This window comes from Marinicrinis sediminis, from assembly GCF_042685085.1.
GTDB lineage: Bacteria > Bacillota > Bacilli > Paenibacillales > KCTC-33676 > Marinicrinis > Marinicrinis sediminis.
The window spans coordinates 1-55,903 of record NZ_JBHUMM010000017.1 but is presented as its reverse complement, the minus strand read 5'-3'; the positions used below and the strand labels follow the sequence as shown (position 1 = coordinate 55,903).

General features: G+C 48.0%; 48 protein-coding genes, 1 rRNA gene, 1 pseudogene and 1 riboswitch. Of the genes and pseudogenes, 35 read left to right on the top strand and 15 right to left on the bottom strand.

What is annotated here, in order from left to right; genetic code table 11:
• Positions 1-4: 4 nt before the first annotated feature.
• Positions 5-121, top strand: a 5S ribosomal RNA gene (rrf, locus tag ACFSUC_RS09825).
• A 172-nt stretch (positions 122-293) separates the two neighbouring features.
• On the opposite strand, the gene hmpA is transcribed toward rrf, so the two are convergent.
• Positions 294-1,529: an NO-inducible flavohemoprotein gene (gene hmpA / locus ACFSUC_RS09820; RefSeq protein WP_379929381.1), complete on the bottom strand. Its 1,236-nt coding sequence runs from the start codon at positions 1,527-1,529 to the stop codon at positions 294-296.
• A 253-nt stretch (positions 1,530-1,782) separates the two neighbouring features.
• Here hmpA and ACFSUC_RS09815 point away from each other — a divergent pair, with 253 nt between their 5' ends.
• The 4 genes from ACFSUC_RS09815 to ACFSUC_RS09800 all read left to right on the top strand — a co-directional run bounded on the left by ACFSUC_RS09815 (position 1,783) and on the right by ACFSUC_RS09800 (position 3,896).
• Positions 1,783-2,214 carry an Rrf2 family transcriptional regulator gene (locus ACFSUC_RS09815; protein WP_379929380.1) on the top strand — a complete coding sequence of 144 codons (432 nt, stop codon included), beginning with the start codon at positions 1,783-1,785 and terminating at the stop codon, positions 2,212-2,214.
• Between the two features lie 38 nt (positions 2,215-2,252).
• On the top strand, positions 2,253-2,702 hold the full coding sequence (locus ACFSUC_RS09810) for a hypothetical protein (RefSeq protein WP_379929379.1): 450 nt from the start codon (positions 2,253-2,255) through the stop codon (positions 2,700-2,702).
• A gap of 147 nt (positions 2,703-2,849) precedes the next feature.
• Positions 2,850-3,299 carry a hypothetical protein gene (locus ACFSUC_RS09805; protein ID WP_379929378.1) on the top strand — a complete coding sequence of 150 codons (450 nt, stop codon included), beginning with the start codon at positions 2,850-2,852 and terminating at the stop codon, positions 3,297-3,299.
• Between the two features lie 147 nt (positions 3,300-3,446).
• Positions 3,447-3,896, top strand: coding sequence for a hypothetical protein (locus ACFSUC_RS09800; RefSeq protein ID WP_379929377.1), 450 nt, complete (start codon positions 3,447-3,449; stop codon positions 3,894-3,896).
• Between the two features lie 142 nt (positions 3,897-4,038).
• Here ACFSUC_RS09800 and ACFSUC_RS09795 read toward each other — a convergent pair whose 3' ends face one another.
• Entirely contained in the window at positions 4,039-4,722 is a 684-nt protein-coding gene (locus ACFSUC_RS09795) for a hypothetical protein (RefSeq protein WP_379929376.1), read from the bottom strand.
• Positions 4,723-5,234: 512 nt separating this feature from the next.
• Positions 5,235-5,336, top strand: a riboswitch (purine riboswitch).
• Between the two features lie 195 nt (positions 5,337-5,531).
• On the opposite strand from ACFSUC_RS09795, the gene purE reads away from it, so the two are divergent.
• From purE to ACFSUC_RS09725, 14 genes are all read left to right on the top strand, one after another.
• Positions 5,532-6,026 (top strand): 5-(carboxyamino)imidazole ribonucleotide mutase, encoded by a 495-nt coding sequence (purE, locus tag ACFSUC_RS09790; protein ID WP_379929375.1) that lies wholly within the window; start codon positions 5,532-5,534, stop codon positions 6,024-6,026.
• Positions 6,023-7,207, top strand: a complete 1,185-nt coding sequence (gene purK / locus ACFSUC_RS09785; RefSeq protein WP_379929374.1) for a 5-(carboxyamino)imidazole ribonucleotide synthase — start codon at positions 6,023-6,025, stop codon at positions 7,205-7,207. The genes purE and purK overlap by 4 nt, the downstream gene beginning before the upstream one ends.
• A 124-nt stretch (positions 7,208-7,331) precedes the next feature.
• Positions 7,332-8,627 (top strand): adenylosuccinate lyase, encoded by a 1,296-nt coding sequence (gene purB / locus ACFSUC_RS09780; protein ID WP_379929373.1) that lies wholly within the window; start codon positions 7,332-7,334, stop codon positions 8,625-8,627.
• A gap of 161 nt (positions 8,628-8,788) precedes the next feature.
• Entirely contained in the window at positions 8,789-9,667 is an 879-nt protein-coding gene (locus ACFSUC_RS09775; RefSeq protein WP_379929372.1) for a phosphoribosylaminoimidazolesuccinocarboxamide synthase, read from the top strand.
• A 46-nt stretch (positions 9,668-9,713) separates the two neighbouring features.
• Entirely contained in the window at positions 9,714-9,962 is a 249-nt protein-coding gene (purS, locus tag ACFSUC_RS09770; protein WP_379929371.1) for a phosphoribosylformylglycinamidine synthase subunit PurS, read from the top strand.
• Complete coding sequence (gene purQ, locus ACFSUC_RS09765) at positions 9,962-10,651, top strand: phosphoribosylformylglycinamidine synthase subunit PurQ (RefSeq protein WP_379929370.1); 690 nt, start codon at positions 9,962-9,964, stop codon at positions 10,649-10,651. Before purS ends, purQ begins: the two co-directional genes overlap by 1 nt.
• A complete protein-coding gene (purL, locus tag ACFSUC_RS09760) occupies positions 10,629-12,875 on the top strand; it encodes a phosphoribosylformylglycinamidine synthase subunit PurL (protein ID WP_379929369.1) in 2,247 nt (748 codons plus the stop codon). The genes purQ and purL overlap by 23 nt, the downstream gene beginning before the upstream one ends.
• Positions 12,857-14,380 carry an amidophosphoribosyltransferase gene (gene purF / locus ACFSUC_RS09755; RefSeq protein ID WP_379929368.1) on the top strand — a complete coding sequence of 508 codons (1,524 nt, stop codon included), beginning with the start codon at positions 12,857-12,859 and terminating at the stop codon, positions 14,378-14,380. Before purL ends, purF begins: the two co-directional genes overlap by 19 nt.
• A 77-nt stretch (positions 14,381-14,457) precedes the next feature.
• Positions 14,458-15,501, top strand: a complete 1,044-nt coding sequence (gene purM, locus ACFSUC_RS09750; RefSeq protein WP_379929367.1) for a phosphoribosylformylglycinamidine cyclo-ligase — start codon at positions 14,458-14,460, stop codon at positions 15,499-15,501.
• On the top strand, positions 15,501-16,115 hold the full coding sequence (purN, locus tag ACFSUC_RS09745) for a phosphoribosylglycinamide formyltransferase (protein WP_379929366.1): 615 nt from the start codon (positions 15,501-15,503) through the stop codon (positions 16,113-16,115). Before purM ends, purN begins: the two co-directional genes overlap by 1 nt.
• Positions 16,116-16,126: 11 nt before the next feature.
• Positions 16,127-17,668: a bifunctional phosphoribosylaminoimidazolecarboxamide formyltransferase/IMP cyclohydrolase gene (gene purH, locus ACFSUC_RS09740; RefSeq protein ID WP_379929365.1), complete on the top strand. Its 1,542-nt coding sequence runs from the start codon at positions 16,127-16,129 to the stop codon at positions 17,666-17,668.
• 140 nt (positions 17,669-17,808) lie between these two features.
• Positions 17,809-19,089 carry a phosphoribosylamine--glycine ligase gene (gene purD / locus ACFSUC_RS09735; protein WP_379929364.1) on the top strand — a complete coding sequence of 427 codons (1,281 nt, stop codon included), beginning with the start codon at positions 17,809-17,811 and terminating at the stop codon, positions 19,087-19,089.
• A gap of 293 nt (positions 19,090-19,382) precedes the next feature.
• On the top strand, positions 19,383-20,054 hold the full coding sequence (locus ACFSUC_RS09730) for a Bax inhibitor-1/YccA family protein (protein WP_379929363.1): 672 nt from the start codon (positions 19,383-19,385) through the stop codon (positions 20,052-20,054).
• Between the two features lie 249 nt (positions 20,055-20,303).
• Positions 20,304-21,833 carry a DEAD/DEAH box helicase gene (locus ACFSUC_RS09725; protein WP_379929362.1) on the top strand — a complete coding sequence of 510 codons (1,530 nt, stop codon included), beginning with the start codon at positions 20,304-20,306 and terminating at the stop codon, positions 21,831-21,833.
• Positions 21,834-21,939: 106 nt separating this feature from the next.
• On the opposite strand, the gene ACFSUC_RS09720 is transcribed toward ACFSUC_RS09725, so the two are convergent.
• Both ACFSUC_RS09720 and ACFSUC_RS09715 read right to left on the bottom strand, forming a co-directional pair.
• Complete coding sequence (locus tag ACFSUC_RS09720; protein ID WP_379929361.1) at positions 21,940-22,497, bottom strand: hypothetical protein; 558 nt, start codon at positions 22,495-22,497, stop codon at positions 21,940-21,942.
• A 23-nt stretch (positions 22,498-22,520) separates the two neighbouring features.
• Positions 22,521-22,889, bottom strand: coding sequence for a hypothetical protein (locus ACFSUC_RS09715; protein ID WP_379929360.1), 369 nt, complete (start codon positions 22,887-22,889; stop codon positions 22,521-22,523).
• Between the two features lie 276 nt (positions 22,890-23,165).
• Here ACFSUC_RS09715 and ACFSUC_RS09710 point away from each other — a divergent pair, with 276 nt between their 5' ends.
• The 3 genes from ACFSUC_RS09710 (at position 23,166) to ACFSUC_RS09700 (ending at position 27,072) form a co-directional block, all read left to right on the top strand.
• Positions 23,166-24,122 (top strand): TAXI family TRAP transporter solute-binding subunit, encoded by a 957-nt coding sequence (locus ACFSUC_RS09710; RefSeq protein WP_379929359.1) that lies wholly within the window; start codon positions 23,166-23,168, stop codon positions 24,120-24,122.
• Positions 24,119-24,679, top strand: a complete 561-nt coding sequence (locus ACFSUC_RS09705; protein ID WP_379929358.1) for a DUF1850 domain-containing protein — start codon at positions 24,119-24,121, stop codon at positions 24,677-24,679. Before ACFSUC_RS09710 ends, ACFSUC_RS09705 begins: the two co-directional genes overlap by 4 nt.
• A gap of 206 nt (positions 24,680-24,885) precedes the next feature.
• On the top strand, positions 24,886-27,072 hold the full coding sequence (locus tag ACFSUC_RS09700) for a TRAP transporter permease (protein WP_379929357.1): 2,187 nt from the start codon (positions 24,886-24,888) through the stop codon (positions 27,070-27,072).
• A gap of 19 nt (positions 27,073-27,091) precedes the next feature.
• On the opposite strand, the gene ACFSUC_RS09695 is transcribed toward ACFSUC_RS09700, so the two are convergent.
• Positions 27,092-28,501, bottom strand: coding sequence for an aldehyde dehydrogenase (locus ACFSUC_RS09695; RefSeq protein WP_379929356.1), 1,410 nt, complete (start codon positions 28,499-28,501; stop codon positions 27,092-27,094).
• 615 nt (positions 28,502-29,116) lie between these two features.
• Here ACFSUC_RS09695 and ACFSUC_RS09690 point away from each other — a divergent pair.
• Positions 29,117-30,883 (top strand): ABC transporter ATP-binding protein, encoded by a 1,767-nt coding sequence (locus tag ACFSUC_RS09690; protein WP_379929355.1) that lies wholly within the window; start codon positions 29,117-29,119, stop codon positions 30,881-30,883.
• Positions 30,884-30,885: 2 nt separating this feature from the next.
• Complete coding sequence (locus ACFSUC_RS09685; protein WP_379929354.1) at positions 30,886-32,973, top strand: ABC transporter ATP-binding protein; 2,088 nt, start codon at positions 30,886-30,888, stop codon at positions 32,971-32,973.
• 307 nt (positions 32,974-33,280) lie between these two features.
• Here the strand turns inward: ACFSUC_RS09685 and ACFSUC_RS09680 are convergent, their stop codons facing one another.
• The 3 genes from ACFSUC_RS09680 to ACFSUC_RS09670 form a co-directional block, all read right to left on the bottom strand.
• Complete coding sequence (locus ACFSUC_RS09680) at positions 33,281-35,824, bottom strand: beta-mannosidase (RefSeq protein ID WP_379929353.1); 2,544 nt, start codon at positions 35,822-35,824, stop codon at positions 33,281-33,283.
• Positions 35,825-36,127: 303 nt separating this feature from the next.
• Positions 36,128-37,195, bottom strand: a complete 1,068-nt coding sequence (locus ACFSUC_RS09675) for a LacI family DNA-binding transcriptional regulator (protein ID WP_379929352.1) — start codon at positions 37,193-37,195, stop codon at positions 36,128-36,130.
• Positions 37,196-37,427: 232 nt separating this feature from the next.
• On the bottom strand, positions 37,428-37,910 hold the full coding sequence (locus ACFSUC_RS09670; RefSeq protein WP_379929351.1) for a DoxX family protein: 483 nt from the start codon (positions 37,908-37,910) through the stop codon (positions 37,428-37,430).
• A 285-nt stretch (positions 37,911-38,195) separates the two neighbouring features.
• Here ACFSUC_RS09670 and ACFSUC_RS09665 point away from each other — a divergent pair, with 285 nt between their 5' ends.
• Positions 38,196-39,263: a DUF3048 domain-containing protein gene (locus ACFSUC_RS09665; protein ID WP_379929350.1), complete on the top strand. Its 1,068-nt coding sequence runs from the start codon at positions 38,196-38,198 to the stop codon at positions 39,261-39,263.
• Positions 39,264-39,350: 87 nt separating this feature from the next.
• Here ACFSUC_RS09665 and ACFSUC_RS09660 read toward each other — a convergent pair whose 3' ends face one another.
• Positions 39,351-40,001, bottom strand: a complete 651-nt coding sequence (locus ACFSUC_RS09660; RefSeq protein WP_379929349.1) for a hypothetical protein — start codon at positions 39,999-40,001, stop codon at positions 39,351-39,353.
• A 243-nt stretch (positions 40,002-40,244) separates the two neighbouring features.
• Between ACFSUC_RS09660 and ACFSUC_RS09655 the strand changes: the two genes are divergently transcribed.
• The 6 genes from ACFSUC_RS09655 (at position 40,245) to ACFSUC_RS09630 (ending at position 45,960) form a co-directional block, all read left to right on the top strand.
• Positions 40,245-40,535 carry a YerC/YecD family TrpR-related protein gene (locus tag ACFSUC_RS09655; RefSeq protein ID WP_379929348.1) on the top strand — a complete coding sequence of 97 codons (291 nt, stop codon included), beginning with the start codon at positions 40,245-40,247 and terminating at the stop codon, positions 40,533-40,535.
• Between the two features lie 68 nt (positions 40,536-40,603).
• Complete coding sequence (locus ACFSUC_RS09650; protein ID WP_379929347.1) at positions 40,604-41,398, top strand: sirohydrochlorin chelatase; 795 nt, start codon at positions 40,604-40,606, stop codon at positions 41,396-41,398.
• 156 nt (positions 41,399-41,554) lie between these two features.
• Positions 41,555-42,571 (top strand): diacylglycerol kinase, encoded by a 1,017-nt coding sequence (locus ACFSUC_RS09645; protein ID WP_379929346.1) that lies wholly within the window; start codon positions 41,555-41,557, stop codon positions 42,569-42,571.
• A gap of 59 nt (positions 42,572-42,630) precedes the next feature.
• Positions 42,631-44,043, top strand: coding sequence for a 23S rRNA (uracil(1939)-C(5))-methyltransferase RlmD (gene rlmD / locus ACFSUC_RS09640; RefSeq protein WP_379929345.1), 1,413 nt, complete (start codon positions 42,631-42,633; stop codon positions 44,041-44,043).
• A 98-nt stretch (positions 44,044-44,141) separates the two neighbouring features.
• A complete protein-coding gene (locus ACFSUC_RS09635; protein ID WP_379929344.1) occupies positions 44,142-45,311 on the top strand; it encodes a hypothetical protein in 1,170 nt (389 codons plus the stop codon).
• 19 nt (positions 45,312-45,330) lie between these two features.
• Positions 45,331-45,960 (top strand): hypothetical protein, encoded by a 630-nt coding sequence (locus ACFSUC_RS09630; RefSeq protein WP_379929343.1) that lies wholly within the window; start codon positions 45,331-45,333, stop codon positions 45,958-45,960.
• Positions 45,961-46,104: 144 nt separating this feature from the next.
• On the opposite strand, the pseudogene ACFSUC_RS09625 reads toward ACFSUC_RS09630, so the two are convergent.
• The 6 genes and pseudogenes from ACFSUC_RS09625 to ACFSUC_RS09600 form a co-directional block, all read right to left on the bottom strand.
• Positions 46,105-46,701: pseudogene (locus ACFSUC_RS09625) on the bottom strand (IS256 family transposase); the annotation flags it as partial.
• A 129-nt stretch (positions 46,702-46,830) separates the two neighbouring features.
• The gene (locus ACFSUC_RS09620) at positions 46,831-47,016 is read right to left on the bottom strand and encodes a hypothetical protein (RefSeq protein ID WP_379929342.1); all 186 of its coding nucleotides are present in this window, start codon (positions 47,014-47,016) and stop codon (positions 46,831-46,833) included.
• Positions 47,017-47,124: 108 nt separating this feature from the next.
• Positions 47,125-49,563 carry an HD domain-containing protein gene (locus ACFSUC_RS09615; RefSeq protein WP_379929341.1) on the bottom strand — a complete coding sequence of 813 codons (2,439 nt, stop codon included), beginning with the start codon at positions 49,561-49,563 and terminating at the stop codon, positions 47,125-47,127.
• A 362-nt stretch (positions 49,564-49,925) separates the two neighbouring features.
• Positions 49,926-50,252 (bottom strand): hypothetical protein, encoded by a 327-nt coding sequence (locus tag ACFSUC_RS09610; RefSeq protein WP_379929340.1) that lies wholly within the window; start codon positions 50,250-50,252, stop codon positions 49,926-49,928.
• A gap of 132 nt (positions 50,253-50,384) precedes the next feature.
• Entirely contained in the window at positions 50,385-50,786 is a 402-nt protein-coding gene (locus ACFSUC_RS09605) for a GNAT family N-acetyltransferase (protein WP_379929339.1), read from the bottom strand.
• Positions 50,787-50,845: 59 nt separating this feature from the next.
• Entirely contained in the window at positions 50,846-51,445 is a 600-nt protein-coding gene (locus ACFSUC_RS09600; protein ID WP_379929338.1) for a class I SAM-dependent methyltransferase, read from the bottom strand.
• A 167-nt stretch (positions 51,446-51,612) separates the two neighbouring features.
• On the opposite strand from ACFSUC_RS09600, the gene ACFSUC_RS09595 reads away from it, so the two are divergent.
• From ACFSUC_RS09595 to deoC, 4 genes are all read left to right on the top strand, one after another.
• Positions 51,613-52,341, top strand: a complete 729-nt coding sequence (locus ACFSUC_RS09595; protein ID WP_379929337.1) for an NAD(P)-binding oxidoreductase — start codon at positions 51,613-51,615, stop codon at positions 52,339-52,341.
• A 305-nt stretch (positions 52,342-52,646) separates the two neighbouring features.
• Entirely contained in the window at positions 52,647-53,393 is a 747-nt protein-coding gene (locus tag ACFSUC_RS09590; RefSeq protein ID WP_379929336.1) for a GntR family transcriptional regulator, read from the top strand.
• Positions 53,394-53,488: 95 nt separating this feature from the next.
• Positions 53,489-55,006 carry a xylulokinase gene (gene xylB / locus ACFSUC_RS09585; RefSeq protein WP_379929335.1) on the top strand — a complete coding sequence of 506 codons (1,518 nt, stop codon included), beginning with the start codon at positions 53,489-53,491 and terminating at the stop codon, positions 55,004-55,006.
• 14 nt (positions 55,007-55,020) lie between these two features.
• A complete protein-coding gene (gene deoC / locus ACFSUC_RS09580; protein ID WP_379929334.1) occupies positions 55,021-55,701 on the top strand; it encodes a deoxyribose-phosphate aldolase in 681 nt (226 codons plus the stop codon).
• Positions 55,702-55,903 lie beyond the last annotated feature (202 nt).

Genomic DNA, 55,903 nt, shown 5'->3' with positions numbered 1-55,903 from the left:
TAGGTTTGGTGACAATGGCGGAGGGGTACCACGCGTACCCATACCGAACACGACCGTTAAGCCCTCCAGCGCCGATGGTACTTGGACCGAAGGGTCCTGGGAGAGTAGGACGTTGCCAAGCCGAAGCAGAAAGAGACCGTTCATCATGAACGGTCTCTTTTTATACACATCAACCTTTCTCTCCAGCGGAGGTCCTGCCCCCCTCAATCTTCCCCCATCCAGCGGAGACCCTATCCCAAAGCCCGACATTTGTACGAAGTACAAGAAGAGGGTGTGGGGTAGGGTCGGAGTACCTACCCTTCTATGGCAGCTGCAGGGCCAAAAAATTCATAGTGTATCTGCGAAGCAGGGATTTCCCATTGCTTTAAAATGGCATAGATATGCCGCATGAACGGAACGGGTCCGCAAAAATAAAACTCAGCATCGGTATCGTCAATGACCTTTCTTAGCCAAGCTGCATCTATTAAGCCAGCAGCATCATAATTTTGCTGCTCTTGATCGGCCAATGTAGGTTGATCATAAATCGTGTAGGTACGAAGCTGCCCATGTTGGTTGCTTAATTGTTTCACCTGTTCTTTCATCGCATGAAGCTCACTATTTTGAGCAGCTTGGATAAAAGTAACCTGGCGAGTTGGCTGTGCTTCAACAACTGTATTGAGCATACTAACTAGTGGGGTTAATCCTACACCGCCTGCTACAAATACGATAGGCTTTTCAGATTGCAAATTAAGTACGAAATCTCCAGCTGGAGCCGTTAATTCAATGAGATCTCCCTCTTGCAAGTATGCATGGATCGCATTGGATACGATGCCTTGCGGTGTTTCATTGTTGGAAGTTTCTTTTTTGACAGATATGCGATAGTAGGGTTTGGAAGGCGAATCGGACAGACTGTATTGACGTAAATGAGTATGGCTCTCTCCAGGTATCGGGAATTTGACGGTTACATACTGACCAGGCTGGAAGCTTGCGAGCTCTTTTTTGTCTTCTGGTACTAAATAGTAAGAGGAAATAACGGCGCTTTCCTGGACGATCCGATCCACTATAAACCGACGGAATTCCTTCCAACCTCCAGGACTCTGTTCAGCTTCTGCATACATCTCTTGTTCGACCTGAATAAACACCTGGGCAATTTCCTGATAGGCTTCAGCCCATGCATTCAAAATCTCTTCTGTAGCTGCATCACCAAGGACATCTTTGATAGCAAGGAGCAGATACTTTCCGACAATGGGATAGTGTTCAGCTTTTACACCCAGACTGCGATGTTTATGAGCAATCTGCTTGACCACTGGCAGTATCTTTTCCAGTTGATCGATATGTTGGGCTGCCGCATAGATAGAGCCAGCTAACGCTTTTTGTTGTCTGCCCTGTTTTTGATTGGCATGATTAAAGATATTCAATAACTCAGGATGATCTTCAAACATCATTTCATAAAAACGGGTAGTAATGTTCTCACCGTGTTGCTCCAGTACTGGAACTGTAGATTTAATGATTTCGATGGTTTCGGTACGCAAATCAAACACTCCTTTCATTTAAAGATGTATTTAAAATACATCTTATATACAAAACATTGTAGCGCACATCCATGATTAAAGGTATATTTAAAATACATCTTTTATGACCATTCTATGACAATAGGTGAAGAGCTTCATGGTTGTCGTGATGGATTATCTTGGCTGATCCATGAATTTCGAAGTCTTCATGCTATAATGGACTTTAATTACTCATAATCAGGAGTCATCTGTCTACAATGACTTTGACTGGCATAAGAAGGGAAACAGCGCGATGAGATTAACGCAATATACCGATTACGCTTTAAGGCTTCTTATCTATTTGGGAAGTGTTTCTACAGGCAGACTGGCCAGTATTGGTGAAATCGCACAAGTCTACAACCTTTCCTCCAACCACTTGAGCAAAATTGTTCATCAATTGGCCCAAGAAGGATTTATTGAAACGATTCGAGGACGAAACGGGGGAATTCGATTAGCTGGATTACCTGAGAATATAAATATTGGGCAAGTTGTTCGTTTTACAGAGGATGGGTTGCAGATCGTGGATTGCTTTCGGAATGGAGACTGTGTGATTAATCCGGTTTGTACATTAAAGTCGGTGCTTTATGAAGCAGGACAGGCCTTTTATCAAGTGCTGGACCAATATACCCTGCAGGATTTGGTGAGCAATCAGGGAGCATTGCGGAGCTATCTCCAGTTGGAATAGGGATGATACGGGTTAGCTTGAAAACGGAGGGGAATAAAATGATTAGACGTCAAATTATGCAATCAAGAGGACTGTATAAAGGGTTGGTTTGTAGGATGCTTGAGAGAATAGATGGTAAAAAGTTAATATCAAAAAATGAAGAATCATTAATACTTGGGTTTGAAAAAACTAAATATGGTTATGAAAAGAAAATAAATGGTATAGAGATTACATACGCCTGGGTTTATGAAGAGTGGGCTTATTATAAAGGACGAAAATGTCAGTTTGCTATACGTGGCGATATGTGCAGTTTACGAGGCTTTGATAGTAGTGAACGTGAATTCTTCAAACAAGAAGGGTTTAGGGAAGTGGATCGGAGCGTTTATCAAAATGAAGTAAAATTAAGTGAAGTGGATAGATTCGTATGGGAGATAAGGCACAAAATAGGATTTGAAATGCCCCCAGGTCCTCGAGAAGGCATATTAGATATTTATGAAGAAGAACTATAAGACTGATTTCCGGGAGGACGAGTTTGGACACAACAACAGCTTTGCACTGCAGGTATTGGGGTGTAGATGGTTCTGGCTTTAAGTTAATTGCTATCTTTAACAACAGGCTCAACAAATTCGTACGTGTTGATAATGGGGAGGGATAATATGATTAGACGTCAATATATGCAATCAAGAGGACTGTATAAAGGATTGGTTTGTAGGATGCTCATAAGTAAAGATAGTATAGAGTTAATATCGAAAAATGAAGAATCATTAGTACTTGGGTTTGAAAAAACCCACTATGGTTATGCAAAGACCATTCCCCCTAAGGACGTTACATATGTTTGGGATTATGAAGAGTGGGCTTATTATAAAGGACGAAAATGTCAGTTTGCTATACGTGGCGATATGTGCAGTTTACGAGGTTTCGATAGTAGTGAACGTGAATTCTTCAAACAAGAAGGGTTTAGGGAAGTGGATCGGAGCGTTTATCAAAATGAAGTAAAATTAAGTGAAGTGGATAGATTCGTATGGGAGATTTCATCATATCCTGGTTTTGAAATGCCCCCAGGTCCTCGAGAAGGCTTATTAGATATTTATGAAGAAGAACGATAAGACCGATCTTCGGGAGGAAGAGTTTGGACACAACAACAGCTCTGTACTGCAGGTATTGGGGTGTAGATGGTTGTGGATTTAAGTTAATTGCTATCTTTAACGACGACCTCAAAAAATTCGTGCGCATTGATAATGGGGAGGGATAATATGATTAGACACCGAAATATGGAATCAAGAGGATTATATAAAGGATTGGTTTCTAGGATGGTTGAGGAAGTAGGTGGTATAAAGTTAATATCGAAAAATGAAGAATCATTAGTACTTGGGTTTGAAAAAACCCACTATGGTTATGCAAAGACCGTTCACCCTAAGGAAATTACATACGCTTGGGTTTATGAAGAATTTGCTTATTACAAAGGAAAGCAATGTATCTTTTATATAGAGAAAAATCGATGCATTCTAACTAGTTTCGATATTAGTGAACGTGAACTCCTTATTAAAGAAGGGTTTAAGGAAATGGATCGGAGCGTTTTTGAAATTGAAGTAAAATTAAGTGAAGTGGATAGATTCGCATGGGAGATAAGGCACAAAATAGGATTTGAAATGCCCCCAGGTCCTCGAGAAGGCATATTAGACATTTATGAAGAAGAACTATAAGATCTATCCTCCGGGAGGACGAGTCTGGATACAACAACAGCTTTGCACTGAAATCTGTAACGACGAGCTCAAAAAATTCGTACGCACTATTAATCGGGAAGGGATATCGCTGCATCAGCATACATACACGTTCACGTCCTCTTTACCGCACTGTCACATAGTTGGCTCCACTGTGAGCGTCCCAATACACACGGGTATCGTCTTCATATCGGATCGCATAATCCAGGCGGGATACCGTTTCCGGCAACGAAAGGTTCACATGAAACACTTTAAAAGCTGGTGGAGAGCAAGACGAATCTGTGGAAACATGGTGTGTGGCTTCCGTTTCCGCATAACTGTCCCAACCATCTGTCGTATATCGCATGAACACGCTACCTTTCTCGCTGGCTGACCCTGCATCGACCAGTATACTTGCCCGAAAGCCATCTGCATCCAGTATCGGCTGCGGGACAACCCCGGGAACATGATACAGCCATTCATTAACCTTCACAGGAGGGCTACCGAGGATGACCGATGTGGACGGGTGTCCAGCATGTACATCATAATGACGACCCTGCCGATTGTCTGTATAGATTTCTCCGTCGACCTCATACACGACATCGAACTGAACGTCCTCCGCGGTATCCACGGAAAACGACCATACCTCACGACCCTGACGGGTCGCACGCACATAATGTGCATCTGCCGCATATTGTCCAAATTTTGTATACCAAACCACCTGAACTCGCTTCTCATACGCGATCGCGTCTACCTCAATCTCTCCCTGAAGCCTGTGGTACCGGCCTGTAGTCAAGTACGCATAAACGAGTTGCACCTTCTCTGTCATGCTTCTCATCCTTCCATATGATTCAATTTAATTCCTAATCTTTCATTATAGCCAGAACCGGCGTCATTCTATGCCACTATGTGTTCGCGCTCTAATAGCAGCTGAATCCCCGTTGATGGTAGAACCCTGACCCGTGACTATACAACCGTATTCCGTTGACTGTACAACCCTATAATGTATGCGCCTTAACCTGGTTTATGAAGCTGGTATAGGATCGCAGACACTTTTCTTGATCCCTTTCTATTACCCTTTCTATTACCTGCTCTATTTCCACTTCTATTTCCCGTTCTATATCGTTTCGACAGAATATAGGGAGGCTTCGACAGGTAATTGGACAGGTAAAATGAAGAAATTAGAGAAGTAGAGGATCAGAAATGCGAGGAATGCTCATGACCTTCCACATAAAAGCGAACTTTTAGTGATCACATAGAATTCAATGTTCGTATTCTCGCTTGACATCGTGATGTGAGCCCTGATAAACTAGAGTGGCATGACACAAACGTGAATATATTCAGTCAAATATGATCGAATCTCGTATATATTCGGGAATAAGGCCCGAACGTTTCTACCCAAAGACCGTGAATTTTTGGACTACGAGAAAATGAAGATGGAAGCCATCGTGACAGAGTGACGCGGTCAGCGATGATTTTCGCTTTGTTTTCTACTGCTGCTGATGCGGCAAGGCAAGTGGCCAGAACGAATACGGACTTGGTGAAGGGTAGGTTGGTAACAACCTGCTTTTTTTGTTTAAGAAAGGGTAGACACCAGGTTTAAGAACATACACCACATCAACTATGGAGGGATCAGATATGTCCACGGAAATCAAGGTAGGGGTCATCATGGGAAGCACCTCGGACTGGGAAACGATGAAGCATGCCTGTGACATGCTGGAAGAGCTGAAGATTCCATATGAGAAAAAGGTCGTGTCTGCTCACCGCACCCCTGATTTGATGTTCGAATATGCAGGGACAGCGGTTGAACGCGGTCTGAAAGTTATTATCGCCGGAGCAGGCGGAGCGGCGCACTTGCCAGGAATGGTGGCAGCTAAAACCGTGCTTCCTGTCATCGGCGTGCCTGTCAAATCATCCAATCTGAACGGTCTGGACTCCTTGCTCTCCATCGTACAAATGCCGGGAGGCGTACCTGTTGCCACCGTCGCGATCGGGACCGCAGGTGCGAAGAACGCCGGATTGCTGGCGGCTCAAATTGTAGGCACGTCAGAGCCGGAAGTGCTCGAGCGATTGCTGGAACGAAGAGAAGCGACAAGACAACAAGTTCTGGAAAGCAGTGATCAGTTGATATGAACAAACAGGATCGTGTGATGCCCGGTTCAACCATTGGCATTTTAGGTGGAGGTCAGCTGGGTCGGATGATGGCACTGGCGGGTCGGAATATGGGTTATCGGTTTGCCGTGATGGACCCCGTGTCGGATTGTCCGTGTGGACAAGTCGCGGACATTGAGATTCATGCCGCATATGATGATGTATCGGCAGCGGCCCGCCTGGCCGAGCAGTCCGATGTCATTACTTATGAATTTGAAAATGTGGATGCCGGTGTGGCAGAGGTGCTGGAACAGACCTCTGCCGTCCCTCAGGGAAGCCGTTTGCTATATACGACGCAGCATCGACTTAGAGAGAAGCAGGCGATTGAAGGGGCCGGTGTGCAAGTGGCGCCGTATGCCGAGATTTTCAGCTATCCGCAATTAAAGGAAAAGGTGCTTGCGTTCGGTTTGCCTTGCGTCCTGAAAACCGCCACCGGGGGCTACGACGGCAAGGGACAGTGGGTTATTCGCTCCATGGAGGAAGTGGAGCAGGCATATGACACCTTGCAGGCAACGGGAGCCCAACTGGTACTGGAGAAATTCATTCGTTTTGAAAAAGAACTGTCGGTCATTGCTGCTCGCAATCCTGCAGGAGAAATTGCGGTGTATCCCGTCGCGGAAAATGTGCATGTACATAACATCCTGCACCTTTCCATCGTTCCTGCGCGCGTGGACGCTTCGGTCGCCAAGCGGGCAGAAGAGATGGCAAAGAAAATCGTGGGGAGCCTGGATGTGGTGGGACTGATTGCCGTAGAACTGTTCTATACGTCAGAGGGAGAGTTGTATGTCAATGAGCTGGCGCCAAGGCCGCATAATTCGGGACATTACACGATGGAAGCCTGTGCTACCTCCCAATTTGAGCAGCACATACGGGCCGTCTGCAATCTTCGTTTGGGACGAACCACCCTGCTTACACCGGTCGTCATGGTGAACATACTGGGCGAGCATGTGACAGGCATCGAGAAATGGGTGGAGAATGGCGAACCACTTCCGGAAGGCATGGAAGCCAAGCTTCATCTATATGGCAAAAAAGAACGTGCAGCCAAGCGGAAAATGGGTCACTTGAATGTATTGTGTTCACAGATCGATGATGCCCTGGCCTGGATCGAGTCTCATGAGATCTGGTCCGAACAAACCGGTATCGCAGGCTCAAGCCGGGCCTGATGGCTGGATAAACGAGGCATCCATCCTGTCTGTGACGTGCAAGTGAGCAGATTCTGTATTACGATAGAACAAGAAGCAACGGGGAAGCTGCCCCGAATCAGATTCGTCGGAGGGAAATGAAATCATGATTGAACGCTATAGCAGACCAGAAATGACTGCGATTTGGACAGAGGAAAATAAATTCAAAGCCTGGCTGGAGGTCGAAATCTGTTCCTGTGAAGCCTGGGCAGAGCTCGGTGTCATTCCGAAAGAAGATGTTGTGAAAATCCGGGAGCATGCTGACTTTGATATCGATCGCATCTTGGAAATCGAGCAGCAGACTCGCCATGATGTCATTGCTTTTACCCGTACCGTTTCCGAAAGCCTGCAGGAAGAGAAGAAATGGGTGCACTATGGCCTGACCTCTACCGATGTGGTGGATACGGCACTCGGCTACCTGCTCAAGCAGGCCAATGAAATCATTGAACAGGATCTGATCCGGTTTATCGCGATCCTGAAAGACAAGGCGATCGAACACAAGGATACCGTCATGATGGGCCGTACGCACGGGGTGCATGCCGAGCCGACGACCTTCGGACTGAAAATGGCCTTGTGGTATGAGGAAATGAAACGCAATCTGGAGCGATTCCGCGCAGCCGCCCAAGGCGTACAATTCGGCAAGATTTCCGGCGCGGTCGGAACCTATGCCAACATCGACCCGTTTGTGGAAGAATTCGTTTGCCGCAAGCTGGGCATTGAACCAGCTCCGATTTCCACGCAAACCTTGCAGCGTGATCGTCATGCGCACTACATGGGTACACTGGCGCTGATTGCCACTTCCATGGACAAGTTTGCAACAGAAATTCGTGCCCTGCAAAAAAGCGAATTCCGTGAAGTGGAAGAAGCTTTCGCCAAAGGACAAAAAGGTTCATCGGCTATGCCGCATAAACGCAATCCGATCGGATGCGAAAATATCTCCGGTCTTTCCCGGGTCATTCGTGGACACATGGTATCTGCATACGAAAATGTGCCACTGTGGCATGAGCGCGACATCTCGCATTCCTCTGTAGAACGTGTCATTTTGCCGGATGCGACGATTCTTCTGAACTACATGCTGAACCGTCTGGGCAACATCATTAAGAACCTGACCGTCTTCCCGGACAACATGAAGCGGAACATGGAGCGAACCTACGGCGTACCATTCTCCGGCCGCGTCATGACCAAGCTCATCGACAAGGGCATGAGCCGCGAACAGGCGTATGATACCGTCCAGCCTCGCGCTATGCAGGCGTGGGAAACGCAGCAGCATTTCAAGGATATCGTGCGCAACACTTCGGAAATTACCGAGAAGCTCAGTGAGAGCGAGATCGAAGACTGCTTTAACCCGAGCTGGCATTTGAAAAATGTCGATACCATCTTCAAACGTCTCGAACTCATCTAATCTAATCTGATTTTAATCTAGATCGATTGGATAGGAATGGATTGGACGCAGGAACCGCGGGTGAAGCAATCGCGGATGAACCAACACCGAACGTGAGAGATGGTGAAACTTTCAGACACTGCCCGAGGGAGAGGCAGAACTGATATGAAGGAGAGTCAAACATGACCGCCTTATCTACAGCTGAACCATATGTACAAGCCCCTTTGCTTTATAAAGGAAAGGTCAGAGAGCTTTACGATCTGGGCGCGCACTATCTCATCGTCGTCACCGATCGCATCTCTGCCTTCGACTATGTATTGGAGCCAGCCGTTCCTGAGAAGGGGAATGTGCTGAACCAGGTAAGCCGATTCTGGTTCGAGCTTACCGCCAACCTGATGGACAACCATGTCGTGCATACCGACGTGCACCAGCTGGGTGATTGGATCACCGAGCCTGAACTGCTCAAGGATCGCATCATGGTGACACACAAAGCGCAGCGAATTGATATCGAATGTGTCGTTCGCGGCTACATCACAGGCGGCGGATGGCGGCAGTATCAGAAGACGGGTCAAGTAAATGGACATACACTGCCCGAAGGGCTTCGTAAAAATGAGAAGCTTCCCGAGCCGATTTTTACCCCGGCTGCCAAAAATGATGTCGGACACGATGAAGACATCAGCATTGCAGAAATGGAAGCGAGAATCGGCAAAGAGCTTACCGCCGAGTTGCAGGAGAAAAGCCTGAAGCTATATGCCTTTGCCCGTGATTATTGTGAGCAGCGTGGCATCATCCTTGCGGATTGCAAGTTTGAATTTGGCTTGCTGGACGGCCGCGTCATTCTCATCGATGAAATCTTCACCCCGGATGCCTCGCGCTTCTGGTCAGAAGAGAAGTATGGACTGGACATCGAGATTGATAGCATGGACAAAGAGCCGGTTCGGTCTTACCTCGCTGCAAGCGACTGGGATCAGGCTGGGCCTCCCCCGGCATTGCCGGCACAGGTCGTGGAAGAAACGACCGCACGCTACCTTGATATCATGAAGCGACTGACGAACGAGTAACACTTCAATATCCATTTTACCTAATGCCAAGGAGGTCATCTTTTCGATGATTAAAGCAACCGTTTATGTAACGATCAAGCAAAGTGTCCTGGACCCGCAGGGAAATGCTGTACAAGGTGCACTGCATTCCATGGGATTTCAGGAAGTAGACAAGGTGCGTGTAGGGAAATATATGGAGCTGACCTTGCAGACGACAGACCGCAAGGAAGCAGAAAATCGTGTGAAGGAAATGTGTGAGAAGCTGTTGGCCAATACCGTCATCGAAGACTACCGCTTCGAACTGGAGGGGCTATAATGAAATTCGCTGTACTCGTATTCCCGGGATCGAACTGTGACGTGGACTGCTACAAGGCAGTCGAACAGACGACTGGACAGCCTGTCGAGTATGTCTGGCATACCGAGACAGACCTGAGCAGCTATGATGTGATCATTGTGCCCGGTGGATTCTCCTACGGCGATTACTTGCGCTCCGGAGCCATCGCACGATTTGCACCTGTATTGACCGCTTTGACCGAAGCAGCCGCAGCAGGCAAATACATTTTGGGTATTTGTAATGGTTTTCAAATCTTGCTGGAGTCGGGCTTGCTGCCAGGCGCCATGCTTCGCAACCAAAGCTTGAAATTCCGTTGCCACAGCTCCCGGTTGATCGTGGAGAACAACGGAACGGCCTTTACCAAAGACTATGCTCCACAAGAAATCGTAGATATTCCGATCGCCCATGGCGAAGGCAATTATTACTGCGATGCAGATACATTGGAAGAACTGAAGGCGAACAACCAGATCGTATTCCGTTATGAACAGAATCCGAACGGCTCGGTGCAGGATATCGCAGGCATCAGCAACAAGGAAGGTAATATTGTGGGCATGATGCCGCATCCGGAGAGAGCCGTGCATAAATTACTGGGTTCGGAGGACGGCAAACGGATGTTTACATCAATCTTGAACACATGGAGGGAAAAAAATGGCGCAGCAGTTAACGGCTAAGGAACCAACCGCACAGCAAATTGCCGAGCAGCAGATCTACAAGCAAATGGGCGTCTCTGACAGTGAATACGAGCTGGTGTGCAATTTTCTGGGACGCAAGCCGAATTATACGGAGATCGGCGTATTCAGTGTCATGTGGTCCGAGCACTGCGCGTACAAAAACTCCAAGCCCATCCTGAAGCGATTCCCGATTACAGGACCAAAGGTACTCATGGGCCCTGGTGAGGGAGCCGGTATCGTCGATATTGGCGATAATCAGGCCGTCGTGTTCAAAATCGAGAGCCACAACCATCCATCTGCGATTGAACCTTATCAGGGCGCGGCAACCGGAGTCGGCGGCATTATCCGCGATATCTTCTCAATGGGTGCGAGACCCGTTGCGCTGCTGAACTCCCTGCGTTTTGGCAAGCTGGAAAATGAGCGGGTGAAATATTTGTTCGAGCATGTCGTATCCGGTATTGCAGGCTATGGCAACTGTATCGGCATTCCGACCGTAGGCGGAGAAGTGATGTTCGATGAAAGCTACGAGGGGAATCCGCTCGTCAATGCCATGTGTGTGGGGATTATCGACCATGACAAGATCCAGCGGGGTGTAGCAGAAGGGGTAGGCAATCCTGTATTCTATGTGGGCCCTGCGACGGGCAGAGACGGCATTCATGGCGCCACCTTCGCCTCCGAAGAATTGACAGAAGAATCCGAAGCGAAGCGCCCGGCCGTGCAAGTGGGCGATCCGTTCATGGAAAAGCTCGTCATGGAGGCGTGCATTGAACTGATCAACTCCGGGATCGTGCTCGGTATTCAGGATATGGGTGCGGCAGGACTGACTTGCTCCAGCGCTGAAATGGCCTCCAAGGCAGGCAATGGCATGGAGCTGTATCTCGATGAAGTGCCGCAGCGTGAAGAGGGCATGACACCGTATGAAATGATGCTCTCTGAATCCCAGGAACGGATGCTGTTCGTCGTCGAGCCGGATAAGGAAGAACAAGCGAAGGCGATTTTCGAGCGCTGGGGCCTGCACTGTGCCAAAGTCGGAAAAGTAACAGACGACGGCAGATTGAAACTGATTCACAAGGGTGAAGTGGTTGGTGATATGCCGGTTGGCGCTTTGGTTGATGAATGTCCGGTTTATAACAAACCTTCTGTGGTTCCGGCTTATTATCAGCGAAATGCAGAGATAGATACATCGGCTTATGCGGAAGTGAAAGACCTCAATGAGGCACTTGCAAAGGTCATGGCTTCTCCGACCGTAGCCAGCAAGGAGTGGGTCTATAACCAGTATGATTTCATGGTTCGCACCAGTACGGCTGTACAGCCAGGCTCCGATGCAGCGGTTGTAATGGTCGATGGTACGAGAAAAGCACTGGCGATGACCACAGACTGCAATGGACGTTATGTGTATCTGGACCCTGAAGTGGGCGGGATGATCGCAGTCAGCGAGGCAGCCCGCAACATCGTATGTTCTGGTGGACAACCGCTGGCGATTACAGACAACCTGAACTTCGGCAGCCCGGAGAAGCCGGAAATCTTCTGGCAACTCGAGAAAGCGGCTGACGGAATTTCAGAAGCGTGCAGACAGCTGGAGACGCCGGTTATTGGTGGAAATGTCAGCCTGTACAACGAAAATGCGAAGGGAGCCATCTACCCAACGCCGGTTATCGGCATGGTGGGTCTGGTCGAGGATGTGGATCATATTACGACGCAAGGCTTTGACGCAGAAGGCGATGTCATCTTCCTGCTCGGCGAAACCAAAGCGGAGCTTGGCGGAAGTGAGTTTCAGCTCGTTATGCATGGCGTGACGGAAGGCAGACCGCCTGCGATCGATCTGGACACCGAGAAGCGCTTGCAGCAGGCTGTATCGGCATCCATTCGTGAGGGACTCGTCTCCTCTGCTCATGATCTGTCTGAGGGTGGACTGGCCGTAGCACTGGCAGAGTCTTGCATCAGCGGTGGAAAAGGAGCAAACGTCGCGGTAGAGACGGCACTTCGCCCAGATATCGCTCTGTTTAGTGAAACCCAATCCCGTATTCTGCTCTCTGCCAAACCGGAGCATGCAGATCGTCTCAAGCAAAATCTGGCGTCTGCGGGCGTACCTGTCGCACAGCTTGGAACCGTTGAAGGAACAAACCTGCAAATTCAAGTCAATGGAAGCACCGTCGTCGAATCTTCAATTCAAGCACTTGAACGTGTATGGAAGGATGCGATTCCATGTCTCATGCAAAAGTAAACGAGACAGCTAGGCAAGCACCCGAGCAGCCGCCGTTATGGACGGGCCGCTTTTATAACGAAGGAGTAGACCACGATCACGATCTGTGGATGGATAAATTGAAAGAAGAATGTGGGGTTTTTGGGGTGTATGGTCACTCAGAAGCCTCGCATTTGGCTTATTATGGCTTGCATGCCCTGCAGCACCGTGGACAGGAAAGCTGCGGGATCTGCACGTCTGATGTGGGGAATTTCCATTATCATCGCGGCATGGGCCTGGTTAAAGAAGTCTTTGACAACGAATTTCTTCAGCGTTTGCAGGGGGAGAATGCCATCGGGCATGTGCGTTATTCTACCTCGGGGGAGAGCAAGCTGGCGAATGCACAGCCACTTGTTTTCAAGTACAAAGAGGGCGATCTTGCGATTGCCACGAACGGCAACCTCGTCAATGCGAAGGAACTTCGTCATAAACTGGAGCGTCAGGGATCGATTTTCCAGACCTCGAGTGATACAGAAGTGGTGGCGCATCTGATCGCCCGCTCGCAGCATGAGCGGATTGAAGATGCGGTGAAGGAAGCGCTGCAGGAAGTAAAGGGAGCCTATGCGTTCTTGTTTTTGACCAAAGACAAGCTCGTAGCGGCTGCCGATCCGCACGGTTTGCGTCCTTTTGTCATGGGTCGCCTCGGAGATGCCTACATCTTTGCTTCGGAAACGTGTGCATTTGATGCCGTAGGCGCTGTCTATGAGCGGGATATCCTGCCAGGCGAGATGATCGTACTGAGCCAGGACGGTTACCGCGAGGACCGGTTCGCCCAAGTAGAGCGACGGGCGACCTGCGCGATGGAATATATTTATTTCGCTCGCCCGGACAGTGACATCGATGCCATCAACATTCATTCTGCGCGCAAACGGATGGGCAGACAACTGGCGACGGAAGCCTTTGTGGATGCAGACGTTGTCACAGGTGTGCCGGATTCCAGTATTTCGGCAGCAATTGGTTTTGCGGAACAGACGGGCATTCCGTATGAGCTGGGACTGATCAAGAACCGCTACACAGGCAGAACCTTTATTCAGCCGAGCCAGGAGCTGCGGGAGCAGGGAGTCAAGATGAAGCTGAGCGCGGTACGCAAGGTTGTGGAAGGCAAGCGCGTGGTGATGATCGATGATTCCATCGTGCGCGGAACGACCAGCTTGCGTATCGTTAATTTGCTCCGTGAAGCAGGGGCGACAGAAGTACATGTGCGAATCAGTTCGCCGCCTTTTATGAACCCTTGTTATTATGGCATCGATACCCCGAACCGTGAGGAACTGATCGCGGCAATGAAGACGGTTGAGGAAATTCGTCAGAAGATCAATGCCGATTCCCTGCATTTCCTTTCCAAGGAAGGGCTGCTGCAATCGATTGGCCGTGAGCATGAACCGCACGAAACGAAGCACGGCATGTGTATGGCCTGCTTCGATCATGATTACCCGACCCAGCTGTATTTGGAGAAGGAGCAATCTCCGGTTAGCGGCTCCAGGTCGTAGCGCACAACCGATATGCAGGATGAAGCCTTGGTCGAACGAAATCGGAAATAGGATGGAACGAAAAGGAGAGGGAAAATATGTCCGAAGCTTATAAAAATGCGGGGGTAGATATTGCAGCTGGCAACGAAGCGGTCGAGCGCATGAAGAAGCATGTGAAGAAAACCTTTCGTCCGGAAGTCATGACAGACCTCGGCGGGTTTGGCGCCTTATTCGCCATGAACAAGGACAAGTACGAGGAACCTGTACTCGTGTCAGGAACCGATGGAGTAGGAACGAAGCTGATGCTGGCTTTTGCCATGGATCAGCACGATACCATTGGCATCGATGCGGTCGCCATGTGCGTCAACGATATCGTGGTACAGGGTGCAGAGCCCCTCTTTTTCCTGGATTATCTGGCCTGCGGGAAGGTTTCTCCGGAGAAGATCGAACAGATTGTGAAAGGCATTTCAGACGGTTGTGTGCAGGCTGGATGCTCGCTGATCGGTGGGGAAACAGCCGAAATGCCGGGCATGTACAGTGAAGGGGAATATGACATTGCTGGCTTCAGCGTAGGTGTCGTAGACCGCAAGAACATGATCGATGGCTCTGCCATTCAGTTTGGCGATGTCGTGCTCGGACTGTCATCCAGCGGCCTGCACAGCAACGGGTTCTCGCTCGTACGCAAAATATTGCTGGAACAAAAAGGCTATGCGTTGGACACATATATGGACGAGCTTGGCACCACGCTTGGAGAAGCGTTGCTGACGCCGACCAAGATTTATGTGAAGCCGATTCTGGAAATGCTGAATCAGGGTGTAGATATCAAAGGCATGTCCCATATTACAGGGGGCGGCTTTATCGAGAATATCCCGCGTGTCATTCCGGCAGACGTCAATGTGGACATCCAGATGGATTCCTGGCCGATTCCGCCAGTCTTCAAGCTGCTGCAGCGTGACGGAGCTTTCAGCGACCGCGATGCGTTTACCACTTTCAACATGGGGATCGGGATGGTGCTGATCGTCTCCGCCAATGAAGTGGAGAAAGTGAAGGAGATTGCCGGTCAGTTTGGAGAAGAGGTGCATACGCTGGGCCGTGTGACCTTTGGTAATCGCCGAGTCACCTTTAACGGAGCGGATCTGTAATGAACGATTTCAAAGTGGCGGTCTTTGCTTCCGGAAGCGGGACCAACTTTCAAGCCATGATTGATCAGGTGGAAAGCGGGCAGCTCGATGTGAAGATAGAGCTGCTCGTATGCGACAGGGAGGGAGCGCCTGTCATCCAGCGGGCACACCATGCAGGCATCGAGACACTGGTGCTCGCACCCAAATCCTATGCCACCCGGGAAGCCTACGAATCGGTTATCCTAGAGCGGCTTCAGGAAAAGGGAATTGAGCTGATCGTACTAGCGGGATATATGCGATTGATTACCGCTGTACTGCTGGATGCTTTCCCGCTAAGGATCATCAATATTCATCCTTCTCTCTTGCCTGCATTTCCTGGCAAGGATGGGGTACGGGATGCCTGGACATACGGGGCGAAGGTGACGGGATGCACAGTACACTTTGTGGATGCCGGGGTGGACACAGGCCCGATCATTGCCCAGCAGGTCGTAGAAGTCAGACAGGATGATACGGTGCAGAGCTTGCATGAACAGATTCATCAGGCCGAACAGGCCATCTATCCGCGAGTGATCCAATGGATTCGCGAGGGACGTGTCAGCATGGAAGGACGGAAAGTACGGATTAAGGAAGCTTAGGGGGAAAACAAGTGGCAATCAAACGAGCGTTACTCAGTGTATCGGATAAAACAGGAATCGTATCTTTCGCAGCAGAATTGGCGAAGCTGGATGTGGAGCTGATTTCCACAGGTGGAACGAAGAAGTTGCTGGAGGACAATGGCATCCCGGTCAAGGGCATCTCAGAAGTAACCGGATTTCCGGAAATTCTGGATGGACGTGTCAAGACCCTTCACCCGACTGTGCACAGCGGCCTGCTGGCTATTCGGGACAATGAAGAGCATCAGAAGCAAATGAAGGAACTGGATATGGATTACATTGATATGGTCATTGTTAACCTGTATCCATTCCAGCAAACCATTGAAAAGCCGGACGTGACCTATGAGGATGCGATCGAGAATATCGATATCGGCGGGCCGACGATGCTTCGCTCTGCTGCGAAAAATCATGCTTTTGTAACGGTGGTGGTAGATGCGTCCGACTATGAAGCTGTCTTGCAGGACATGCAGCAGCAGGGCGACACCACGCTGGACTTGCGCAAAAAGCTGGCGGCAAAAGTATTCCGTCATACGGCCGCTTACGATTCCCTGATCTCTGAATACTTGTCCCATCAGCTCGGGGAGACCTTCCCGGAGAGAATGACGGTGACCTATGAGAAGGTGCAAGAACTGCGCTACGGAGAAAATCCGCATCAGAAAGCGGCTTTTTACAAAAAGCCAATGGCATCCGAAGGCAACTTGCTCACAGCTGAACAAATTCATGGCAAGGAACTTTCCTACAACAACATCCATGATGCCAATGCAGCTCTGCAAATTGTGAAGGAGTATGAGCAGCCGGCAGTAGTGGCCGTCAAGCATATGAATCCTTGCGGGGTCGGCATCGGAGAAACCATTGCCAGCGCTTATCAAAAAGCCTATGAGGCAGATCCGACTTCGATCTTTGGCGGCATCGTCGCAGCCAACCGGACGATCGACGAAGAAACAGCGTCCAAGCTCAACGAGATATTCCTGGAAATTGTGCTCGCCCCGGATTTTACAGAAGAGGCGCTCACGATTTTGAAGCAGAAGAAAAATATCCGCCTGCTGAAGATGGGCGAAATTTCTTCTCATACAGAGCCTGAATTGCTCCTTTCCTCTGTCGAGGGCGGCATGCTCGTTCAGGACAGCGATGTGAAGCAGGTTGAATCCGCCGAATTACAGGTTGTGACAGAGCGTGCACCGTCTGAAGACGAACTGAAGCAGCTGCTGTTTGCGTGGAAGGTTGTCAAGCACGTAAAGTCCAATGCCATCGTACTGGCCAAGGACAACATGACCATTGGCGTTGGAGCCGGACAGATGAATCGTGTTGGCGCAGCCAAGATTGCCATAGAGCAGGCAGGTGAAAAGGCGGAAGGCAGCGTCCTTGCCTCCGATGCATTCTTCCCGATGGGCGATACGTTGGCTTTCGCGGCAAAGGCAGGTATTAAAGCTGTCATTCAGCCGGGCGGATCGATCCGTGATGAGGAATCCATCCAGGTGGCCAACGAATATGGCATTGCGATGGTCTTCACCGGAGCTCGCCACTTCAAGCACTAACGCAGCAGACACGCTGTGAACAGATAGACAACCAAGCAGTAGGGCAGTAGCGATACCGTCCTGCTGTTTTGTTGCCACCGTTATGTAAGCGTTCTATCATCAGGAGCCCCAGACCAGAAGTGTTCAAGGAGGAAGAAGCAATGAAAGTATTGGTAGTAGGCAGAGGCGGCAGAGAGCATACCATCGTGTGGAAGCTTCGCCAAAGTGAAAAAGTAACAGACATCTATTGCGCACCAGGCAATGCAGGCATTCGTGAGCTTGCCACCTGTGTGCCGATTGAGGAATCCAGCTTTGATGAACTGGTGCAGTTTGCCAGAGACAATCAGATTGCACTGGCTGTAGTCGGTCCTGAAGACCCGTTGTTTGCAGGGGCTGTCGATGCATTTGAAGACGCCGGCATTCCGGCCTTTGGCCCGCGCAAGAACGCTGCGATTATCGAAGGCAGCAAAGTGTTTACAAAGGATCTGATGAAAAAGTACAACATCCCAACGGCGGCCTATGAGAGCTTCGAACAATATGAGGAAGCCCTTGCTTATTTGCACACCCAGCAAGCTCCGATCGTGATCAAAGCAGACGGACTTGCTGCAGGCAAAGGGGTAACCGTCGCTCAGACCATCGAGGAAGCGGAACAGGCACTCAAGGAAATGATGGTGGATCAATCCTTCGGTGAGGCAGGCAGCCAAGTGGTCATCGAGGAATGCCTCGTCGGTCAGGAGATGTCCATTTTGGCCTTCGTAGACGGTGACACGGTACGTCCGATGGTGCCTTCCCAGGATCACAAGCCGATCTTTGACGGTGACCAGGGGCCGAACACAGGAGGTATGGGGACGTATTCTCCCGTTCCTCATATTCCACAGGCGATCGTGGATGAAGCCATTGAGACCATCCTGATCCCGACCGCCAAAGCGATGAAGCAAGAGGGACGCTATTTTAAAGGCATTCTCTATGCGGGACTGATGATTACCGAACAAGGTCCGAAGACCATTGAATTCAACTGTCGATTTGGCGATCCGGAAACCCAGGTCGTATTGCCGCGGTTGAAAAGTGATCTGTTTGAGATATTCCTTGCGACCGTTGAAGGCCGTCTCGATGAGGTAGAAATGGCGTGGAGTGAGGAAGCGGCAGTATGTGTCGTGCTCGCAGCAGGCGGCTATCCGGGCAAGTATGAGAGAGGCTTGCCGATTACTGGCCTGGACCAGGTCGAACAGGCGGTTGTGTTCCATGCTGGAACGTCCATGAAAGACGACCAGATTGTGACCGATGGCGGCAGATTGCTCGGCATTACAGGCATGGGTGCAGATATTGAAGAAGCGAGAGCCAAAGCTTATGCAGCAGCCGATGTCATTCAATATGAAGGCAAGCATTATCGAAATGACATTGCGCAAAAGGCTCTGATCGCGATGCGTTCAAACGCAAATTAAACCCATCATCTTGAATTCTCAACATCTGCTTCGGTAAATGCTTGTCATTTGCCGGAGCTTTTTTATCTGCTGGCGCAAAAAGACCGTTTGATGCAGACATTGACAGGGTATGAAACAATCGAAACCCTTGTACGTTCGCTGCGTATATATACACAGTCATGGACATAGATATGAAGCAGGTGGATCATGAGACCGAATGCGAGTGCAATGCGACTGGTCGAAGCTCATCCATGTATGCTAAAATAACAGAGATGTCCGAAGATAGATGGGTGAATAAGAAAGGGGATATATCGGTGGAATATAACAGAAACGAAGTATATTCGGGTGACGTGGAGCAAACGGCCTACAACGAATCGTTTCACAAAGTACTCAGACTGTTCACGATTTCTGTACTGGTGGCTTTCATCGGAACCGCGGTAGGGACACAATTGCCTCCGGCATTGTTCTTGCCACTGGTCATCGTTGAAGTAGTCATGCTGATTGCGGCGATGTTCATGCGCAAACGCAGAATCGGGTATGGTTTCTTGTTTACATTTGTGTTCATCAGCGGGATTACCATTTACCCGGCCATTGCCTATTATGTTTCTTCTGGTGGCGCCGGAATGGTCAACACGGCCTTCATACTGACGGTCATTATTTACGCTTCACTTACGTACTATGCATACAAGTCCCAGCGTGATTTCAGTTTCCTGGGCGGCTTCCTGATGATCGGGATCATCGCACTCATCGGGTTCAGTCTTGTTGGACTGTTTCTGCCAGGATTGCATAGCGGACCGCTAGGTCTTGGTATTGCCTTTGGCGGGGTACTGATTTTCTCCGGTTTTGTCCTGTATGATGTGTCCCAGTACAAGCACGGGGTGCCAGAGGATATGATTCCGACGGCTGTGCTTGGCTTGTATCTGAACTTCATCAATCTGTTCCTGTATCTGCTTCGTCTGCTCAACATTTTGAACAGCGATGACTGATTAGGAAGAACAAGAACAGGTTCAGAAGCCATGATCACAAATCATGATCACGAGCAATGATCACAAACATTGATCAAGAGCAATGATCTGAAGCTGTGGAATACGCAATACGTGAACCGATTTACCAGCCTCTTCCGTACGGAAGAGGTTTTATTTATGCGAGAAAACGGGTATACCTGACGATGAAAAGTCCGATTCGTGATTTTGGACTACACATGATATGATGGACAATAGGAAAGAGGTGTCAGCATGACAAATTTTATGGATTTAGGCATTCGAGCAGAAATAAACGCCGTATTGAAGGCTAACGGATTAACCGAGCCTACACCGGTGCAGAAACAAAGTATCCCGATCCTGTTGAAGGGGAAGGATTTCATTGCGCAAGCTCAGACAGGAACGGGGAAGACGCTGTCCTTTGTGCTCCCGATTCTTGAAAAAATAGATGCGACTATGCCGCAGGTGCAGGCGCTCATTATTGCACCGACGAGAGAGCTGGCGCTGCAAATTACGAGTGAATGCAGAAAGTATGCTGCTTACCAGAGCAAGTTGAAGGTTCTGGCGATCTATGGCGGACAAGATGTAGACAAGCAGATGAAACAGCTGGGCGGAGGGGCGCATATCGTCATCGCTACGCCGGGTCGATTGCTGGATCATTTGCGCAGAGAAACCATTCAATTGTACAAAGTGCGCATGCTTGTGCTGGATGAAGCGGATCAGATGCTGCATATGGGCTTTCTGGGAGATGTTGAGGCTATTATGGAACAAACCTCTCCGAAGCGCCAGACGATGCTCTTCTCGGCTACCATGCCCCATCAGATTCGATCGCTGGCACAGCGGTATATGAAATCTCCGACAGATATCCAGATTCGGCAGGCGGCTGCGAAGGTGACGCTGAAGGAAATCGAACAGCTTGTCGTGGAGACGACAGATCGGGCTAAACAGGCGACCTTACGGCATTTAATTGACGAACACCGTCCCTATCTGGCCATGATCTTCTGCCGGACGAAAAGGCGCGCCAATACATTGCATGATGCCCTGCTGGAAGCAGGCTATCTCGTGGATACCATTCATGGCGACCTTTCCCAGGCCAAGCGCGAGCAAGTCATGAAACGTTTTCGAGATGCCAAATTGCAGCTCTTGGTAGCGACCGATGTAGCGGCCCGAGGGCTGGACGTGGAAGGCATCACCCATGTGTACAATTACGACATCCCGCAGGATGCCGAGAGCTATATCCATCGAATTGGTCGTACAGGTCGTGCGGGCGACAAAGGGATGGCGATCACCCTCGTGGCGAAGAAGGATCATCCTTCGCTACAGGTCATTGAGCAAGGCATTCAGCAAAAGATCAAGCGAATCAAGGTCGAAGTGGCGCTGTCTGATGATATGGAGTCAGACGCGGAAGTTGATCAGGAAGCATCTGCCCGCAGACCGCAACGAAAATCAGGCAATCCACGGACTCAGCAATCTCGTCGATCCCAGGACTATGGCCGTGATCGGAGAGACAATCAGAGCCGGAATGCGGGAAAATCATCTGGCAGAGCCAAGAGCAAACCTCAGGATAAACAATGGGGGAACAGACAGGACAAGCCAGGCTTCAAAAGCCAATCAGCCCGGTCTGAGCGCGGGGAAAGCCGCGGGACAGGTCGAGGGGAAAATAGAGGGGAAGCAAGGACGAGAAACGATCGATCCGATCGAACCGAACGAACGGAACGGGGGCGTTCCTCCGGAGGGAGAAGCGGCGGTCGTTCCGGTGCCCGTACGCAGCGCCGTTCGCGATAAAGGAAACCTGTAAATTCGCTGAAATGCCAATTACTGAAAGAATCATATAACTAACGCTTCATGAAAATGAAATGCCCCTGCTCAGGATGAGAGCAGGGGCATTTTTTTATGGAACGGGAGAGGCATCAATTTCAACCGCTTTTCCGTTCACATCCCATGTGCGAGTGCCATCTGCTTGCGCTGTAGAGACGAGATGAAGGTAAACTACATTATGATTTTTGCGCTTCCAGATTAGGTAAGCCTCATCCTTTTCAGGAGCGAGCAGGATGGCCTCAGAAGTATCGCCATATTGTCGGTTGTTGATGCGCTCTTCATGATACACCGCCTGGGTGAAGGAAAACGCTTCTTCCCTCGTCAGTTCATTGGTAAAGGCAATATCGATGTCTCCGTAGTCAATCGTAGCCCAATCTTCAATTGAAAGTTTTTTGGATTGTTTCATTCTGCTTTTGGCATAGGTCCATGCTTCGTTCAGCATTTCTGTAACTTCAGGCTTTTGCAGCTCTGCCACTGGTGGATGATGCGTCACATGAGAACCTGGTTGCAGGAATTGCTCTTTTGTTATCTCTTTGTTGGGTGAATCATCTGCCAGAATACCAGCCGTTCCGATGGATAGGCAAATGATCAGGACTAAGAAAAAGAACGAACCATAAGTCCATTTTTTCATAATATTCCTCCTAAATTTAATTTTTACCAGTATTTAACTCCACTAGCCCCCCAATCAGGTCCAGGACCAGCTACTTCAGCTATTGTATTATAATTCATTATATAACTATGTCCAAAAGCCGGATGAGTACACGTTTCAGTTACAGCATTTGCTTGAAAAGGAAAGGAAGTATCTTTAGCAAATTTTGTCCCAATAAGTATGCCATCTTTTTTCCATTCTAAATAAGCTCGAGTTTCATAGGTATTTGTACCAGCAGAATCATCATAAATATAGGCTTTCCCAAAAACATAGTGGTTTTGTTGGGGATCGCAATAATGGGGTTCAATAAATCCTCCACTTCCCCCAGCAGCCGAAGCTGAGACGCAGATTAAGATGAAAATAAACACAACCAATACAAATATCTTTTTTTTATTTATATATTACCTCCTAAATTGATTGATGTAAGAGCTCTTCACATCTACAGTAACTATATATCAAATATATAAGTGGATAAATAGTAAAAAAGAACCAAACTCATATTCATAAGTAAAATATTCAATAAAATAAGATGTCAGGCGCTAAATGCGAACAAAATTTGGTGGATATGGCATGTATCATTTTGTTCGCTCATATATATGAAGACGATCACTGGAAACGCAAAGTTCATTAAAAAAGAGAGGGGTAGAGGGATGAAGAGGATCAAACAAGGTTGGATCGGGCTGCTCATCGTCATCTTGACACTGATGGCAGCGGGCTGCGGAAAAGGTGAGACCCTTCTGACACTGGGGACAGGGGGACAAAGTGGTACGTATTATCCCCTGGGTGTGGCGACGGCCAAAATTTTCACTGACAAGGGAGACAACGTCAAGGCGAACGCCGTCTCGACCGATGCTTCTGTCGCCAACATAAACGGCATTGAAGATGGTCAGTATGACCTGGCTTTTGTACAGAATGATATTACGTATTATGCCGCGACGGGAACAGAGATGTTTGAAGGCAAGTCATCTGACAAGCTGAGAGGCTTTGGCATTCTGTACCCGGAAGTGATTCAGGTCATTACGACCGCAGATACCGGAATTAGCAATCTGGCAGACTTGCGGGGCAAACGGGTGGCGGTCGGCAAGGCAGCGAGCGGAGCCGAGGCGAATGCGCGTCAGGTGCTGGAAGCAGCAGGTCTGACGTATGAGGACATTGATGAGGAGTTTTTGTCCTTTGGAGATGCCGCGCAGAAGCTGAAGGATCAGAATCTGGATGCTGCCTTCATCACAGCGGGAACACCAACGGGAGCAGTGCAGGAACTGGGTGCAACGCATGAGGTGAGGCTGGTATCCATTCCGGCCGATACGGCGCAGGCGCTGAAGGATCAATATCCATTCTATGTGGATTATACGATCCCGAAGGACACCTATGGACTGGATGAAGATGCACAGACCGTGGCGGTCAGCGCAATGCTGGTCATCAGCAGCGAGGTGGATGAGGACGTGGCCTACGACTTGGCAGAGGTATTCTATGAGAACTTGTCGGAGCTTGCGAAGGCGCATCAGAAGGGATCAGTCATCTCACTGGAAACGGCCCGGGAAGGAATGCCGATCGAGCTTCACGCAGGTGTTGAGAAATATTTTGAGGAACAAGGCGTTCAGAAGTGAAGGAAGCAACAGGAGGAAGGAGAGCGCTGCTGAAGGGCAGGGCTCTTTTTCTCTCTCCGGCTCCGTTCAGCAGGGATCGATGGGTGTTGGCAGGGTTGCTCCTCCTGGTTGTCGGAGGGATGGTCGTCAGTGACCCAATCGAGAAGCGGATGGTGCTGCGAATTGTCGATGAGCAGTCCGCACAGCTCATATGGCAATCTGAGGTCCATGCCCAAAGCGGGTGGTCCCATACATACCTCCATTCTGTGGAGAAATGCCCCATTACCGAGCGGTATTCGATTAACGCGGAGGGACGCATGGTGCTGATGGAAAGCTGGAACTGTTCCTTCGGAGCCGGTATTGCATCCGATGCGGGAGAGGGAAAGGGCCGTCTAGTTGATGGATATTACCTCATTACGGATTTGGAAAAACCGTTTGAAGTCATCTATATGCAGGCGGCCAGCTTCAGCGAACATACCCTCCACATCGATACATATACGCTGCATTTATCAGATGAGCATGCAGACCGGCTGCTGCGGATTGAAACGATTTTCGTCCCCCGCTGGAAGAGATGGTGACCTCCTCTGTTCCATACAAACCAACGAGATCGAAGTGAGTCACATCAGATATGGGCAGGGCTGGATGAGAATTAACGAGCTGGTCACCACGTAAGACACGAGTGGCGGTTAGGTCTCATGGATGATCGATTCATCCGAATGACATGCAAGCGGTGTCTGGTGTACAGAAAGGGTGGAGAAAAAAGCGTGGAGAGAGGAGGAAAGTTATGTTTAACGGTTGGAAAGCCAAAAGCTATGAAGCGGCGGATATGGCAAAGCTTCAACAGAAGATCGATGAACTGGAGGGATCGGATCGGCAACTGTCGGGGTACATGGCAAAGCTGGTCGTTCTCATTGCCCTCGGCATGTCGGTGTTCCATATATGGACAGCCGGATTCGGTGTCATCCCGGAACAGGGGCTGGTTCATCTCCTGCTGGCTCTCATCCTGACCTATCTCATCTACCCGTATAAGCGAGGCAGCGGACAAACCTTCATTCCCTGGTATGATCTGCTCCTTACCTTGCTGGCCTGCCTGGCGGGATGGTATATGCTGACCCATTTCAAGGAAATGGCTTCCCGTTCCGGAGACCCGACTGGGATGGACATTGTCATCGCCCTGATCATCGTCATGCTGGTGCTGGAGGCAACGAGAAGGGTATTGGGGCTGCCGCTCGTGATCCTGGTGCTTGTCTTTATGGCTTATGCCCTGATCGGCTATCGGACGGTTCCCTTTTCTGTCCACCTGATTCCTACCTCCATCATTCATGCCGGCTATGAGTGGCAGGATTTGCTGACGAAATTGAACACAGATAACGGCATCTTCGGCATGCCGATCTATGTGTCCTCGACCTATGTATTTATCTTTATTTTATTCGGTGCTTTTTTTGAGGTAACGGGAGCTGGCCGCATGTTCATTCACTTTGCGCTGTCTCTGCTGGGCTCATTTCGCGGCGGTCCTGCAAAGGCCGCTGTGGTCGGCAGCGGGATGATGGGCTCAATCTCGGGAAGTTCTGTCGCCAACGTCGTCACCACCGGAACGTTTACCATTCCGCTGATGAAAAAGGTTGGATTTGCTTCCAGGACAGCCGGCGGAATCGAGGTGGCGGCTTCGTCCAGCGGACAGCTGCTGCCGCCAGTCATGGGTGCGGCTGCGTTTATTATGGCAGAGACGACAGGGATTCCATATTGGGACATTGCCAAGTCGGCGATCATCCCTTCGATTTTGGCTTATCTGGCGATTCTGGTTATGGTGCATATTGAAGCGCTGAAGCGAAATATTCAGGGACTGCCGAAAAGCGAGCTGAGTCCGCTCAGGCAAGTGTTGAGCAATAAAGGCTTTCTATTTCTCCCGATTATCGGTTTAATCTATTATTTGTCACAGAGCTTTACCCCCACCAAGGCTGCCTACATCGCCATTGTCATGATCGTGCTGCTTGCCTGGTTCGTCTCGTCGATGGAGCGGCGCGGGGGAGCGGGGTTTGGGCTGGCCCTGATTGTTGTAGCGCTTGCGTATGGGTGTCATGTCTGGTTCAATCTGCCGATGGAGTATACGACAGCGGGACTGGTCTGTCTGCTGGTGGCGATGTCTGCGTATGTCGTACGCAGAAAGCTACGGAACCGGGAACCGATGCAGTTCGGGTTTATGGAAGGTCTGGCTGCGCTTGAACTGGGTGCGCGCAATGCGATTGGCGTAGCAATTGCCTGTGCGGCCGCAGGTATTTTGACAGGGGTCGTGACGATGACCGGTCTGGGCTCCAATCTGTCCAATGTCATTCTGAGCCTGTCCCAGGCCGATCTCTTCCTTGGCATTGACCCGATTTATCCGGTGCTGCTGTTTGCCATGGTGGCTTCCATGATCCTTGGAATGGGACTGCCGACCACAGCCACCTATATCGTGCTGTCCGCGGTGATGGCACCGCCGCTGGTGGAGATTGGTCTGTCATTGATGGCCGCCCATCTGTTCGTATTTTATTATGGCATTTTGGCCGATGATACGCCTCCGATCAATCTTCCGGCCTATGCGGCAGCAGGCATTGCCAAATCTGAGCCGGTTCAGACGGGGCTGCAAGGCTTCAAGTACGATGCGGGTGCGCTGCTGCTGCCCTTTGCCTTCGCGCTGAATCCTCATTTGCTGTTGCAGGTGCCGGACGCATCGTGGTATGTGACCGCCTGGGCGATCTGTACGGCTATGGTCGGAATCATCGCCTTTACGACCTTTATTCAAAATTATATGCTGCGTCCGTTGTATCGTCTGGAACGACTGCTGGTTCTAGCGAGTGCGCTGCTGCTTCTTCATGCCTCCTTATGGACGGATCTGACAGGGATGCTGCTCATGGCGCTGGTCTATGCACGGCATCGCATGGGCGGAACATCCGGACCCATACGCAAACAGACCGCAGAGCAGAGGCGCTAGCGGTCTGTTAGGCTTGTATTTACTTGAGCAACCAGCGTATGATCTTTAATCCATGCTTGGCGGAAGGATAGCGGAATGAAAAATCAAATTTGTTCGTTTGCCTGAGCATGCTCTTGTAATGGGAGAATGTTTCGAAGCTGCTCTCGCCGTGGTAGCTTCCGATTCCGCTTTCTCCCACTCCCCCAAAGGGTAGATGCGGAGTGGCAATATGCATGAGCGTATCGTTGATGCACCCGCCGCCGAACGAAATACGATCGGTGATGGTTTCCTCTACCGCGGAGGAAGTCGTAAATAAATAAAGGGCGAGGGGCTTGGGTCTGGCATTGACGGCCGTTACGACATCTTCGATCCGTTCATAGGTGAGGACCGGGAAGACAGGTCCGAAAATTTCTTCTTGCATGACAGGTTGATCCCATGTCACCTGATCGAGCAGTGTTGGTTCCATTTTCAGTGTGGATCGATCCATTTCCCCTCCCAGAATGGGGGCTCCGTCCTTCACATAAGCGGCAAGACGATTGAAATGACGTTCATTGACGATCTTCCCGTAGTCTGGATGCTGTAGCGGATGCTCGCCATAAAACGTATGCAGCACGTCCTTCATGGCGGCAATCAGTCGATCTTTGATCGTGTGATGGACGAACAAGTAGTCTGGCGCGATGCAGGTTTGTCCGGCGTTTGTGAATTTACCGAAGACGATTCGTTTGGCAGCGAGTTCGATGTCTGCATCTTCATGGACGATGCAGGGACTTTTGCCACCGAGCTCCAGGGTAACCGGGGTAAGCCGCCTGGACGCTGCTTCCATCACCAGCTTCCCTACACCGACACTGCCCGTGAAGAAAATATAGTCCACATCTTGACTAAGCAAATGCTGACTGGTCTGCACCCCGCCTTCGATGACGGCGATATACGTTTCCGGATACAGTTCTGACAGCAGTTCTGTCATGATGTGCGATATGTGCGGGGTCAGCTCTGATGGTTTAACAATCGCCGTATTACCAGCCGCAATCGCGCCCACAAGGGGCGAGAGCGCCAACTGAAACGGATAATTCCAGGGTGCGATAATCAGGACAGTGCCGTACGGCTCCGGGATGACCTTCCCCTTGGAACCAATATGGGTGAGGGACGTTTTGACCCGCTTGGGACGTGCCCATTTCTTCAGATGCTTGAGGGTGAAATTGATCTCTTCATAGAGAATGCCAATTTCGGTGGTATACGCTTCAAATTCCGATTTATGCAGATCTTGATGCAGCGCCTGGATGATTTTCTGTTCATACTGTTTGATGCCATGCTTCAGACGCTGCAATTGGGTGATGCGAAAGGCGATCGATTTGGTATGTTGCTGGTTGAAATAGTCTTTTTGTCGGGCGACAAGTTGAGAAACCTGATGCTCGGATCGTTCCGGAATCGGTTTTAGGGTCGTTTGATTCATCGTTGTGCTCCTCCTCCGTCCTCTCTCACTACATTCATTTCAATTAGTTTAAATGTTTAAGAACTTAAACATAATAGGTTTAATATATCTCATCTCTGATGGAAAATCAATGGACAAGCATGGAAAAGCGAGTCTCCTGAAGGGTGTAATAAAAGACGCACATGCCACTCTATAAACATGAAAAAGGCTACTGAAACAGCCTGTCTCTGTCAAAATAGGGGCATCAAGCGTTCCTTGCCTGCATAGGTATAGCATAGAACCCGCGCAAGACGAAGACGAAAAATGGCGTTGTGTTGCAAATTAGGCTTGACTGGGATTTCCCATCTATGGTAAGTTAAACAATGTCAATCTGACATACGATGATAAGAAAGGAGCGTCACATGATGATTAACTACATTTTTATGATTCAACAACCACAACAGCAACAACAACAAACAACATCATATGTGACCTCTCTGGTAGACATGACATAGGGCTATTGTTTTGTCATATCGTATGAAACTCATACATACTAGAGCGTAGGTCACGCATCCTCGTGGCTTGCGCTCTTTTTTCATTTCTGTGCATCGCTTGCGAGCGATGTTTTTTTGTTTCTTTTAGAGAGGAGATAACGCCATGTTAGCTGTATTACAAAAATTAAACTGGTTTTTCAGACTAGAGTGGAAACGGTATTCAGTCGCGGTTGCCCTGCTCATTCTGGCAGGTCTGGTGGAGATTGTTCCGCCTTATCTGATCGGTCGTTCCATTGATGATATTCAGACCGGATTTATGACCTGGGGACGGATTACCGAGACGCTTCTCATTCTGGCAGGTATTACGGTCTTCTCGTATATCCTTACCTTTGTCTGGATCTATCGGCTGTTCGGAGGTTCTTTCCTCGTAGAGCGTCTGATGAGATCGATGCTGATGAAGCATTTCCTGAAGCTGACGCCGACGTTTTACGAGCGCAACCGCACAGGTGATCTGATGGCCCGCTCGACGAATGACTTGCAGGCTGTGTCCAATACCGTCGGATTCGGGGTGCTGACCCTGATCGATTCTACGGTATGGATGGCGACCTTGCTCGTGGTCATGACCACGGTAGTATCCTGGAAGCTGACACTGGCCGCCATTTTGCCGCTTCCGATTATGACCGTGCTGGTCAATTTGTATGGGAAATGGATTCATGAGCGGTTTACGAAAGCGCAGGATGCCTTCGGGGATATGAATGACGGCGTGCTGGAGACGATTTCAGGCATTCGCGTCATTCGTGCTTACGTGCAAGAACGCGCGATGGAAAAGCAATTTTCGGATGTGACCCAGGACGTACTGGATAAAAACATCTCGGTGGTGCGCATTGACGCACTGTTCGAACCGACGATCAAGCTGTTGGTGGGTGCCAGCTATTTGATCGGGCTTGGTTACGGCGCGTACCTCGTATTTCACAATGAGCTGACCATTGGCGGTCTCGTGTCTTTCAACGTATACCTCGGGATGCTGATCTGGCCGATGTTTGCCATTGCCGAACTCATTAACGTGATGCAGCGGGGTAATGCTTCCATGGATCGGGTGAATGAAACGTTAAATTATGCGCCGGATGTGCCGGAAGCAACCGATGTGGTGAAGGTAGAGAAGCCGGATCGCATTGAATTTCGCGACGTGACCTTCCGTTATCCTTCTTCCTCTGCCGACAATCTGAAGGACGTCTCTTTTTCAGTGAAGCAGGGACAGACGATCGGGATTGTAGGGCGGACGGGTAGCGGGAAGACGACCTTGATCCGGCAGCTGCTGAGGGAGTACCCGGCAGGAGAGGGCTCGATTCGCATTTCAGGTGTTCCGATTGAACAGATTGATATGGATCAGTTGAAGCGCTGGTACGGCTACGTTCCGCAAGAACAGTTCTTGTTTTCGCGCACGGTGGAACGCAATATTGCCTTCGGGCACAGAAGCCATGCCCATTATGCAGAACAGTTTGAGCAGGCGCTTCGCGATTCGGCCTTCGAGAAGGATCTGAACTTCCTGCCAAAAGGACTGAATACGCTGGTGGGAGAGAAGGGTGTTGCCTTGTCCGGTGGACAAAAGCAGCGGGTTTCCATTGCACGGGCATTGGTAGCCGAACCGGAAATTCTGATGCTGGATGATGCCTTGTCTGCGGTAGATGCGAGAACGGAAGCGGAGATCATAGCAAATATTCGACGCGCCCGCGAAGGCAAGACGACTTTCATTACGACCCATCGCCTGTCGGCGGTGCAGCACGCTGACTGGATACTGGTCTTGGATAACGGAGAAATCAAGGAGCAGGGGACGCATGAACAACTCCTGCAACATAAGGGATGGTATAAAGCACAGTTTGATCGCCAGCTGTTGGAGGATCAGGCTGCAGAGAGTAGGGATGAAACGTGAGCATGAACATTGAACAGGAAGAGCTGAACCTGGAGCTTGATCGCGAGGCAAGGGCGAACATTAAGGCAGGCAAGCGACTGTTCCGCTATGCCTTGCACTTCAAGAAGCAGCTGCTTCTGGCTCTGCTGATGCTGGCGCTGGCCGTCGGCACAGACCTCGCCGGTCCATTTATCGCCAAGCAGATGATTGACGAGCATATTTCCGGCATTGAAAAGCCATGGTATGAGACCGAAGCAACGGATTCCTATTCGGTTGCATTCCAGGGAAGCCGCTACAAGCGTGAAGATCATTTTGAAGCCGACGAAAATGAAGACAGGGGACGAGAAGTCAGCGTCGTACAAGTCGGGAAGGATTATTATTTTGTGCCTGCACCCGTCCCGGATGAAGGGGCACGACGATTGACCGACAACGGTCAGATTGCGGTGAAAAAGGGAGAGGAAGAAACCCTTTACACCGGACAGAAATTAAGTGATGAAGAGCTGTATCCGTTTTTCCAGCCGGAGATTCAGGGCGTATTGAAATTAAGTGCCTTTTACTTTGCCCTGCTGATTATATCTGCTTTCTTCAGTTACGGGCAGCGATACATTCTGCAGGCCACCGCCAATCGAATCATTCGTAAAATGCGAACGGACGTATTTGATCATATTCACCGTTTGCCAATTCGCTATTTTGACAATTTGCCTGCGGGCAAGGTGGTATCCCGGGTCACCAATGATACGGAATCCATCCGAGAACTGTACGTAACCGTACTGGCGAACTTTTTCACGGGCATCATTTACATGCTCGGTATTTTTACCGCGCTGTTCCTGTTGAATGTACAGCTTGCGCTGATCATGTTAGTCATCATTCCGATTCTTATCGTGTGGATATGGGTGTACCGCAAGTACGCCAAGTATTACAATCAGCGTATTCGTTCCATACTGAGCGACATTAACGCCATGATCAACGAATCGATTCAAGGGATGTCGATCATCAAGGCATTCCGCAGAGAGAAGCAGATTGAGCAGGAATTTGAGACTATTAACGAGCAGCATTACCACTATCGGAACAAGCTGCTTAGCCTCAATGCCCTCACGGGACATAATCTGGTAGGCGTCATTCGGAACATTGCCTTCATCGCAGTGATCTGGTATTTCGGCGGGGTATCCATTTCGGACCCGACCAGCGCGATTTCACTGGGTGTGCTGTACGCCTTCGTCGATTATCTCAACCGCCTGTTCCAGCCGATCGTGAATATCGTGAACCAGCTTCCGAATCTGGAGACGGCAATTGTATCGGCAGAGCGCGTATTCGTCCTGCTGGATGAAGCCGGGGAGCCGGTATCCGATCAGAAAATGCCGCGATATCAGGGGAATGTGAAATTCGAGCACGTGTCGTTTGGCTACGATGAGGGAGAATATGTATTGAAGGATATCGATTTTGAAGCCAAGCAGGGTGAGACCGTGGCATTGGTCGGGCATACGGGATCAGGAAAAAGCTCCATCATGAATTTGCTGTTTCGTTTCTATGATGTGAATGAGGGCAAGATCACGATTGATGGCAGGGATGTCCGAGATATGCCGCGGCAAATGATGCGCGAGCATATGGGAATTGTCCTCCAGGATCCGTTCCTGTTTACAGGCACGATTGCTTCCAACGTCTCGCTGAACGATCCTTCGATTACCCGGGAACAGGTGGAGCAGGCACTGAAGGATGTAGGAGCGGATCGACTGCTCTCCAATCTGGTGAAAGGTATTGACGAGCCAGTCATTGAGAAGGGCAGCACACTGTCGGCCGGGCAGCGCCAGTTGATTTCCTTTGCCAGAGCGCTGGCGTTCAATCCCGCGATTCTCATTCTGGATGAAGCGACCTCGAATATTGATACAGAAACGGAATCGATTATTCAAGCAGGACTCGAGGTGCTGAAAAAGGGACGAACGACCTTCATCATTGCCCATCGCCTCTCCACGATTAAAAATGCCGATCAGATTCTCATTTTGGATCGCGGTCATATTGTCGAGCAGGGCAATCACGAGCAGCTTATGCAGCATAAAGGGAAGTATTATCAAATGTATCAGGCACAGATGGGTTCATCCATGGTCAGCGCTTGAACGGTCAGTTCGAAGACGATCCAGGAGAAAATTCGCGATGCCGCGAAGAATAGTACCTGACCTGGAAACACAAGCAGTAAACTTGGGAGTGACAGGGAGTCCATCAATCAGTTATTAATTAGCCAACAATCAGTCATCAAGCAACTACAAATCAGCCAATAAGCAGCAGCAACAAAACAGCAGCAACAAAGCAGAAACAAACAGCAGCAACAAAGCAGGTAGCGTTAACCGAATAGGGACAGACAGCAAAAGGATGCCGAACGGGTGAGACCGGACGGCATCCTTTTGTTTGGTGTGCGAGTATGGCTTAGGCCATGTAGTCTGCTATGGACGTAGCTTCCACTCGTCCAGGTTGTGCAGGCTGGAATTGTTGCTGCTGAATGTTCCGGCCATAGAAGTGAATGGTTTTGGGCTTGCCTGGCAACAGATCGAAATCGTTGTCAGAGAACATCCCTTCTTCCTCTGCTGTCAACCAGACATGTCGAGCCAGATGACTGCTCGTGATGGTGAAAGAGCTTCCTCCACTTCCTGCAACGACCTCTAGCTGGAGCTCAGGGGCTTTCAAATTGCTTTGTGGGATTGGCACGAAATGGTGCATCTTTTGATCCACGACCTGCCCATCGATCATCAGGGTGGCCACGAGAACGGTAGAGGTTGGATCATGTTCCTCCAGCCATGCCAAGGGATCAAGGTTTGCAATTCGCGTTGACGTATTGGCAGCGCCCAGGATGGTTTGTTGCTCTTCTCGCAAAAGACGACCCTCCGCGTCATAAAGGGTGAGCATCAGCTTGCCTTCTACTTGCGCAAGTAAATCCGTTACCACATAGAGGTGCAACTGGCTTGTATTTGAGGCGTCGAAGCTAAGCATGACATCCTGATAGGCGGATTTCGCTCCATACTGCAATGCTTTCCAGCGACCGTCATAATCCATGCTCGCCCAGGAAGCGACCGGCCAGCAATCATTGAGCTGCCAGTACAAGGTGCCCATACAGTGCGGCTTATGACGGCGATGGGCTTCCATCGCTTCCTTGACGGCCATCGCCTGCAGAATTTGACTCATATACAAAAAGGAAGCGAAGTCCTTTGGTTTTGGCAGATAGAGGTCCATGTATTCCTTGATAAGCATGTTGCCGCGTTTGTTCTTCTGATGGGCCAGCATGACTTCAGATTCAAGCTGCAGATCGCTTTCTTCGGCATAGGTGCGAACCGTTTTCATTTCCGGGAATGACTGAAAGCCATACTCACTCATGAAGCGACCGACATAGCGGTTGTAGTTCTCAATCGGCTCGATGCCATGCCACACGCCCCAATAGTGGATGTCTCCTTCGGCAGAGGCATAGTGACTGTGTTGCTGCTGGTCGCCTGTTTGCTCACGCATGGGAGAAGAGGGCCAGTAATCGATATCTGGTGTGAGCCGTGCCACCGTTTCGGGCAGCAGCTCGTGGAAAATTCGTTCATAGTCGCGCCAGATCTGATCGCGAATGACTGGCTCATATTGCTCCTTCCATCCCCAGCCGGCATTCGGGTCATAGGCAGACCAAGCTGTATCCATCTCGTTGTTGCCGCACCAGACCGCAATAGAGGGGTGATGACGCAGCCTTTTCACATTTTGCTCTGCCTCGATCCGCACATTGTTAAGGAAGGCCTCATCTCCCGGGTACATACTGCAGGCAAACATGAAATCCTGCCAGATCAAAATGCCGTATTCATCACAGAGATCGTAGAAGACATCATATTCATACACCCCGCCTCCCCATACGCGAAGCATATTCATGTTCGATGCCGCGGCGGTTTGAATTTCATGCCGGTATCGATCTGCCGTGCAGGCGGTAATGAAGCTGTCATTGGGAATATGGTTCGCGCCCTTGGCGAAGACCGGAATGCCGTTCAATTCAAAATGAAAGGTGCTTCCTGCATCGTCTCTGTCCCGTACGAGGCGGATGGAGCGCAGGCCCGTGCGAATGGTCCGATCCGCGAGAATCTGACCGTCACGCTGTAAGGAGGCCTTGACTTGATACAGGTGCGGTTCTCCCAGTCCGCGACTCCACCACAGCTTCGGGTTGGGAATCTCGGCTTCCATCTGAATGGCATGTATGCCAGGAGAAAGGGAAACCGCCTGCTCCCATGTATATCCGTCTGTTTCAAGCTGCCATTTGCCTGTGATCGCCTGGTCGGTCTCCAGTTCAATATGGGCCACAAACTTCGCTGCATCTGCGGTCACTTCCTGCTGGTGGAGGTACAGGTCTGTAATTCTCGCCTCCGACCAGGCTGTCAGGCGGACCGGCTTCCAGATGCCGCTAGTCACGAAGCGGGGGCCCCAGTCCCATCCGTAGTGATAAGGCGCTTTGCGGGCAAATACACTCACTTTTTGATCTCCCAGCTCTCCTGTTTCACTGTCATCGTTAATCGCAGGCAGGGCATACCCGAGCTGTGCAAGCTTCGGCAGGTCCTCCAGAATGGGAGACCGGAACCGGATTTTCAGTATGTTGTCGGCAGGCTTGAGCAAGGTCTTCACGTCTATCGTCCAGGTACGGAACATGTTGTCGGCAGATAGGATATGCTGCTCGTTCAGCCACACATCGGCATACGTATCCAGACCGTCGAAGGTCAGTTCAATGTGCGGCTGAGACAGGATATGTGCCGCCACTTCAAAGGTCGTTCGGTATTCCCAGTCTTTCTTGTCAATCCATTGCAGTTTCTGTTCATGGGTGCCATAGAACGGATCATCAATGAGTTGGTTGTTCCATAAATCCGTATGTACACAACCTGGTACCTGGGCCGGATGCCATGTCGATTCATCGCTCGCTTTGAAGGACCAGTTGTCTATCAGGGAAGTCATTTGAACAGGCATGATGTGTTCGCTCCTTTGTTTATGCTAAACGCAGCTCTAACCGCGCTATGGATAGAGTGTAGCATAGAAAGGAGGAAGATGTCAGTAAGTTTCATAAACTTTTCCATAAACTTTAATTAAACAAAATTGAACAAAACAATACTGGGTTTCAGCAATATGGTGATAGGTGATACCTGCAAGAGGATAACGTGGTACAAATCGGAGGTGGTCATGCACATCACTCTTCAGTTATCCGAATCAAGGACAGAACCAGAAGAGTGATGCAGGCAAGTCGTGTGATAGAGGGTGGTAGGGGGTGATAGATCAGTCTGAGGCTGGGCCAGGGAGAACCGATTCCCTGTCGACCAGTTGTGAAGAGAGCAATACATGCTCTGGTGTGCGTTCAGGTTGTTCGATACGATGTACGATCATTTCAGCTGCCCGCTGCCCGAGAGAGGTTTTGGGTACAGATACGGTCGAAATGGCGGGTTTCATCAACTGGGTTAGCGTATGATTGTCGAATCCGATTAGGGAGACGTCTTGCGGATAACGAATCCCCCAGTCGGTGAAATGGCGCAGCGCTTCAAAAATGATGAAATCGTTGGCGAAGAAAAGGGCGGTGACAGGATCTGGTCGGGTTAGATGGTGCTTCAGCGCGTCTGCGAATGTGGGCTCTGTATACATGCCGGTACTGCAGGTCCCCATCCCTTCGATTTGGAAGAGGGAAGCAGATCCCGAATGCAGCGTCTCCCGATTGAATTCCTGGACCGCTTCGCTAAAGCCGCGAAAACGCTCCCTAAAGCTCCATGATGAATGGGCGTCGCCCACAAAAGCCAGTCTGCGGTGACCTGCATGCAGAAGCTGCTGGCCTACCTGGTATCCCCCGATGAAATTGTTGGCTAACACGTGATCTACAGCGGGATCGACGACATTGGCATCGACCATCACATAGGGGATGTGCCGAGCGCGCAACGCCTGCATATAGGCGGCTGGCAAATGACCCATTACGATCGCGCCATCCGCCTTGGACTCTTGGATGCTGAGGGGAAGTCCTTCGCTGGCCGGCCTGTCGATGTCTACACTGGAGACAATCATGCTGTAGCGGTGCTGCATGAGCTCCTTGTCGATACCGCGCATAATTTTGCCCCAGTATTCCGATTCATCGAAATAGGCGCGAGGAACGATGACGACAATATTGCCCGTTTTGTGGGCTGCGATTTTTTTGCGCTGTGGCTTGAGGCGATAGCCGAGCTCCTCCGCCGTCTTCCATATGGTTTCCCGGGTGCCGTCGTTGACCGCTGGATCATGGGATAGTGCCTTGGATACGAGTGCTTTGGAAACGCCGAGCTTGTCTGCAATCATTTGCAGGGTTACTTTCTTAATGGAACTCACCCCGTTTTGTTCGGTCTAGGATTTATAACGCTTTTCAATACATTCTTGAGGTAAACGCTGGGCACTGTGTTCACCTGTTTATTTTATTACGCTGTTCACTCTTTTCCGTCTGTTCACTCTTTTCTATCATAGCGAAGTCTTCAACATTTTTCAACTTTTATGCGTACAAAAAACTCCCCGAATCAAACGGTGGACAGGCGTCCGGTTTGTCATCGGGGAGTGAATCAGTCTATTATTTGTTTTTCAGGCCGAGACGCTGACGGATATAGGGAAGTACGTAAGTATCCAGTCCGAATTTGCCGGCATTTGCGCCTGCTACGAGTACGAACAGGGTCAGCAGAAGCATTTGCGGGTTGGTGCTGGTCGTACCCGAGAACATAAAGGCGAAGTTCATGACGACCCCCATCAGGGCAGCGAAGGTGGTGAAGATGCCTGCCAGCAACGCTATACCGACCAGGAATTCTCCCCACGGTACAAGGAAATTGAATAATTCAACATTGGGAATCGCGAAGCCTTCCAGAAAATCTGCCCACCAGCTCTGTACAGCGGGGTGATCCCCTTGTGCTTTGCCGACTGCGCCCATCAAGTAGCCTTCTGCATTGAAGCCGTCCGTAATTTTACCCCAGCCTGCTGTCATCCATTCCCAGCCCAGATACAAGCGGAAGAGCAGGAGTGCACCCGCCGCATAGACATTCTCTCTCAGAAATTTCATCATGACACTCACTCCTTCTTGAGATGTACTTCCAAGCTTTGATTCATGTTGTGCTTCCTGCTTGGTATATGTTTATAGTAGCACGGTAATGAATCTCTCATTGTGAAAAACATCACATAGACGTTTGTAGAGGTGACAGTTGTGTGAAATTGAGAGCGTTTTCCTAGGGACAAGGAGGCTGAGGTATGGTTTAATGGACATAGCTGATTCTGATCCATCGTGTGGATCGATGAGCGAAATGGACAGGTCATGGCGTATACATATAGAAAACGAGAAGGGGGATGGCGTATGCAGCGGAAGCAGCAATGGATGAAAAGAACAGGAAGTGTGATGCTCGTACTGAGTCTTCTGGTGAGTGCGTGCGGCAAGGGAGAGCCTGATTCCGCAGCACAAGAAACACCGAATCAGAATCAAATGGAAGTGACAGAAGAAAACGACGTGCAGCAGGAGCCCGTAGAGGAACCGGAGCTGGTGTATCCGTACACGGCGCCATTGACGGGCAAGGGTCTGGACGAGGAGCTGACGACAAGACCGATCTCGATCATGGTTGAGAATTCGCCGGCTGCAAGACCGCAATCGGGTCTGCATCAGGCTGATCTGGTATATGAAGTGCTGGCAGAAGGTGAAATCACCCGTTTCATTGCGACGTATCAGAGTGAAGAAGCGGAAATCATCGGACCTGTACGCAGTATCCGCCCTTATTTCGTGGAACTCGCGGACAGTCTGGACAGTGTGATCGTGCATGCTGGCTGGAGCCAGGAAGCGATGAATGAGATGGTCAAGCGGGGTGTCAATCACCTCGATGCAGTATATGGGGATCACCCGTACTATTGGAGAAGCCAAGATCGCAGGGCTCCGCACAATTTATATACGAAGACGGAGCAGATTTTGGAAGGGGCCGAGGATAGAGGCTTCAGGAAAGAGTGGGAACAGGTGGCAGCGACCTATCGCGATGCGCAGGACACCTCCCAGGGCAGTCCGGCCACTAGAGTGAACATGGACTATATCGCAGGCTATGAGGTCGGCTATACATACAATGAAGAGCTGGAGGTCTATGAGCGCATCATGGCGGGGAAGCCCCATGTGGATCGGGAAACCGGCACCAGGCTAAAGGCGCATAATCTGCTTATCGTTCGAGCCCCTCACCGTATCACGGATCAGGTTGGACGCCGGGAAGTAGATGTCATGGGTCCGGGAGAGGGCTATATGCTGCAACAGGGCCAGATGAAGGAGATCACATGGGAGAACCGGGGCGGCATGATTCGCGCGTATGAAAACGGGGTGGAAGTGCCGTGGATTCCGGGGAAGACCTGGATTCAGATCGTACCGATGGCTTCCAATGTCGTCATAAACTGAGCATGCCAATCATCCTTCTCTGTACGTACCGGATTCGCTGTACGTACGAAAGAAGGATGATTTTTTTTGACAATGGGGAGGGCATCCTCATTTGCTCTGTGTTCCGCGTTTACGCTTGGCTGGCTTGTAGGGGGTGCTCCCCTTTTTTCGCGTTGTGCGTGAGCTGCTGCGGCCTTTTCGGGTCTGCTTCCTGGTGCCCTTTCCTTTTCTCTTTCGTTTGCGGCGCCGCCGCTTGGCTGAGTAGTCATCTTCATCAAATTCGTCCTCGCTGTCGCTTGCGGAAGATTTTTTTAAAAAGGAACCAAGCAGCACCTTCAGCATCGGGCTCATCTGGTTCACCGTCTGCATCATTTTATTCATTTTGGTCATCGTGCCCATGATGCCCTCAACGCCGCCGAGACGATCGACGATGCCTTTAATGTCATTCAGGCTGAAGCTGCCTGAGCCAGATCCTGTTGCTCCTGAGCCGCCTCCGAGCAGGGTGCTGAGTATACCGCCGCCGCTTCCGCCACTGCCGCCTGTGCTCCCGCCAACACTTCCGCCAAGACCGCCTCCGCTAAAATCTGCTCCCGTCCCTCCGAAGGGATTGAAGCTGCCGGATGATCCACCGATCCCCTGGAAGCCACCTCCGGTAGGAAGGGGCAACTGGGAAGAGCCACCTGGCACGATAGAGCTGGAGCGCGTTTTGGCGGATTGAAAAGCGTCCAATCGATGTGGGTTTCTTTGCATTTGGCTCATCTTTTCACAATCCTTTTTGTCATGATAAAATAGATAGGTCTTCATCTACTTGCTTCACTGTATGTGATACGTATCCCGATGGTATGGACGAAAGCCCGTTTTTTTGGAGATGGGCGCCTAAATGGCAGGGGAATAACTTTCAGTCTCTAAAGCGTGACCATTTTAACGTTTGAAGCTTTTAGTGAAATAAAGTATGATATGAGATATAGCAATTGAAGTTTGAGAGTGCAGGGGTTGATATACATGCAGTTAAAGAAGTTGAACGATAAATCGATTGATCAATTATTTGAGTCTATTTTGACACTGAAGGATCTCGAGGATTGCTATGTTTTCTTCGATGATCTGTGCACGGTCAATGAGATACAGTCCCTCGCCCAGCGGCTGGAGGTTGCACGCATGCTGCGGAAGGGTAATACGTATAATCAGATTGAAGCCGAGACGGGAGCCAGCACCGCGACGATCAGCCGTGTGAAGCGCTGCCTGAATTATGGCAACGACGGATACAAGATGGCGCTGGAGCGTCTGGGCCGCTAATCGCCGCCCGGGCATACGGTGAACAGGCTTTCCCGAGGAACAACTTTTCACATAGGGAGGGCTCATCTATGGAAGCATCAGTGGAGAACAGGAAGCCAGGTGTCCTGATAATCAGTCATGGCTCGAGAGACAAGCAATGGGTACATCTAGTAGAAAATGCAGTCGATCAGATGGAGCTTTCCAGGAACGTGCCGGTGGAATGCTCCTTTTTGGAATTGGTAGAAGGCAAGCTGATTCAGGACGGGATTGATCGACTGGAAGCGCAAGGGGTCACCGATTTGATTACGGTACCTCTGTTTGTCGCCTCTGGCAGTACGCATATTGATGAGATCAGCTGGGCGCTCGGGGTGAAGGAAGAACCCGTGCTGGAGACGGATTTGGAACGGTTTCGTCTTTCCTCTCGCGTCCATTTCTGTGAACCGATGGACGATGATCCGCTCGTTGTAGAGATGATGTATGATAAAATAAAAGCATTATCCGCGCAGCCAGAGCAGGAGATTGTGCTGATTCTGGCCCATGGCAGTATCGAAAAGGGCTTTCACCTCACTTGGCGCAGAATGCTGGAAAGTCTGGCCGCCCAGTTGAAGGCGAGAGGTGGATTTGATGAGACCGATGTCGCGATGCTGCTGCCAGATCAAACAGACAGAAAAATGAAGTGGTGGCGCAAGCATAAGCCGGAGCATTCGGTGATTGTCGCCCCACTCTTTTTGAGCGCGGGCTATTTTACGAACAAGGTGATTCCCGACCGGATGAAAGCCTATGACTACCGCTATAACGGTCATGCGCTGCTTCCGCATCCGCTGGTCAAGACGTGGCTGGAGAAGCGAGTGGAGGATAAATTACACGAGCTTTTTTCTGGGTGATCGTCCTGAAGGAGAGAGCGTGTTTCCTTCATGCCGATCTCGGTTGCAGGCGTCAGGACAACGACTGGCGGGTAAGCTATGTATATACAGGGCGATGACGAGATACAATTGTCCGAGAATATAATGAGGGAAACCTATGGAACAGGAGCATAAACAATGGTAAAACGTGCAAGGTTAATCTATAATCCAACCTCTGGACGGGAAGAAATGAGGAAAAGGCTCCCTGAGATTCTGGATCGATTGGAGCGCGGCGGTATTGAAACGTCCTGCCATGCCACAATTGGAGAAGGAGACGCCACGCTTGCAGCGGCTCAGGCGATTGAGCGAGGCTTCGATATTGTCATTGCAGCAGGCGGAGACGGGACACTGAATGAAGTAATCAGCGGGCTGTCCGAGCGTGCGCATCGCCCTCATCTGGGTGTGCTGCCGCTGGGCACGACGAATGACTTTGCCAGAGCCATCGGGATTCCAAAGCAATGGGAAGCGGCGGTAGATATTATCATTCGTCAGCACAGCAGACCGATTGATGTGGGCAAGGTGAATGAGCGTTACTTCATAAATATTGCAGGCGGCGGCTCGATGACCGAGCTGACCTATGAGGTGCCGAGCAAGCTGAAGACGATGCTGGGCCAGCTCGCCTATTATATGAAGGGGCTGGAGAAGCTGCCACGGCTGAAGCCGATTGAGCTGGTCATTCGTAGCGAGGAAATGATGCTGCACGATGAGTTTATGCTATTTCTCATTTCCAACAGCAATTCGGTAGGCGGATTTGAGAAGCTTGCCCCGGAGGCCAGACTGGATGACGGGTATTTCGATGTACTCCTCCTGAAAAAGTGCAATTTGGCCGATTTTATCCGGATTGCTACGCTTGCCCTGCGCGGTGAGCATTTGAGTGATTCGCATATGATCTACTACCGGACGAAGCATATCGAGATCGAAGCTCAGGGCTATACGCAGCTTAATCTGGACGGCGAATTCGGTGGAACGCTGCCGTGTACGTTCAGTGTGCTGCCTTCGCATTTGCAGGTCTATGTCGATGAGAGCGGACAATGCAGCTACAATATGAAGCGCCAGAAGGTTTCAGAACGGGATTTGCCGAAATTGACCGCTTTGGATGAAGAATTGGCGGAGAGCACCGATTACGAAGAAGATGAAGGAAACAAGCCGCACTGAACTCAACTAGGGACGATTTTTGGATAGAATACACACAGGTATAAAGGATCGGGAATGCCATGAATGCAAAAAGAAGACAGAAGCAACGGGTGAAGCAGCCAGCTGTGCTGGATCTTCCCGTTGTGAAAAACGAACAATATGAAATGGAAATCGTGGGCTTGACCCATGATGGTCAAGGGGTAGGGCACGTCAAGGGCTTTACCCTTTTTGTTCAGCAGGCTTTGCCCGGAGAGCAAGTGTTCGTGAAGGTGATGAAGCTGAAGAAGAAATACGGCTATGCCAGACTGATGAAACGGTTGACAGACAGCCCGAATCGGGTGGCGCCTCCATGCGATATCTACGATCGCTGCGGCGGTTGCCAGCTTCAGCATCTGAGTGATGAAGGTCAACTGGCGATGAAACACAAGCTGGTAGCAGACAACATGGAGAAGATCGGCAAGCTGCACGTAAAGGTGTTGCCAGTGATCGGTATGCAAGAACCCTGGCATTACCGGAACAAGGCGGCCGTGCCAATGGGCATAGAGGAAGGCAAGGTCGTGGCCGGATTTTACGCCAAGAGCAGTCATCGCATCGTAGACATGGATCGCTGTCTCATCCAGCATCCGTCGAATGATGATGTGATACGTATCGTGAAGCATACGGCGCAGGAACTTGGCATTTCCACCTATGATGAGGAGGCCCATCAGGGATTGCTTCGGCATGTGATGGTACGTACGGCCTATGAGACGAAGGAAGTGATGGTCGTGCTCGTGACGAACGGAAGCGAGCTTCCGCATCAGGCGGAATGGGTACGGCGCATTCGTGAACAAGTGCCGCAGGTGAAGAGCATTTGCCACAATATTAACACGCGGCGCACCAATGTCATCATGGGTACAGAAACCCGTCTGCTATGGGGCAATGAGGTCATTTTCGATACGATCGGGGATGTGAAATTTGCCATTTCCGCCCGTTCCTTCTACCAGGTGAACCCTGTTCAGACAGAGGTGCTGTACGGCAAGGCGCTTGAATACGCCCAATTGACGGGCGAAGAAACGGTCATTGATGCCTACTGCGGCATCGGGACGATCTCTCTATTCCTTGCCCAGAAGGCGAAGCAGGTATACGGCGTGGAGATCGTACCGGAAGCCATCGAGGATGCCAGAAAGAATGCAGAGCTGAACGGCATGACGAATGTTTCGTTCGAAGTCGGCCCAGCAGAAGAAGTCATTCCTGCCTGGAAAGAGCAGGGGATTGTCGCCGACGTCATGGTCGTCGATCCTCCGCGCAAGGGCTGCGACCCTGCACTGCTACAGACGATGATCGAGATGAAGCCAAAGCGCATTGTCTATGTGTCCTGTGATTCCGCCACACTGGCCAGGGATCTGCGCGTTCTGGAAGACGGAGGATTTGAAGTGAAGCAAGTGCAGCCAGTGGACATGTTCCCGCATACGAGTCATGTGGAGTGTTGTTCACTACTCGTGAGGAAAGATTAAACAAGATGTGACGGTGTCAGAACTCTTCCAACATGGCGGAAGGGTTCTTTGTTTTTATGGGTAATTATGGTAATGTTAATGAGTTAGGAGTGATATGCATGGGTGGTGGTTTATACGGACACAGAAATATTGAAGATGAGCGACTAAAGGAATGGATAAAAACGTGGGATACGGAAGATTACATTAATTTTTTTAGAAATTATTATGGAATCGCAATGAACGCTGAGTTTGAAGACTCTTTGGCTAAACAAGTTGAAATAGTAAAACAAGCGGCTTCAAGCACCACTGTTTCAGAGGATAGATACTTCTTCGATGAAGTCATGAAATATATGACTCCTGCAATGTTTTATTGCTATTTTAGATATGACAGTTCAACTGCTTATTGCGGTAATTATTATGAAGTGTTGATTGAATTTGCTGATGAATCAACCAAGAAAAAGTTAATTAAAGGCTATGATTATGTACAAACAGGCGGAATAACATTAGAAAAGAATGGTGAAGTGATAGGACATATTGGTCAGATGAGTGACCTTTTTTGGCATACTTTTTATGACCAGTATATTGTAGAGGACGATTATGGTGCTATCGAACATGCGAGAAACAATGAGAAAGATATTACCCTCCAGATATGGAATGATAAACTGTTTGAAAATACAGAGCAATTCTATAAATTTATTGAACATATATTATTTGAATGTAATATTAATCTAGACTTAGGTTTTAAAAGGTCAAGATTTGAAAGTGCTAGTAAATTAAGAGGGCATGCTACTAGAACACAACTATGTTTAAGTGGTATTGAATTAGAGGAAACCCCATTAAGATATTTCAATTTTGCTAACTATACTAAGATACCGAGACATAAATATTTGGCTTATTATCAGGTTCTTGAGTTCTTCTTTACAAGAGCGATAAAGGAAGCAAGGTTTCCTAAGCCAAACGAACTCTTAATAATAAAGTATATAACTAATAACTCAATGACTGCTTCAGAAGTTATATCATGGCTTGAAGAAATTACGGATAGGGGAAGGCACTATACAGTACCTTCAGAGAAATATCCTGCACTTTTTCCTTTGAAAGCTACAGATATTGTTGAGTCAGTAGCAACACGGATTTATACAATAAGATGTTCGTTGGTTCATTCAAAAGAAGCACCTAACGATGCTAATTTCATACCTAATCTTAATGATGAAATAATAGATAAGGAAATATCACTTATCAAATATGCTGCTGAGAAAGTGCTGTATAAATGGAGTAATGCTCCTGAATAGTGGAGGGCAAGAAGAAATTATGGCAAATCCGTTTTCAAATAAAAAGAAAATACGTGGTTGGAAGCGTAGAATTAAGCAAATTGAACAATGGAAATTACGTCATATTAATTTGGACATTGAACAGTTATCTCGTAACAATAGAGACTATGTAAAGTTATGGATTGACCCATTTTACAGGTTAACTAGACGCAATCCTCCGATGTGGTATTCTCGTTTAATACTTGAGGCAATGATAGAAGTTTATCAATCTTGGTCTCAGCAGATGAAAAGATTAAATAAACCATTTTATCTGAAAATTTGGCTCTATAATCCGAACTTTATTAATTCACAAATTGTTGTCGCTTTTCGAGAGTGCTTAAATTATTACGATAACACATTCGATAAAAGCAACGATAATAAAGCATTCCCCTCACATCTGTATGGGAGAAAACTTGGTCTTCAAGAATTTAAATGGGAACTTGCCATAGATTCAGATGATTATTGGCTTTCTGACCTACAAGAGGATATTGGTTTGGGGTTTAGGACTGACAAGGATATTGAAGCAATAAAAAACAAAGCATATAAGTGCGAGACTGTAAAATTAAGTATCGGTGAGGATACTGTTTATAATGTTAGAGTCGGAGATGTTTGGTTAGGCGAGATTATATAGCAAAAAAAAAGATTTGTCTCAGAGAGAATGCTCTGAGGCTTTTTTGTGTAGAAGAGGGTGGGTGGCGATTAAACGGGGTCTGTCAATAATTTTGTGTAAACTCATTTATAAGGAAGATCCCTTAGGGGAGATTGACCTGATGATTCAGGGTAAATGCTGACCCATACGCTCTGGATAGAAAACGGATAGCTGGAGAAGGATTTGTCCCCAGTTCTGTACACGGCCTGTCCATTTTCGTGTGACATTCATGGTGATGAGATAAAGCATCTTTAGAAGAGCGTCATCTGTCTGTAAGATGCTCTTTCCCTTGGTCACCTTCCGTAATTGGCGATGATAGCTTTCGATGATATTGGTGGTGTAGATCAGCTTTCGGATGTCGGGTGAATACTTGAAGAAGGTGGCAATCTCCTCCCAGTTGTTGCGCCAGGAGCGAATGATGAGGGGATACTTGCTTCCCCAGGTTTCTTCAAACCGATCCAGTTCCATCAAAGCCATTTCTTCTGTCGCGGCTATATAAATGGGCTTCAGATCCGCTGTGACCTTTTTCAAATCCTTGTAGGAAACATAACGGGTGGAATTGCGAATCTGGTGGATGATGCACTTTTGGATCTCTGTCTTTGGATAGCAGGCGGTGATGGCTTCTGAGAATCCAGTTAGATTATCCACACAAGTGATCAGAATATCCTGTACGCCTCGGTTCTTCAAATCATTCAGTACGCTCAGCCAAAACTTTGCAGACTCTTAGTAGTCATAGTTTAACAATCGCTTTTATCTAAACGACACATAACTGAACTCATCAATCGCATTCCATTTTTAATCCCTTCGAAATACAACCACTCTTTTTCCAAAGAATCCCGATAGGTATTAGCTTCATCCTTCATCCCACTCTAAAATTTTCGTGAACGCTGATATCCAAAGCTGCTCTTTTAATTGTTCAGTATGACCAAACGCCTTCATTTTGGCAATATGAACATCTTGTTGCTTTTCTGAAATGACTACTAATTCGTCAACCCGCTGAATCAATGCTTCTTTAAACCAGTCAGGCCAGTCTGCCATTTTTAGTCCCCTTCCCGTTATATGAGTGTGTGTATGTTAACTCTGATGGGAGGGGATGGCAAGTTTAATCATCTAAGTCACCAAGGAGGCAGGAAAGTGTGTTTGTGTTTAGGTTACTCTTTTCAGTCCTATTGAAAACTTTTCATCTTTACAATGAACATTCCAAATTTCCTTTAACCTTTCCCAATATTTCACGGATACTTTTTTAGATAGTTCCCGACAGACTACAAATGAAAGATCTTCTGCAAACTCAACCCATTTTTCATTATATGTAACTTCAGTTCGTGCTGAATTCAAATCAATATCACGATTACCATTGATATCAACAACGAGATAAGCTGGAAATGGCCAATCTAAACGTGTTAATTGGTTTCTACTACTCCAAGATGAGGGAAACAAATCCATAGGAATTTCAATGCCGTGTAAAGAAAGTAATGATTTTGATTCTATTATTTTGCTTGATCCTGAACTTGTATTGACATTTTCTTGGTCGTCAATTTCTATAGAATCGGTGGACTTTGATATCGAGTTAGTATTTACAGTTATAGACGTGCTTAAAGTGAATGATTCCATTATGCCTGAAATACTGACTTCTTTTGACGATACTTCGATTCTATCTACGGGCATTTTATTTTTTTCCAAAAGACCAATAATGACCTTTCCATCCATACCAAACTCAGTGTCACATATATCTAACTCAAATTTATTTACATAATTATAGCTATTCCAATTAAAGTCTTTATAAAATTGTGAGTTTGTGTTTAAAAAAGAATCAGATGTGTGTTGTTTACTTTTGTTTTTATATTTTATTACAATTGAAAAAGGAGGATTGGGAATTGTCTGGGATACAAATTCAAAGAACTTTTGTTCACTCATATGTTTCCAAGGGTTATTTTGATGTAAGACAACTTCGGTTGTAGTTCCAGGTTGTTTTCTTTCTCCTGTCTGAATCCAAAAAATACTTTCGTGCCCTTCTACAACAACTTGTATTGGTTCACTGGAATCGTGAAGGTCATATAGGCGTCTTGTGTCAACTTTTAATGTATCAGATACCATGAAACAAGATAATACCCCGATTCCGAATCTAGAAGTTGGTGTGAAAGTCATACTGGCTTGTGACTTTAAATCATAAAAATCCGCAGATTTGTAAAAAGAAGATCCAACTTTTGAGTAATAATTATCAATGATGTATTGATCCATACCAATGCCGTTATCAATCACGGTTAATATGTTTTCGTTATTTTCCGTTTTAAACTCAATGATGATCTCTGGGTTAAATTGATTTCCCCATGATTTTTCTAAAGCTTGCCTTACTAAGCAAGCATCGATTGAATTTTGCAATAGTTCCCTTAATGCAACTTCTGGATTTCCATATAACTTAGTTCCCATAAGAAGTTCAATTACCTGAGTCTTGCTTAATGTAAATTGAGTGTCTTTATACTGGTAAACTGGTTTTCCATAAAGATCTTTCTTTGCACCTATTTTTGATCGATCGACTTTTGGCGCTAATTTAATGTAGTAATAATCTGAGCCATTATTTAGAGACTGACCACTTAAATTAGAGAGCACAGAATTACATTCAATTAGTTCTTTATCAATAAGATCACAAAATCGCTGTATGGTCGCTTCAATTGCTGGATGTTCACACCTAGCTTGAAAAAGTATGTTACTTGGCGAAATACTCCATGCATCAACCGATCTATGCTTCATCCATTCCTGTAAAGAAACCGAGTTTTTCACACCAAGATGTGAAAATAACACGGTAGGTGTTCTTTTAGCATCAAAATCCAGTATATCTGATAGACGTAAAACTACACCAATAAAAGGAAGGCAAACAATAACATCTTGTCCGCATAGAAGGGACATGTCTAATTCCAGTAGTGAGAATACTTCTTCATTATGACTGAAACACAATTGAGCAAACTCATTGGTTAAGTCAATATCTTTGTACTTTATCTTTCCATTCCATACTCCAGCTATTATATGTCTAGCTCTGTCTGCATGAGTAATTCGTATGTATTCAGATATTAGATATTTTTTAAGAGTATTGGCTTTGCTATACATTCCAATATCATTTAATTTCTGTATTTCAGTTTGTTTATCTGGCCTAGCGTCTGCAAATCGTTTGAATTTTTCATACTCATGTAACTCCCATTCAGAAGGCACATCACCATCCCATAGTTCAAGCCATGCTCGAATATCTTTTTCGGATGCTGCCATTCCGATATCATGAAAGAAAGCTGTCAAAATAAGAAGCATTAATTCGGGAACAGAAAGTTTTTCTAAGGTATTTAAAGGAATGATTTGCTCCATTAACTTTAATACTCGGAATAAATGATCTCCATCATGAAGAGTAAATTCCTCCATATATCGGATAATTATTTTTGTCCTTTGATACGCATAATCTGAAGCATCATCAATCAATGCAAGGACTTGTTGACCAGAGGGGTCGTTTTCTGCTTTTTGTTTTAAGGTAAGATATATGTTGCTCTTTTGCAATCTTAATTGAGTCTCTTCACGCCAGTCATCTCTATAAAAGAATGTCATTTCATTTGCCCTCGCATTCTGTTGTATTTACAAAACAATCCAAAATATAGGACAATTATACCATATAAAAATGGTGTTAAATATATTCCTTTCACAGTCTCGACACATGTGGAGTGTGTGGCTTCCCTGATTTATAAGAGATTAGAGTGACTGAGAAGAAGATTTGGGGACGAGATGTGATGCTACAACTTCATTCGGGGGGCTTTAATGCCTTTTACAATCATTGCGTTCTCTGATTCGTTGCACACATAATAACTTTGAACCCACTAACAAGAATGCCACGGGTATTGGCCCATGGCCCTTTAAAATGTTCCCGATACCCTGCTAGTGGAGATATGTAAGAGAGACGGTTTCGAATATCTTCAAGTAATTGAACTTGGAATTCGACCATCTCTAGTTCTGTGAAGTGATTTCGAATGATACTCCCTAATATATTGAATGGCTTCATCCGTTGAATACAGTCTGCCTGCCTTAATATCTTGATCGGATTCGAGCAGCATTTGTTTCAACTCAGGATCATATTCAATTTCGGAGGTGATGTCGTCTAACTCCTCATTATCAGTAGGAAGTAAGGTCAGTCTTACTTCTGATCCGAAAATATCAGCTACCACTTCATTTCGATCGTGAAGCAGATCCCACAGTGCTTTTTGTGTATGATCATCTAAGGTCACTTTCTTAGGTTCGGGCATATGAATCAACTCCTTAAGCTTAATTACAACTTAAATTAGATTGTGAATACTTTTCTAGGGATGCACAGGTTGCCCTATATGAATAGTTACACCCATGACCAAGCCGTTCAGAATCATCCAGAGCAATAGACCCTACTTCTTTCTAGGAATGATGAACCCATTTTCGATTGCTTCGAAACCAATCTTGGGATAATACTCCATTGCAGTAGGTGATGATAACAGTAATAAGACAACTTCTTCACCTATATGTTGTTGGACCAATCGAATAAGCTCTCTGCCGATCCCCTTCTTCTGATACTCCTGATTTATAGCTAAATCAGATAGATAACAACAATAACTGTAATCCGTAATGGCTCTAGCTACACCAACGAGTTTGTTACGATCCCAAGCTGTTATCAGAATATCAGCGTTTTCTATCATGCGTTTTAACCTGTCCAAGTCATCAGATGGCCTTTTTATACCGGATGCTTTAAAGAGCTTCGAAAGTTCTTCTGCTTCTATTGTTGTATCATTTTCATAACTTATTTGTGACATAATGGCCGCCTCTCCCCTCTAAATACTTTCAATTGATAGAGCATAATACCTTCTGAGGGTTACGCCTTGATACTACTGGCAATAAACATGGAGGCATCTTGATTCATAAAAATGCGGCTGCCATGATAGAATGTTTGAATCGCAGTTGATTTGAATCCAACCTCAGATAAAGCTTGCTGCAACGCTTCATGTGAAAAACCGTTATGAACCCTCGGGTGGTGGATGTTCTCGTTCTTGTCAAAATCAACAATGATGAGCTGGCCATCATCATGTAAAATGTGGAATAGCGTTTGCAAGATCTTTTTCGTATCTGGGATATGAAGAAGCACCAATGACATGATGATCATGTCTGCCTTCAACGCAGGAATTTCTTGCGTAAAGTCTGCGTACAGCACTTGGGCATTCGAAATTCCTCTGTGAGTAATCTTGGCTTTGGCCACCTCCAACATTTCCTTGGATGAATCAACCAGCAACACAGAACCCACTAAGTCTGATACTGCCAGACTCACCAGCCCCGTACCACTGCCATAGTCTATGACTGATTTGGATGGGCTATTTACCAATTCTCGCCTTACTTCCTCTACAATCACTTGTGCCAATGCCATTCGATCTTCGGTATCATATCTTTTGGCCAACTGTTCAAATACGTTTTCTTCCATTCAGGCCACTCCATTTCATATCTCACAGACAGGATAATGCTCTATGGTTCACGAATTACATATGTATATATCATAGCATATTTTTTCCTGTTTTCATTTGGCTTTATTTATGGAGAAAACAGACTTTAACCTCGATAGTGAGTGAATACAGAAAGGGTGAATAGCACATGAAAGTTGTCGTGTTAGGAGCAAGCGGGGCGACCGGACAGCACGTGGTGAGGGAATTGATAAACCGAAGCATTCCAACTCGAATCCTGATCCGAGAAACAGCGGTTTTAGATCCTAGCTTGGAGAAGCATGAACACCTGGAGATCGTGAAGGGAAATATGAGCGAGCTGGACACATCTGAACTGAAGAGCTTACTGCAAGATTGCACGGTTGTCATCTCTTGTCTGGGTCATACCCCTACGTTCAAGGGGATGTTCGGTAAGCCTCGCAAGTTGGTTTCAGACGCCATTCAAAAAGTGTGCGAAACGGCAATCCGATCCGAGCAGCACATAAAGCTGATCCTGATGAGTACGACGGGCTATACGAATCGCGCCATCGGAGAGTTACCTTCCCTTGGTCAGAGAATGGTCTTGTCTGCATTGACCTATCTGTTGCCTCCGCACCGCGACAACGTCATGGCGGCGGACTATTTGGTTGAACGTGTGGGAGAAGAAAGTGAATATGTCCAATGGGTTGTGGTTAGACCTGACACGTTAATCAATGAGGATCAAGTCAGTGCCTATGAGCTAACGAGTTCTCCCGTCAGAAATCCATTATTCAATCCTGGCAAGACAAGCAGAATAAACGTGGGACACTTCATGACAGAACTTGCCACCGATCCAGCGCTTTGGAAACGATGGGACTGTAAGACGCCCGTTATTTATAATGAGCTGGACGTGGACGGATAGGTTCAGTTGATAGCAGGTGAGGTCTGAGACCCCCACATGACCTGAGACCCGCAATATGAAATGAAGCGAAACCACGTTCAAGAAAATAATTGCTTGAAATGGATCGAAAATCTGCTACAATAACAGGTATCAATATGTCATGAGATTATAACATAATGACAAGGGGAGGAGGCAAAGTGAGAATCAGTTAAATCGCACGAATTGAACCGCATGCTTGTAATGGCTCAGGCTTATCGTTTTGTTTCTTGCACAGAAATGGTTATGCTATAATGAGAAAAAACTAAAGTAAGGTGTCTATGATGAAAATGACCTTTCAACAGGAAACGATAGATAAACATACAGTCATTCCTTTGTACTATCAGCTCAAACAAATCATTTTACAAAATATTAAAAAAGGTCATCTCGAGCCGGATGATATGATTCCGACGGAACAGGAGTTAGGAGAAGTATTCCAGATTAGCCGAACGACGATACGTCAAGCGATTATGGAACTTGTGAGTGAAGGGTACTTATATCGTGTCAAAGGCAAGGGAACCTTTGTCGCGAAAATGAAAATTGATCAGGATTTCATGAAGAAGCTGGAGGCCTTTAATGAGCAGATCGAGAGAAAAGGCTTGATTCCGAGCACCAAGGTACTGGAATTCGAGAAAGTTTTGATGGATGAAGCAGTCGCCGAAGCGCTGCAAATGCCGGTTCACAGCGAAGCCATCAAGCTGGTTCGCCTTCGATTTGCCTCACAGGAACCGATTGTCATCGTGGAAACCTATTTGCCTTATGAATGGTGTGCGCATCTTTTCACGTATGACATGAATGAGCATTCCTTATATGAGATTCTGGAGAAGCAGGATGAAACGAAAGTACAAAGAGTCGTGCGCACCATTGAGGCGATTACAGCTGGATCATACGAAAGCAAATGGCTGGATATCTTGAAAGGAAGCGCGATACAGTTGACGAAAACCATTGGCTACAATGCTTCGAATCAACCTATTGAATACTCCATTGCAAGATATAGAGGAGACCGGAACCAGTTTACACTTGAAATTCAGCGTTAATTTTTTTGATATATATGTCATGACAACATAACAACATGACATTACTTGATATTGCCAAGAGGTCAAACAATCAATGAATAATGGAGTGAGTTCCTATGTTCACTTATTTAATCGCTCACGATATAGGCACTTCAGGAAATAAAGCGACCTTGTATACGACAGATGGGGAACTGGTCAAAAGCTGTGTCGAGGATTATCCGACCCGATATTTTAATCGGAATTGGGCCGAACAAAATCCGGAGCACTGGTGGAGAGCGGTTTGCATCTCGACGCAACAATTACTGCAAGGTATAGATCCGAATCACGTAATCGGCATCTCATTTAGCGGACAAATGATGGGGTGTGTATGTGTTGACGTAAACGGAACGCCTCTGCGAGACGCCATCATCTGGGCGGATCAGAGAGCAGAGCATCAGGAGCAGGCCATTCGCCATTCAATGGATGAATCTTCCTTTTACACGATCACAGGACACCGAATCAGTTCCTCATACAGTATTGAGAAGCTGATGTGGTTAAAAGAGCATGAACCAGACGTATATCAGAATACGTACAAGATGCTGAATGCGAAGGACTACATCGTCTTTAAGCTAACAGGGGAAATGGTCACTGATTACTCGGACGCGTCGGGAACGAATGCATTTGATCTCCATACCTTTCAATGGTCGGAAGAAATCTTAAAGGCGGCGGGGATTGACGAGTCAAAGCTCCCCGAGTTAAAGGAATCTACATATGTAGTGGGAACGGTCACCTCAGAAGCGGCTAGAGAAACAGGACTTTCTGCACGGACTTCAGTCGTTTGCGGTGCAGGTGACGGGATTTGTGCGGCAGTCGGGGCAGGCTCTGTGGCGGATGGGATCACCTACAACTATATCGGTTCTTCCTCCTGGATTGGATTGACGTCATCTAAACCGATATTGGATTCAGAAATGCGAACGTTCAATTGGGCACACAGTATCAAAGGCAAAATATCTCCTTGTGGAACGATGCAGAGTGCGGGCGGTTCCTATCAATGGCTGGTAAATGAAATGTGCAAGTTTGAAACGAATGAAGCATTGAGAAGCGGCATAGATAAATACGAACTCGTGAATCGGCAGATTGAGCAATCACCGACAGGAGCAAGAGGCATCCTGTATCTGCCTTACTTGATGGGCGAGAGGAGTCCAAGGTGGAACCCGGATGCGAAAGGGGCCTTTATCGGACTTAGGATGGAGCATACTCGACAAGATGTGTATCGGTCTGTCCTGGAGGGCGTCACCTTGAACCTGAATGTCATTCTGGGGGTGTTTAGACAGTATCTCGACATCCAGCAAATGACCGTCATTGGGGGCGCTGCACAAGGAAATGCCTGGCGTCAGATTATGGCCGATATATATAATATTGAAATTGTAAAGCCCAAAAATTTGATGGAAGCCACTTCAATGGGTGCAGCTGTGATCGCTGGAGTTGGCGTAGGGGCGCTGGACAATTTCGATGCCATTCATCAATTTATAGAGATAGAAACCATACAAAGACCGGTTGATCAACATCATCAGATATACCAAAAAATGATGCCTATATTTGAAGAAGCCTATCAGGCTTTAGTTGAAGTGAATGACAAACTATCTCATTTATAAAGGAGACCACACACATGAACAACTTGGCTAAATATTTCGATCACACGGCATTGCCAGCAGACACAAGAAAAGCAGATATTATCAAAATATGCGAGGAAGCAAAGACGTACGGGTTTACTTCAGTTGCGATTAACCCTTATTATGTACCATTCGCAAAAGAACAACTGGCAGGTACAGACGTGCTGGTAGGTGCTGCTATTGGCTTTCCACTGGGAGCAACTACGACAAAAACGAAATTGTTTGAAATCGAAGATGCGATTGAAAATGGTGCAGGTGAAGTCGATATGGTCATTAATATCGGTGCGGTGAAGGATGGAAACTATGATGTAGTGGAAGAAGAAATCACGGCTGCAGCCAATCTGTGCAGAGGAAAAATTGTATTTAAGATCATTTTGGAAACATGCTTATTGACCAATGAAGAGAAAATCAAGGTTTGTGAAATTGCGAAAAAGGCGCAAGTAGATTTTGTGAAAACATCTACAGGGTTCAACAAGCATGGGGCAACGGTAGAGGATGTAAAGCTCATGCGTGAAACCGTAGGGCCTGAAATGGGAGTAAAAGCCTCTGGCGGTATTCGAAATTTTGAGACCGCACAGGCGATGATTGAGGCGGGTGCAACGAGATTGGGCAGCAGTGCTTCTGTCAAAATCGTCAATCAATTGAATGACGATCAGGAAGATCAGGGAACATACTAGAACCGGATTAACATGTAAACACCTTCAAGAAACGAACCCCATGTCGGAAGATCAGGGACTCGCCTTGAAGGTGTTTTTGGAGTCTGTAAACTAGATTGTGTAAACTCCTAAATCTATTAAAATAGAGGTAGGAGAAAGGTTGGGATCTACACATGGGATTATGGACGAAAGAGCAGCTTCGCGCATTCATCAAAGAAAATAA

Excerpts from the sequence above, each read along its gene's own strand:
- ACFSUC_RS09660 (WP_379929349.1), bottom strand. The coding sequence starts at position 40,001 with ATGAGCCAAATGCAAAGAAACCCACATCGATTGGACGCTTTTCAATCC.
- ACFSUC_RS09670 (WP_379929351.1), bottom strand. The coding sequence starts at position 37,910 with ATGATGAAATTTCTGAGAGAGAATGTCTATGCGGCGGGTGCACTCCTG.
- ACFSUC_RS09650 (WP_379929347.1), top strand. The coding sequence starts at position 40,604 with ATGGAAGCATCAGTGGAGAACAGGAAGCCAGGTGTCCTGATAATCAGT.
- ACFSUC_RS09605 (WP_379929339.1), bottom strand. The coding sequence starts at position 50,786 with ATGTCACAAATAAGTTATGAAAATGATACAACAATAGAAGCAGAAGAA.
- ACFSUC_RS09695 (WP_379929356.1), bottom strand. The coding sequence starts at position 28,501 with ATGAATCAAACGACCCTAAAACCGATTCCGGAACGATCCGAGCATCAG.
- purM (WP_379929367.1), top strand. The coding sequence starts at position 14,458 with ATGTCCGAAGCTTATAAAAATGCGGGGGTAGATATTGCAGCTGGCAAC.
- ACFSUC_RS09620 (WP_379929342.1), bottom strand. The coding sequence starts at position 47,016 with ATGGCAGACTGGCCTGACTGGTTTAAAGAAGCATTGATTCAGCGGGTT.
- ACFSUC_RS09720 (WP_379929361.1), bottom strand. The coding sequence starts at position 22,497 with ATGAAAAAATGGACTTATGGTTCGTTCTTTTTCTTAGTCCTGATCATT.
- ACFSUC_RS09795 (WP_379929376.1), bottom strand. The coding sequence starts at position 4,722 with ATGACAGAGAAGGTGCAACTCGTTTATGCGTACTTGACTACAGGCCGG.
- ACFSUC_RS09590 (WP_379929336.1), top strand. The coding sequence starts at position 52,647 with ATGACCTTTCAACAGGAAACGATAGATAAACATACAGTCATTCCTTTG.
- purE (WP_379929375.1), top strand. The coding sequence starts at position 5,532 with ATGTCCACGGAAATCAAGGTAGGGGTCATCATGGGAAGCACCTCGGAC.
- ACFSUC_RS09645 (WP_379929346.1), top strand. The coding sequence starts at position 41,555 with ATGGTAAAACGTGCAAGGTTAATCTATAATCCAACCTCTGGACGGGAA.
- ACFSUC_RS09710 (WP_379929359.1), top strand. The coding sequence starts at position 23,166 with ATGAAGAGGATCAAACAAGGTTGGATCGGGCTGCTCATCGTCATCTTG.
- ACFSUC_RS09805 (WP_379929378.1), top strand. The coding sequence starts at position 2,850 with ATGATTAGACGTCAATATATGCAATCAAGAGGACTGTATAAAGGATTG.
- ACFSUC_RS09595 (WP_379929337.1), top strand. The coding sequence starts at position 51,613 with ATGAAAGTTGTCGTGTTAGGAGCAAGCGGGGCGACCGGACAGCACGTG.
- ACFSUC_RS09775 (WP_379929372.1), top strand. The coding sequence starts at position 8,789 with ATGACCGCCTTATCTACAGCTGAACCATATGTACAAGCCCCTTTGCTT.
- ACFSUC_RS09685 (WP_379929354.1), top strand. The coding sequence starts at position 30,886 with ATGAACATTGAACAGGAAGAGCTGAACCTGGAGCTTGATCGCGAGGCA.
- ACFSUC_RS09810 (WP_379929379.1), top strand. The coding sequence starts at position 2,253 with ATGATTAGACGTCAAATTATGCAATCAAGAGGACTGTATAAAGGGTTG.
- hmpA (WP_379929381.1), bottom strand. The coding sequence starts at position 1,529 with ATGAAAGGAGTGTTTGATTTGCGTACCGAAACCATCGAAATCATTAAA.
- ACFSUC_RS09600 (WP_379929338.1), bottom strand. The coding sequence starts at position 51,445 with ATGGAAGAAAACGTATTTGAACAGTTGGCCAAAAGATATGATACCGAA.
- purL (WP_379929369.1), top strand. The coding sequence starts at position 10,629 with ATGGCGCAGCAGTTAACGGCTAAGGAACCAACCGCACAGCAAATTGCC.
- ACFSUC_RS09815 (WP_379929380.1), top strand. The coding sequence starts at position 1,783 with ATGAGATTAACGCAATATACCGATTACGCTTTAAGGCTTCTTATCTAT.
- ACFSUC_RS09680 (WP_379929353.1), bottom strand. The coding sequence starts at position 35,824 with ATGCCTGTTCAAATGACTTCCCTGATAGACAACTGGTCCTTCAAAGCG.
- ACFSUC_RS09635 (WP_379929344.1), top strand. The coding sequence starts at position 44,142 with ATGGGTGGTGGTTTATACGGACACAGAAATATTGAAGATGAGCGACTA.
- purD (WP_379929364.1), top strand. The coding sequence starts at position 17,809 with ATGAAAGTATTGGTAGTAGGCAGAGGCGGCAGAGAGCATACCATCGTG.
- purN (WP_379929366.1), top strand. The coding sequence starts at position 15,501 with ATGAACGATTTCAAAGTGGCGGTCTTTGCTTCCGGAAGCGGGACCAAC.
- ACFSUC_RS09630 (WP_379929343.1), top strand. The coding sequence starts at position 45,331 with ATGGCAAATCCGTTTTCAAATAAAAAGAAAATACGTGGTTGGAAGCGT.
- ACFSUC_RS09690 (WP_379929355.1), top strand. The coding sequence starts at position 29,117 with ATGTTAGCTGTATTACAAAAATTAAACTGGTTTTTCAGACTAGAGTGG.
- ACFSUC_RS09665 (WP_379929350.1), top strand. The coding sequence starts at position 38,196 with ATGCAGCGGAAGCAGCAATGGATGAAAAGAACAGGAAGTGTGATGCTC.
- rlmD (WP_379929345.1), top strand. The coding sequence starts at position 42,631 with ATGAATGCAAAAAGAAGACAGAAGCAACGGGTGAAGCAGCCAGCTGTG.
- purS (WP_379929371.1), top strand. The coding sequence starts at position 9,714 with ATGATTAAAGCAACCGTTTATGTAACGATCAAGCAAAGTGTCCTGGAC.
- purQ (WP_379929370.1), top strand. The coding sequence starts at position 9,962 with ATGAAATTCGCTGTACTCGTATTCCCGGGATCGAACTGTGACGTGGAC.
- ACFSUC_RS09725 (WP_379929362.1), top strand. The coding sequence starts at position 20,304 with ATGACAAATTTTATGGATTTAGGCATTCGAGCAGAAATAAACGCCGTA.
- purB (WP_379929373.1), top strand. The coding sequence starts at position 7,332 with ATGATTGAACGCTATAGCAGACCAGAAATGACTGCGATTTGGACAGAG.
- ACFSUC_RS09615 (WP_379929341.1), bottom strand. The coding sequence starts at position 49,563 with ATGACATTCTTTTATAGAGATGACTGGCGTGAAGAGACTCAATTAAGA.
- purK (WP_379929374.1), top strand. The coding sequence starts at position 6,023 with ATGAACAAACAGGATCGTGTGATGCCCGGTTCAACCATTGGCATTTTA.
- deoC (WP_379929334.1), top strand. The coding sequence starts at position 55,021 with ATGAACAACTTGGCTAAATATTTCGATCACACGGCATTGCCAGCAGAC.
- ACFSUC_RS09800 (WP_379929377.1), top strand. The coding sequence starts at position 3,447 with ATGATTAGACACCGAAATATGGAATCAAGAGGATTATATAAAGGATTG.
- purF (WP_379929368.1), top strand. The coding sequence starts at position 12,857 with ATGTCTCATGCAAAAGTAAACGAGACAGCTAGGCAAGCACCCGAGCAG.
- ACFSUC_RS09610 (WP_379929340.1), bottom strand. The coding sequence starts at position 50,252 with ATGCCCGAACCTAAGAAAGTGACCTTAGATGATCATACACAAAAAGCA.
- ACFSUC_RS09700 (WP_379929357.1), top strand. The coding sequence starts at position 24,886 with ATGTTTAACGGTTGGAAAGCCAAAAGCTATGAAGCGGCGGATATGGCA.
- xylB (WP_379929335.1), top strand. The coding sequence starts at position 53,489 with ATGTTCACTTATTTAATCGCTCACGATATAGGCACTTCAGGAAATAAA.
- ACFSUC_RS09655 (WP_379929348.1), top strand. The coding sequence starts at position 40,245 with ATGCAGTTAAAGAAGTTGAACGATAAATCGATTGATCAATTATTTGAG.